This window comes from Streptomyces sp. NPDC042002 (genome assembly GCF_055588305.1).
Genome location: NZ_JBVJCT010000010.1, coordinates 189887 through 246773 on the forward strand (window position 1 = coordinate 189887; position 56887 = coordinate 246773).

Genomic DNA, 56887 nt, shown 5'->3' on the forward strand with positions numbered 1-56887 from the left:
ATATCTCTCCCTCCCCTCCCTCCCCCCACCCCCCCCCCCCCCCCCCCCCCCCCCCCCCCCCCCCCCCCCCCCCCCCCCCCCCCCCCCCCCCCCCCCGCGCCGCGTCCGCGGACTCTCCGCGGCCGCCGTCGTCGCCGGCCTGAGCCTGGCCGCGGCCGGCGCCACCGCGCTGGTCACCGACCACACCCGCACCCCGGCCCACGTAGACATAGGGGCTCTGCCGCCCCTGCCCGAAGCTCCCGGCACCCGGCACACCGCCGGCGCGGCCGCGCCGGCCGCCCGACCCGTGCGGATACGCATACCCGGCATCAGCGTGGACCGCCCCCTGATCGACCTGCGGGTCCAGTCGGACGGCCACCTCGCCGCCCCGCAAGACCCCGGCCAGGTCGGGTGGTGGAGCGACGGTCCACGCCCCGGTGATCCGGGCGCCGCGATCGTGGTCGGCCACGTCGACTCCCTGACCGGTCCGGCCGCCTTCTACGGCATATCCGCACTGCGCCCAGGCGACTCCATATCCATCGACCGGGCCGACCACACCCACGCCGACTTCACCGTCCGAGCGCTGCGGCAGTACGCGAAGGACGACTTCCCCGACAACGAGGTCTACGCGACCACCGGTCCCCCCGAACTGCGGTTGATCACCTGCGGCGGCACCTACGACCCGGCAGCGGGCGGCTACCTCGACAACGTGGTCGCCTACGCCACACTCGCCCACCCCAGCCCACCACACCCGTCCGCATCGCCCCCACGCACCCCACCCCGGAGCGGGAATTGACCATGGCCTTCCGCCGACGCCCACCGCGCCGACGTATTCTGCTGTCCGCCACCGTCGCCGGTGTCCTCGGCGTGGGGCTGTTCCTCGCCGGAGGGCTGGGCCTGGCCCCCTGGCCCGCGGCGCCCACCGGCACCACCCCGCCCGTCAAAGCGGGCAGCCCGCCGGCCGGAGCCGACCCGCTCGCCGCGGACATCACCCGGCTCCAGGCCAAGCTCAAGGAGACGCCACGGGACGAGGTCGCACTGGCCACCCTCGGACTCGACTACGTCCAGCAGGCCAAGAGCACCGCCGACCCGGCGTACTACCCCAAGGCCGAAGCGGTCCTCAAACGCTCGCTGGCCCTTCACACCAGCGACAACTTCACCGCGATGGGCGGCATGGCCGCCCTGGAAGCCGGCCGCCACCAGTTCACCGAGGCGCTGGACTGGGCCCGCAAGGCCGTCGCCGTCAACCCGTACAACTCCTCCCTGTACGGAACCCTTGCCGACGCCTGCACCCAGCTCGGCCGCTACTCCGAGGCAGCCGACGCCGTCCAGCGGATGGTCGACCTCCGCCCCGGAGCGCCGTCCCTGTCCCGGGCCTCCTACGTCGCGGAACTCAGCGGCGACATCACCACCGCACGCACCGACATGCGCCGAGCCCTCAACGACGCCGCCGGCCCCGCCGACGCCGCCTTCGCCCACTACTACCTCGGCGAACTCGCCTTCAACAACGGCGACCCGGCCACCGAACTCACCGAGGCCGAAGCGGGCCTGACCACCGCCCCCGGCTACACCCCCCTGCTCCAGGCCAAGGCGCGGGCCGAAGCCGCCCTCGGACACACCGACGCGGCACTCGCCGACCTCACCCGGGCCGTGCAACGGGTTCCCCAGCCCGAATACGTCCTCCAACTCGGCGAGCTCTACCAGTCCCTCGGCCGCAACCAGGAAGCCGCCCAGCAGTACCAGGTCTTCCGCGCCGAACAGAAGCTCTTCACCGGCAACGGAGTCGCCCTCGACTCCGACGCGGCCCTGTTCGAAGCCGATCACGGTGACCCCGGACGGGCCCTGGCCATCGCCCGGCAGGGCCTGAAGACCCGGCCGTTCATGGACACCCACGACGCCCTGGCCTGGGCCCTTCACGCCAACGGCCAGGACCGCGAGGCCCTCACCGAATCCGACCAAGCCCTCGCCCAGGGCACCCGCAACGCCCTCTTCCACTACCACCGGGCCGTCATCGAACAAGCCCTCGGCGACCAGAACGCCGCACACAGCGACCTCACCGAAGCCCTTGCCATCAACCGACACTTCAGCCCCCTGCTCGCCCCCAAGGCCCGCACGGCTCTGACCGCCCTGAACGGGTCCGCATAAGCCGAACGGGCGGAACCGTTGAGCCAGTCCGCTATGCCGACGCCAGCGCCACCCGCCGCAGCCGAACCCTGCCCACAGCCACCCAGAACAAGGGCCTTCCGTAAGCGGCGTTGGACCTGGCCCGGCACGGACTCCCGGTCTCCGAGGGCAGCAGCCGGGATGGCGAGAATCTCTGGAACCCGACGTCGCTCGGGCTGGAGGCCGCCGCAGAAGTGCTGGGCAGGAGGGTGGGGGAGACGGGCGGGACCGCCCAGGGGTGGTGGCCCCGAACTACGCGTCCCTGACAGCACTCGTTTCGACCATCTTCGAGCCCCTGAACCGCCCGTCCGTGCGCCGGCATGGTCGCCGAACGCATAGCCAACCATCGAACTATGTTGCCCCACCACATGTGCGCCTGACGTGCGTCTTCCTACCGTGTGCCGACACGTACCCGTCCCCACCGCACATGAGGAAGTGGCGCACATGACCTCCGGAACCACCGCTCCCCCACCCCCCGCCAGCCTCAAGCGCATCGTCGCCGCCAGTCTCATCGGCACCACCATCGAGTGGTACGACTTCTTCCTCTACGGCTCGGCCGCCGCCCTGGTCTTCAACAAGCTGTTCTTTCCCGGCTCCGACCCGCTCGTCGGCACGCTGCTGTCCTTCCTGACGTACGCCGTCGGATTCGCGGCCCGGCCGCTGGGCGCGCTCGTCTTCGGGCACTACGGCGACCGGCTCGGCCGCAAGAAGCTGCTGGTGCTGAGCCTGCTGCTGATGGGCGGGGCGACCTTCGCGATCGGTCTGCTGCCCACGCACGCGACCGTCGGCGCTGCGGCCCCCGTGCTGCTGACCGGGCTGCGCCTGGTGCAGGGTTTCGCGTTGGGCGGCGAATGGGGCGGTGCCGTCCTGCTGGTGTCCGAGCACGGCGACGCGAAGCGGCGAGGATTCTGGGCATCTTGGCCGCAGACCGGAGCACCCGCGGGCCAGCTCCTGGCGACCGGTGTCCTCTCGTTGCTCACCGCCACCCAGTCCGACGCCGCCTTCGTCTCCTGGGGCTGGCGCATCCCCTTCCTGATCTCCGGCGTACTGGTCGCCGTCGGTTTGTGGATACGTCTGTCTGTCGATGAATCACCTGTGTTCAAGCAGGCGTTGGCGCGCGCCGAGGCCCGCCGTACGGCCGGGACCGACGAGCCGGAGAAGCTTCCGCTGGTCTCCGTCCTGCGCCACCACTGGCGTGACGTGCTCGTCGCGATGGGCGCCCGCATGGCCGAGAACATCAGCTACTACGTGATCACCGCCTTCATCCTCGTGTACGCCACCACCTCCGCCGGCGTCTCCCGGCAGACCGCGCTCAACGCTGTCCTCATCGCCTCGGCCGTGCACTTCGCCGTCATCCCGGCCTGGGGCGCGCTCTCCGACCGCATCGGCCGCCGCCCCGTCTATCTGCTCGGTGCCGCGGGCGTCGGCCTCTGGATGTTCCCGTTCTTCTCCCTGATCGACACCGGCGGCTTCGCGAACCTGGTCCTCGCCGTCACCGTCGGCCTGGTCCTGCACGGCGCCATGTACGCACCCCAAGCCGCCTTCTTCTCCGAGATGTTCGCGACCCGGATGCGCTACTCGGGTGCCTCCATCGGTGCCCAGTTCGCCTCCGTCGCGGCGGGCGCGCCCGCGCCGCTCATCGCGACGGCACTGCTCTCCTCGTACGACAGCTCAACTCCCGTCTCTCTCTATGTGATCGGGGCGGTCGTCCTGACCCTGATCGCCGTGGGCTTCGCGAAGGAGACCCGCGACCGCGACCTGTCCGACGTCGAGGCCGCGGCCGACGAGCGGCCCGCCCCCACCGCACCGGCGGACGCCCGTACCGTCTGACCGCAGGTCCGCACTTCCCGATCCCCGTACGTGGTGATGCCGCGTGCGGGGATCAGTGCGGCCCGTCCGACGACAACCGGTGCAGTCTCAGCGCGAGTTGGATCTCCAGGGTGCGGGCCGGGCTCTGCCAGTCGTCGCCGAGCAGACGCCCCACCCGCTCCAACCGCTGCGCCACGGTGTTCACATGCACGTGCAGGGCGTCCTTCGTGCGCGCCGGACTCATACCGCTCGCGAAGTACGCGTCGAGGGTGCGAAGGAGGTCTGTGCCGCGCCGTTCGTCGTAGGCGACGACTCCGCCGATCGTGCGGCCCACGAACCCGGAGATGTCCCGGTCCCCGGCGAGCAGCAGCCCGAGGAACCCGAAGTCCTCGGCGGCCGCTCCGTCGCCTGCCCGGCCGAGCAGGCGCAGCGCCTCCAGGCAACGCTGCCCCTCCATGTATGCCGAGGCCACCGCTTCAGGGCGCGCCGCGAGCCGGTCGACCGGCGCGGAGGCGCCGACGGTGACCGCCTCGTGAACCGCGGTGCCCAGCTCCTTGGCCGTGCGGCGGGCCAGTGTCGTCGCTGTGTCGCCGGGCCCGAGCGGGAGCAGCAGGACGGTTCCACCGTCGCGGGCGGCCGCCAGTCCATGGCGGGTGGTGGCGAGATGGGACGCCGCCGACCACAGCCGTCTGCGCGCGCCCGCCTCCTGGTCGGCGTCGGCGGCGATGAGGTCGAGTCGGGCCGCCAGCACCACATGCGTGCCGTCGAGATCGGCGTGCAGCCTCGCGGCCCGCTCCCGCAGCAGTCTCGGATCACGGTCGCGGGCGTCCAGCAGGTCGTCCAACAGCTCGCCGCGTACCCGTTGTTCGGCCTCGGAGGCCGAACGTCTGGCGAGCAGGAGCAGCGAAGTGACCATCGCGGCGCGCTCCAGGGTGCGTTGGTCGACGGGGTCGAGGCCCGGATGCCCGCGCAGCACCAGCGCGCCCAGCAGTTCGCCGCCCGCCGCCACCGCGGCGACCCAGTCGTCCCCGTGCCGTACGGCGTGCCCGTCGGCTCGGGCCGCCTCCACGGCCATCGCCGGTGTGCCGCCCGGCTCCGCGAACTCGACCGTGCCGTCCAGGACTTCCGACACCGCGGCGGCCACGTCGTGGACTCCCCCGCCGCGCAGCACGAGTTCGGCCAGCCGGTCGTGGACGTCCGAGGCACGCTCGATCACTCCGCTGCGGTCCCGGATGATCTCGTTGGCCCGGCCCAGGCGGTCGAGGGCGGAGCGGGTCTCCGCCAGCGAGTTCGCCGTGTCGATGGCGGCCGCGGCCAGGGCCGCGAAGGAGCCGAGCAGCGCGATCTGTTCCCGCTCGAAGACCCGCGCTCTGCGGTCCGCGGCGAACAGCACGCCGATGACCTGGGGCCCGATCATCAACGGCACGCCGAGAATCGCGACGAGCCCCTCGTCCCGTACACCCGCGTCGATGGTCCGGGTGTGCTGGAAGCGTTCGTCCTTGAAGTAGTCGTCGGTGACGTACGGGCGGGCGGTCTGGGCGACGAGTCCGCCCAGGCCCTCCCCCATGCCGAGCCGCAACTGCTGGAAGCGCGCGGCGACCGAGCCCTCGGTGACACGCATATAGGTGTCACCCTCGGCCGCGTCGTTCAGGCTGAGATACGCGATGTCCGTGCCCAGCAGCGACCGGGCCCGCTGCACGATCGCCTGGAGTACGGCGTCGAGGTCGCGCAGGCCCGCGAGGTCGTGCGCGGTCTCGAAGAGCGCTGAGAGTTCGGCCTCGCGGCGGCGTCGTCCCTCTATCTCCGTGCGCACGCGCAGGGCGAGCAGCTTGGCCTGTTCGAGCGCGGCGACGCGTTCGGCGGGCAGGCCCTCGGCGCGGGCGAGCAGTACCGGCTGCTCGTAGGCGTCGGCGGTCGCTCCTCTGGCCAGGAGTTCCAGGAACGGCGCTTCCGCGCTGTCGGCGGAGCGCTCGGCTGATGGCAGGTGATCGCGGGACATGGCAACAGGATCGCGCATCCGCTGGCCGGCGCCCCGGCCCTGTGGATAACTCACGACCGACTCCGGTACGACTCGGGGTGGGGCCGGGTCCGGGACCGCTCGGGGTCGGGTCCGGTCGGGTCCGGTACGGCTCGGGCAGGGGCTGGGGCGACTCATGACGGGGGCCGGCTGCCGACCCGGATCGGGGCAAACACCGGTTCCGTTGTAGCTCGTGACGGGGGCCGACTCCGGCAAAGGCTCGGGGCGAGGACCGGCTCCGATGAGGCGCGGGCCGAGGCGAGTGGGGCGACCCGGCTCAGTGCGCGGTCCAGCCCCCGTCCAGCGCCAGCGATGTTCCGGTCATGAAGGCCGCCTGCGGGCCGCATAGGTAGGCCACCGCCTCGGCGACCTCCTCCGGCTCGATCAGCCGCTTGACCGCGCTGTCCCGCAGCAGGACCTCGGTCAGAACGCGCTCTCGCGGAATCCCGTGCGTCTGCGCCTGATCGGCCAGTTGTTTCTCGACCAGTGCGGTGCGCACATAGGCGGGGTTCACACAGTTCGAGGTGACTCCGTGGGGCGCGCCTTCGAGGGCCGCGGTCTTCGAGAGGCCCTCAAGGCCGTGTTTCGCGGCGACGTACGCCGACTTGAACGCCGAGGCTCGCAGCCCGTGTACCGAGGAGACATTGACGATGCGGCCCCAGCCCTGCCCGTACATGTGCGGCAGAGCGCCGCGGATGAGCCGGAACGGGGCCTCGAGCATCACGGTCAGCAGCGTGTGGAACGCCTCGGGCGGGAATTCCTCGATGGGGCGGACCATCTGCAGCCCGGCGTTGTTCACGAGGACATCGGTGCCGGCCGCCGCCTGTTCCGCCGCGTCGAGGTCGGTGAGGTCGAGGACGTGCGGCTCGATGGTCCCGGCCAGACCGTGTATCTCCTCGGCCAAGGTCTCCAGGCCCGCCGCATCCCGGTCGACCGCTCTCACCTTGGCTCCGGCGGCGGCGAGCCGCAGCGCGCAGGCGCGGCCGATGCCGCTCGCGGCGCCCGTGACGAGGGCGGTGCGGCCGCCGAGGTCGAGTGCGGAGACGTGGGGGCCCGGGAGGGCGCTGGGCGCGGTCATGCCTCGACCCTAGGCAGCACTCACGCCTCAACCGATGTGGTCAGCACACACACTTCGCACTCAGGTCATAGGCTCGAACCATGTGGGTTCGTCAACCAGCGCCTGCTTGATCCGGACGAGGGCGTACTCGTTCAGCGTCGGCAGGGAGTCCACGGCGAACCAGCCGACCTGGAGCGATTCGTCGTCATTGACGCGGGCCTCACCGCCGACGGCACGGCACTGGAGCGTGGTGTCCATGAACTGGCAGACGTCACCGTTGTCGAAGGTCACCCGCCCCCCGGCCCGGACCATGACGACGCGTTCGACCTCGACGTGCACGGCCGTCTCCTCGTACACCTCGCGCACCGCGCAGGCCGCGGGCTGCTCGCCCGGCTCCGGAATGCCGGAGATGAGAGCCCACTCGTGGTTGTCCGAACGCTGCCCGAGCAGAACCCTGCCCTCGTCGTCGAAGACCACGGCGCTCACCCCGGGAAGCCAGAGGAGCTGGTGGCCCGCGGAGGCCCGGATCGCGCGGATGAAGTCGGGAATAGCCATGACGCCGACCCTATCGGCGCGACTCCGTCACCCCGCGCGGACCCGGGAACCCCGTCCTAGGCGCCGGTGATCCGCCGCGAGCGGACCACCGTCGCCACCGCCCAGCCGAGACCACCCGCCGCGACCAGCACCAGGATCATCTCCGGGATGATGCCGAGCTTCGTGGCCGGCGTCTCGGAGGAGCGCAGCGGCACCTTCTGGACCAGCGAGTCGGCGACGAACATCCCGGTCTTCTGGGTGATCTTCCCGTCCGGCATGATCACGGCGCTGACACCGCTCGTCACGGGCACCGTGACGGTGCGGCTGTGCTCGACGGCGCGGATGCGGGACATGGCGAGCTGCTGGTAGGTCATCTCGCTGCGGTCGAAGGTCGCGTTGTTGCTGGGCACCGAGATGATCTGCGCGCCATCGGTGACGGTGCTGCGCACGGCCCAGTCGAACGCCGCCTCGTAGCAGGTGACGAGGCCGACCCCGGTGCCGTTCATCTTGAACACGCCAGGCTCGGTGCCGCGGCTGAAGTCCTGGCGCACCATGCTCGTCCAGTTCTTGTTGATCGCCCCGAGCAGCGGGCGCAGCGGCAGGTACTCGCCGAACGGCTGGACCTGGCGCTTGTCGTACGTGTCCACCGGGCCCTTGACCGGGTCCCACAGGATCTGCTCGTTGTAGAGCTTGCCGTGCCGCTCGACGACCGCGCCGACGGAGACGGGGGCACCGATCGCCTTGGCGGCCTCGTCGATCACGAAGCGCGCGTCGGCGTTGGTGAACGGGTCGATGTCGGAGGAGTCCTCAGGCCACAGCACCAGGTCGGGCTTGGCCGCCTTGCCCGCCTTGACCTCGGCGGCCAGTCGCTCGGTCTCCCGCACATGGTGGTCGAGGACGGCGCGCCGCTGGGAGTTGAAGTCGAGCCCCGCGCGCGGGACGTTGCCCTGGATGAGCGCGACGGTCGCCGTGCCGTCCTCGGCCTTGTCGCTGACCAGCATCCGCGCGGCGAGCGCTCCGACGACGGGGACGGCGACGCTGAGCAGCGCCACCACGGCCGCGCCGCGGCGCAGGACGCCGGTGCCGCGCCGCTCGACGGCCAGGCGGACGATCTCGTACAGCCCGAAGCCGCACAGCACGACCGCGAAGCCGAGCACCGGAGTACCGCCGACCGCGGCGAGCGGGAGGAAGACGCCGTCGGCCTGTCCGAACGCGATCTTCCCCCAGGGAAAGCCGCCGAAGGGCGCACGCGCGCGTGCCGCCTCTCCGGCGATCCAGAGAGCCGCCGCCCACAGCGGCCACCCGGGCAGCCGGGAGACGAACGTGATCCCCGCGCCCACAAGCGCTACGTAGATCGCCTCCACCGCGACGAGCGCGAGCCAGGGACCGGAGCCGACCTCGACACCGGTCCACACCAGCAGCGGCAGCAGGAATCCGAGGCCGAACAGATAGCCGAGGCCGAGACCGGCCTTCCAGGAGCGACCGCGCAGAGTCCAGCCGAAGACCGCGAAGGCGGGCAGGGCGAGCCACCACAGGGTCCGTGGCGGGAAACTGACGTACAGCAGCACTCCGGAGAGCGCCGCGGCGGCGGCCGGAACGAGGCGACGCGCCAGGGCGGCCCCGCGCGGGGCGGGCACGGCCTGGGGTTCGAGCTGTTCCGGCTCGTCTACGGTGGTTGCGGTGACGGTCACTTGGGGAGTGTACGGCGCTTGACCTGGGCGCCGACAGCTCGGTCCCGATGGGCGGAACACCGCTCGGTCGACCCCTTCGCACCGATCTGCCGCAACGTTCCTGCACAACAGGTCCCCAAACCGACGCACCACCCGTTACGGTGTGCCCGAGCCTCTGACGTGCGGCCTGATGCGGTGACGGCGCCCGGGGTCCGGCAGCGTCGGGGGGCGACGAGGGTGGGTTCCACGGGGATGACGTCCACGGCTGATGCGGCGGCCACGGGCGAGAGACGCAGCGCCTCCGATGTCGCCGGCATGGTCGTGCTCGCGGCCTGTGCCTCCTGGTCGCTGATCACGGCGGCCGCGCACGACGGCCGGCCCGAGGGCATGCTGCTGGCGGTGCTCGCCGTCGCGGCGGGCTACGCCTCGGGACGGATCCTCGGAGCGCTCCTGCCGGTGGCCGCCGCTGGTGCCGGAGCGCTGGCGGGACTCGGCCTCGCCATCGCCACGCCGGGCCCGCAGATCAGCCTGCAACTCGGCCACACCGGTGCCACGGCCGCCCTGCTGACCCTTTCCTGCGGTGCCGCGTGCTGCGCGGCCTGGGCCGCGCGCCCGCCCGCCCTGCGGCTCGCGCTGCGGCTGCTCGCCGCCGGCACCGCGGTGACGGCGGCACTCCTCGGGTCCACCACCGGATTCGTCACCTGCGCCGGGGTCCTGCTGTGCTCGCTCGCCGCCGCCCGTGTGCGGCGCCGCGCCCTCGGCCTGACGGGGCTCGCGGCCGCCGCGGCGCTGGCGGCCGGGGCGACCTGGGCGATCGGCGAGGACGCGCTGCCGGGCGGACTGACCGAGTCCCTGAAGGGCCAGCTCACCGAGCACCGCATCCTGCTCTGGCACGACGCCCTGCGCATGGCCCGCGCGAATCCCGAGCTGGGGATCGGGCCCGGACGTTACGGAGAGCTCAGCCCGACGGTCGCCCAGTCGCTGCTGCCCGACGGCAAACCCCACTCCGCACCGCTTCAGCAGGCAGCCGAACAGGGTCTGACCGGCGTGGTCCTGCTCGCCGCGGCGTTCTGCTGGGTCCTGTACGCGCTGTTGCGCTCGCCGCGCACCACGCCGATCGCGCTGACGACGGGCGCGGCCCTGACGGCTGTGGCCGCCATCGCGTCGATCGGCAACGCACTGAGCTTCATGACGGTGACCGCGGGCGCGGGACTGCTCGCCGGACTCGCGACCGCACGACCGCTCATCACGGGGGAGCCGGACGACGTCCTGGCGCCGACCCGGCGGTCCGACGGTCACCTGGGGTCGGGTCGTGACCGACGCCTGCGTCGGCCGTCAGCGCACGACGCCGGTCGCGTCCGGGGGCAGATGGCCGCGGATGGTCCGTACCGCCGCCTCGGCGTTGTCCACGGTGATCGTGAACGTGTGGCCGTCACCCAGGCGTAGCACCACGCCCTCGCCCCGCCGGACGATGACGGCGGTTCCCTGCTCGGGCCGCCAGCGATATCCCCAGCCGCCCCACTGACGCGGGGTGACCTGAGGCGCGAAGTCGGCACCGACGACCGTGGAGAGGGGAATGCGGCGGCGCGGCAGCCCTATGTGGCCACAGCGCACCTCCAGGCAGTCCTCGTCCACCCTCACGGCGACATGCACGAACGCCAGGGTGCCGAAGAGGATGAGCAGTCCGGCCGCGATGCATCCGACGACGGACATGACCAGCGGCGCCGTTCCCGACGTCCAGCCGGAACTGACGGCCAGCTCGATCCCGAGAGCCAGACAGGCCAGGCCGCCTATGGCGGGCAGCCACTGAACACGATTCCTCGCGCGTCCGGTCCAGATCTCCGGGTGCGGGGAGGTTTCGCCGTGGGGGTGGTCCCTCATGCTTTTGAGACTACTCAGGTTCCGCTGCGCGGGCACCGGGTCGCGGAGCGTCACTCCGCCGGGTGGACGAGCGCCCCCACCGAGGGCGTCCGGTCGGTGACCGAACGTGCCCGCGGAGCGGCGGGTGTCCGCGTGTTCGCCACCGGTGTTCTTGTGCCTGAGGCCTTCGGCAGCAGGCACGGCGTTACGACGTGCGGGCTCGCCCAGCTCAGCGCGCGGGGCTGACCGCCGAGAGGATGCGGCCTTCCTCATAGGCGAGCGCGGTCGCGGGCAGCGCGCCCTGTCGTCCGCTCAGCAGCACCGTGACCGTGGAATCGGCGGGGGCCCCGGGGTCCGGGAGCTCGCCGATCCGGCGCAGCGCCTGGGCGGCGACCGCCCCGGCGGAACCGTGCAGGACGAGCGGCGGACGGCCGGGGCGCTGCACGGCCGCGCGGATGCGCTCGGCGACGAGCTCGTAATGGGTGCAGCCCAGGACGACGACCCTTACATCCTCGGGGGTGCGGGCGGCGGCCACCGCGATCGCGGCGTCGATGGCCGCCTGGTCCGCGTACTCCACGGCGTCCGCGAGTCCGGGGCAGGCCACCTCGGTGACCTCCACTCCGCCGGCGAACTCCTCGATCAGTCCCCGCTGGTACGGACTGCCGGTGGTGGCGGGCGTGGCCCAGATCGCCACGGGTCCGCCGCCCGCGGCGGCCGGCTTGATCGCCGGGACGGTGCCGATGACGGGCACCTCCGGCTCCAGGCGGGCGCGCAGGGCGGGCAGGGCGCGTACGGAGGCGGTGTTGCAGGCGACGATCAGGGCGTCGGGCCGGTGCAGAGCGGCGGCCTCGGCGACGGCCAGGGCACGCGCGGTGACGTCTTCCGGTGTACGGGGTCCCCAGGGCATGCTGCCGGGGTCGGAGGAGAGGACGAGATCGGCGTCGGGCCGCAGTCGACGTACCGCGGCGGCAGCAGCGAGCAGTCCGATTCCGGAGTCCATCAGCGCGATCTTCACCCGGTCACCATAGACGATCCGTCTTTACGGGCGACTGTGGTGGGGCAGACTGCGGCAGGTGAGCGCCCTCGTGTGGATCGCTGTCGGATCACTGGCCGCGTGGCTGTGGCTGCTGCTCGGCCAGGGCTTCTTCTGGCGTACGGACGTACGGTTGCCCGCCCTCCGCGAACCGTCGGACTGGCCCTCTGTGTGCGTCGTGGTGCCGGCCCGGGACGAGGCCGCCGTCCTGCCCGAGAGCCTGCCCTCGCTCCTCGCCCAGGACTATCCGGGGCGGGCCGAGATCTTCCTCGTCGACGACGGCAGCTCGGACGGCACCGGAGAGCTGGCCCGCGAGCTGGCGCGCCGGCACGGCGGACTGCCGCTCACCGTCGGCTCACCGGGGGAACCGCCCGCGGGCTGGACGGGCAAGCTGTGGGCCGTACACCACGGCATCGGCCTCGCCCGCGCGCGGGAACCCGAATATCTGCTGCTGACCGACGCGGACATCGCGCACGCGCCGGACAGTCTGCGCCTGCTGGTGGCGGCGGCGCGCACGGGCGGTTTCGACCTTGTCTCGCTGATGGCGCGACTGCGGGTGGTGAGCCTGTGGGAGCGGCTCGTCGTGCCTGCGTTCGTCTACTTCTTCGCGCAGCTCTACCCCTTCCGCCGGATCGCCGTGAAGGGCTCGCGGACGGCGGCCGCGGCGGGGGGATGCGTCCTGCTGCGCGCGGACACCGCCGAGCGGGCGCGCATCCCTGACGCGATCCGGCATGCCGTCATCGACGACGTGGCGCTCGCCCGTGCCGTCAAGCGCGGCGGCGGCCACATCTGGCTGGGCCTGGCCGAGCGGGTCGACAGCGTGCGTCCGTACCCGCGGCTGCACGATCTGTGGCGCATGGTCTCGCGCAGCGCCTACGCCCAGCTGCGGCACAGCCCGCCGTTGCTCGCCGGAACGGTCGCCGGGCTCGCCCTCGTGTACCTGGTGCCGCCGGTCGCCCTTCTGGCGGGCCTCGCCGCGGGGAACGCCTGGGCGGCGGCGGCCGGCGGGCTCGCCTGGCTGGTGATGACGGCGACGTACATGCCGATGCTCCGTTACTACCGGCAGCCCCTGTCGCTCGCTCCCCTGCTGCCGGTCACCGCGTTCCTCTATCTCCTCATGACGGTCGACTCCGCGGTGCAGCACTACAGGGGGCGCGGCGCGGCCTGGAAGGGCCGCACCTACGCGCGCCCCGACACCGCCCTCGACGAGAACTGAGGGGCGGCTCGGACGGTCATTTCCTGCCGGGCGTCCAGTTCATGCCCCAGCCGTAGGCGTGGTCGACGGTGCGCTGCGGGCTCACCCCGCGCGCGGGGATCAGGTACCGGGCCTCGCGCTGGACGACCAGGTCGGCGCCGTTGCCGGTGATGAGGGCGAGCGCGCAGACCGTGGAGGGCACCGTGCACTCGTCGAGCGAGAAGTCGATCGGCGCGCCGTTCAGCGGCTGGAGGGTGACCGTGGCGTGCAGGTCGGCGAAGGAACGCGCTCCTTCGTAGATGGTCACGAAGATGAGGATGCGCCGGAAGCTCTGTTTGTGGTCGAGGTTGATGGAGAGGTTCTCGCCCCCGGCCACGGCCCCGGTGCGGTCGTCGCCGTCGAGATGTATGTACGGCGGCTGGTGCAGGGCCCCGAAGGCGTTGCCGAGTGCCTGCACGACTCCCTTGCGGCCGTCGGACAGCTCGTACAGCGCGCACAGGTCGAGGTCGAGGTCGGCGTGCGTGGCGACGGCCCGGCCGCGTTTGCTGCCCCACCCCGAGAACTGCTTGCGCACCTCCCAGTTGAGGTTCACGCGCATGGCACCGGTCGTGCCGCCCTGTTTGCTGAGCGAGACGGAGGGGGCCTCCTTGGTGAGGGTCACCTTGGACAGGCGGACCGGCGCCGGAGGGGCCGCGGGCGGCCTCGGAGTCGGAGTCACGGGCGGGGGCATGGTCATGTGCGGGGCGACCGGCGGCGGCATGGTGACCGGCGGAGCGGCGTGGGGTGGCGGCCCCTGCACGAGGGTGGCGGGCGGCGGGGGCGCGGGGGTCACCGGGGGTGCGGCGCGCTGCGGCTCGTCCACGGTGATCCCGTAGTCGGTGGCCAGCCCTTCGAGACCGCTTCCGTAACCCTGTCCGACGGCGCGGAACTTCCAGGCTCCCTGGCGTCGGTAGAACTCGCCCAGCACGAAGGCGGTCTCCACGGTCGCGTCGGTGCTGTCGAAGCGGGCGATCTCCGTGCCGTGCTGTGCGTCGAGCACCCGGATGTACAGGCCGGGAACGCGCCCGAAGGAGCCGCCGTCGGCGGAGGCGGCCAGGACCACCGTCTCGACGACGGGTTCCGCGCGCGTGAGATCGACGAGCAGCGCGTCGGTCACCTGGCCGCCGTCGTTCCGCTTCCCTTCGTGGCGCACGGCGCCCGAGGAGTGCGCCGGCTGGTTGTAGAAGACGAAGTCGCCGTCCGAACGAACCTTTCCGGCCACCAGCAGAAGGGCGGAGCCGTCTACGTCGGGCACTCCCGGTCCTGAACGCCACCCCAATTCCACCCGGAGTGCGGTCGTCGGGACAGGAACATTCGATCCCTTAGGCATTGACATGTACGCCCCCATCGCGTGTCTCCGCGCCGGTGCGAGTCCCGAACGGACCGCCGGCTCCGCTCTCGCCAAACCTAATCCCCAGGTCCGGCGACTCCCATGACTCGGACAGAAGATCCTGGTCAACCGCCGGTAACCCGTCCGAAGCTCGGCCTTTACACGATCTCAACCATCTTTGACGTCCTTTTTTGCCGAGTTCGCTCGCATTGGGGATCCCGCGTCACCGCCGACACGGAAAACAACCCTCTTATCGGTCTCCCCAACCAGCACATCGTGGGCTTAACTTATGTGCCATGACCTCCCCCCGCTCCACCTATGGCGGCGGTTACTACTCCGCCTTCCAGGACACCCCGATCTACGACTCCCTCGTCGCCGAGCGGGGTACCCCTCAGATCGCCCCGATCCGGGTCCCTTCCGCCTACGACTCGGGCAGCAACAACCTTCCGGCACTGCCGTCCGCGCTCCCCGCGCTGCCGGCCGGCCCCTCCTCGTACGGCTACCAGCAGGCCCAGCAGCCCTCGCCGCTGCAGCAGGCCCCCGCGCCGTACATCCCGCAGCAGGCGGGCGCGCCCCGGGGCTATCCCAGCCCGCAGCCGCAGCAGCCGCGCCCGATGTCGGGCAACACGGGCTACGAGGCGATGCGCCCCGCGGCCCCCCGCCCCGCCCCGGCTCCCTACCAGGACCCGTACAACAATCAGCAGTACCGCGGGTACTGAGACCTCCGAACCTGATTGTCGGTGCTTCCTGGCACCATGGCGGTCATGGGGAACGCGGTACTGCACTCGATTCACGTCCATCCGGTCAAGGCGTTCCGGGGCCAGTCACTCCGGGAGGCCGAGGTGGAGCCCTGGGGGCTGACCGGAGACCGACGCTGGGTCCTGATCGACGACGGGGGAAAGGTCGTCACGCAACGCGAGCAGCCGCGTCTGGCCCTGGCCGCCGCCGAGACACTCTCCGACGGCGGCCTCCGGCTGTCCGCCGAGAACCGCGAGCCGGTGAGCGTTCCCGTGCCCGAGCCCATCGGTACGACGACGGTGGAGATCTTCGGCGACAAGGTGGAAGCGGTCCTCGCCGACCCGGCCGCACACGACTGGTGCAGCGGGTACCTGGGCACTGACGTGCGCCTCGCCCACATGGACGATCCGGCCGTCCGCCGGCCCGTCGACCCGGACTTCGCGCTGCCGGGCGAGACCGTCAGCTTCGCCGACGGCTATCCCCTGCTCGTCACCACACTCGGATCGCTGGACGCTCTCAACTCCTTGATCGCGCGGGGCGACCACGCCGAGGAGGGCCCCTTGCCGATGAACCGCTTCCGGCCGAACGTCGTCGTCTCCGGAACCGACGCCTGGGCCGAGGACGACTGGTCGCGGATCGCCATCGGCGAGGTCACCTTCCGGGTCACCAGGATGTGCGGCCGCTGCGTCGTCACCACGACCGACCAGGACAGCGCCCGACGCGGCAAGGAGCCCCTGCGCACGCTCGCCCGGCACCGCCGCTTCGCCGGGAAGCTGATCTTCGGGCAGAACCTGGTGCCCGAGTCCCGCGGCTCGCTGCGGGTCGGCGACCCGGTCACCGTCCTCGCGTAGCCCGTGCGAGCACATTCCGCCAGAGGCCGGTCGACGGGAACCCCGGCGCCGGGCGGGATCGTTGAGTCGGTGCGAGATGTTCATGAAGGGCCCTGGGGGAGGGTGACGTCGCTCTCTCTTCCCCGGCCTCACGCGTGAACGGCTCCGCTGCGGGTTATCACGGACGCGGAAGGGGGTGCGGGACGGTGGGCGCGATCATCGGTCTCTGGCGCTGGCGGCACAATCCGCTGCGCCGTACGACAGATCTCGTGGAGGCCTGGCTGGCCCTGGCCGCCCTCCTGCTCGTCCTCGTCGCGGCCCCCCTCGTCGGTGCGGCCGTGGGGGCCTCGGTCCAGGGCACGCTGCAAAGAGCGGTGCGGGACCAGCGCAAGGACCGTCACCAAGTGGCGGCCGTCGTCGTCAGGAAGCTGCCCCCGGGCCCGCTGGCGCCCGACCCGGAGACGCCGTCGGGACGGGACGCGCACAGCCGCGTCCTGGCCGAGTGGACGGCGCCGGACGGCACCCCGCAGCGCGGCACGGTGGTCGCCGCCCTCAAGTCCCCACGCCCAGGGGACCATTTCTCGATCTGGACCGACCGGCACGGCCGAATAATGGGCCGCCCGCTGGACAGTGCCACCGCGACCACGCACGCCGTTCTGGCCGGTTTCGGCGCGGCCGTGCTCTCGGCGGGGCTCCTCGAGGGCGGCAGGCGGTCGATCCTGTGGCACATGATCCGCCGGCGTCACGCCCGATGGGACCGGGCATGGGACAAGGCGGGTCCCGACTGGGGCAAGGCAGACACCGGCAGCTGACGGCCTTCCCGCTCCGGTCAACCGGGCGTCCCCGCGCACGCTACGGTGGACCGGCCGAACTGTTCGGCACCGTCGTGAGAGGCTGTCCGGCAGGGGCCATCCCGGCCGACGGGGCATCAGTACGACCTCGCAGGACCCGCGTACGACGAGGTGGGGGCACAACAGCGCCATGGCACAGGGCACGGTCCAGGTGACGCACACCGGAACCTCGCGGTGGCGGCGCCGCACGGGTGAGTACGCATCGCTGGCCGCCGCCCTGGAGGCCGCGGCCGACGGCGACGTGCTGACCGTCGCTCCCGGCACCTACCGGGAGAACCTGGTGGTGGACCGCGCGGTGACACTGCGCGGTCCCGAGGGTTCCCCCGGCTCCGTGCGCATCGCGCCGATCGACGGCGTGGCGTTGACGGTGCGCGCCTCCGCCGTGGTCCAGGACCTGCATGTGGAGGGCCAGGACTCGGCCTCGCCCGCGCTGCTCGTCGAAGAGGGCACGCCGGAACTGCTGGACATACGGATCGTCACGCGCTCCGCCGCCGGGATCGAGGTGCGCGGCGGCGCCCGCCCGACCGTACGCCGTTGCACGGTCGACAACCCCGCGGGCGTCGGCATCGCCGTACTGGACGGCGGCGGTGGGGTGTTCGAGGAGTGCGAGGTCGTCGCGGCCGGTCAGTCGGGAGTCGCGGTCCGCGGGGGCGCGCATCCGCGCCTCGAGCGCTGTCGGGTGCACCACACTTCCGGTGCGGGCCTGTCGGCGACCGGCGAGAACTCGTCGCTGGAAGCGGTGGGTTGCGAGGTGTACGAGGTCAAGGGTTCCGGGGTGCAGATCACCGGCCGGGCCACCGCGCATCTCACCGACTGCGACGTGCACCGGACGACCGCGGACGGCGTCACCCTCGACACGGACGCGGTGCTCACGCTCGCCGACTGCCGCATCCACGACATCCCGGAGAACGCGGTCGATCTGCGCTCGCGCTCGGTGCTCACCCTGACCCGTACGACGGTGCGGCAGTTCGGGCGCAACGGCCTCTCGGTCTGGGACCCGGGCACCCGCGTGGACGCCAACCAGTGCGAGATCTTCGACAGTACGGGCGACTACCCCGCGGTGTGGGTGAGCGACGGCGCGACCGCCGTACTGGACTCGTGCCGGGTGCACGACGTGCCGGACGCGCTGTTCGTCCTCGACCGGGGTTCGCGGGCGGATGTCGTCGACTGCGACATCTCGCAGGTGCGCAACACCGCGGTGTCGGTGAGCGACGGTGCCACCGCGCAGCTCGACGACTGCCGCATCCGCGACGCCGCGACGGGTGCCTGGTTCCGTGACCACGGCAGCGGCGGCAACCTGTCCGGCTGCATCGTGGACGGCACACAGACCGGCGTGATCGTCACCAAGGGCGCCGATCCGACCATCGAGCGCTGCACGGTCACCTCGCCCGCCGAGGCGGGCTTCTATGTGTCGGCGGACGGCCGGGGCAGCTTCCTGAGCTGCCGCGTGGTGGACAGCGAGGGCTACGGCTTCCATGTGATCGACGGCTGCCGCGCGACCCTGCGCAAGTGCCGTACGGAGCGGTGCGCGCGCGGAGGCTACGAGTTCGCCGACGGGGGCTCGGCGCCCGGCGGAGGTCCCGTCGTCGAGGACTGCGCGAGCGACGAGAGCACCGCGCTACGCGCTCCGACGCACGAGACGGCGGTCGAGACGGCGGCTTCGACCACGAGTCTGCTGGGGGCGATCCCCGGCCAGCGCAGCACCGAGCGGGAGCCGCTCGCCGCCGGGACGGAGCCCGCGCAGCCGGCCCGGGGATCGAGGGTGGTCCTCGGTGAACTCGACCTGCTGGTCGGCCTGGAGAACGTCAAGCGCGAGGTGCGTGCCCTCACCGACATGATCGAGGTGGGCCGCCGCCGGCAGCAGGCCGGTCTGAAGGCGGCGTCCGCCCGGCGCCATCTGGTCTTCACCGGCTCCCCCGGCACCGGCAAGACGACCGTCGCCCGGCTGTACGGCGAGATCCTGGCCTCACTGGGTGTACTGGAGAAGGGGCATCTGGTCGAGGTGTCCCGGGTGGACCTGGTCGGTGAGCACATCGGATCGACCGCGATCCGCACCCAGGAGGCGTTCGACCGGGCGCGCGGCGGCGTGCTGTTCATCGACGAGGCGTACGCGCTGTCGCCGGAGGACTCGGGCCGCGACTTCGGTCGCGAGGCCATCGACACCCTGGTGAAGCTGATGGAGGACCACCGCGAGGCGGTGGTGGTGATCGTCGCGGGGTACACCGCCGAGATGGAGCGGTTCCTGTCGGTCAACCCCGGTGTGGCGTCCCGCTTCTCACGGACCATCACCTTCAACGACTACCTCCCCAACGAACTGCTGCGAATCGTGGGACAGCAGGCCGAGGAGCACGAGTACCGGCTGGGTCCGGGCGCGGCCGAGGCGCTGCTGAAGTACTTCACGGCGATTCCGAAGGGACCCGCGTTCGGCAACGGACGCACGGCGCGCCAGACGTTCGAGGCAATGGTGGAGCGGCACGCGGGCCGGGTCGCCCAGCTCGACGAGCCGAACACGGACGATCTGACCCTGCTCTACTCGGAGGACCTGCCGGAGCTGCCCTGAGCGTCCTCGCCGCCCTGACCTCCTCAGCCGCCCTGACCTCCTCAGCCGCCCTGAGCCTCCTCGCGGGGACGCGGGCCCGGCACCTCGGGCAGCAGCCTGGCCAGCAGCAGTTCCCGCTCCTCGGCGAAGGCGGGGTCCGCCTGGTAGTCGGAGTGGCCGAGAACCGGCGCGGGCAACGGCTGCCGCTCGGTGCGGCCGTAGGCGAGCGGGTCCTTCAAGGGCTCGTGGTCGACCTCGGGACCGCAGTCGCCCGGCAGCCGGACGGGTCCGCCGATCGGATCGGTGCGACGGTACAGATTGCGCCAGCAGGCGACCTCGCGGTGCAGCGAGGCCAGGGCGGCAGGTCCGAAGTGGGCCGGGAACCAGCGTCCGTACAGGCGCTCCAGCGGTGAGCCGTAGGTGAGCAGCGCGACCCTCTTGCGTACCGAGGGCTTGAGCTGCCAGGCCGCGGCAGCCGCCAGCACACTGCCCTGGGAGTGTCCGGAGAGCACGAGCCGTCCGCCGGTCGCGCGGGTCCAGGCGGCCATCCGCCAGGTGAGGTCGGGCACGGCGCGCTCGGCGTAGCAGGGCGGCGCGAAGGGGTGGGCCGCGCGCGGCCAGAAGGTGCCGACGTCCCAGAGGATGCCGATGGTGCGGCGGGCGGCGGGGTCCTTGTAGGCGCGGCGGCCCCAGGTGACGAACAGGATGAAGCCGAGGCCGATCAGCCAGGAGCCGAGCGCCTGCGCGGTCTCGGCCGCGCCGTGGACGAAGCCGTTCGCCCCGCGCGCGGCCTCGCTCGGAGCGTCCCCGGTGGCGAACGCCCCGGCCAGGGCACAGGCCCCGAGCAGCAGTGTCACGGACGAGAGGACACCGACCATGAGCGGCGCCCGGTCGGTGAGAGCGGCCATCGCGCGGGTGCTCGCGATGCGGCGGGTGCGGGCGGAGTCCTTTGCCTCGCCCGGGTACTCGCGTTCGACGGCGAGCGTCTCGCGGCGGCGCAGCTTCCAGGTGCGCCGGGCGAGCCAGCCGGTGAGGGCCAGCAGGACGACGAGCAGCGGCGGGATCGCGGAGGCCTGCCAGGTCAGCAGGACGGGCGGGCCGGGGATCGAGTGGCGGGTGCCGTCGAGCCAGTCGGCGACCCGCTGGGACACTCCTCCGGACATCACACCGCCGAGTGCGCAGGCGAGCATGGCGACGGCGGGCCCCGCGAAACCGCGCATCGCGGTGCGGGTGTCGAGGATGCCGGCCGCTGTTCCGCGCGAGGCCACGGCCTGAGGAGTCGTGCGGTACAGGGCGCGGGCGACCACGCCGAGCGCGATCACCAGCAGGCCCTGTACGAGGGTGAGGCCGCCGAACGTGGCGTCGCCGGGAAGGCGGCCCGTCGAGTGCCAGTGCGGCCGTGACCAGCCGGCGTACACCAGGGTGAGGGCGAGCAGGGCGAGCGAGCCCAGCGGCAGCCGGCGCACGAGCATCCGGTCGCGTCCGTGGTCGATCCGGTTCTCGCTGCGGCCACGACGGCAGACCACCCACAGCACAACGGCCCCGCCCACCACGAGTGTTGCGTTCAGGAGCCCGCCCAGCGCCTCCAGTACGGCGGGGCCGCCCCGCGCACGGTCGTAGCGGGCGGCCGAGGAGCCCACGGCCGCGGCGACGGTCAGGAACCCCGCGGCGGTGTGCGCGGCGCGCAGCCGGGCCACCAGGCGGCGCCCGTACCAGAAGCCGGGGCGGCCGAGTCCGGTGCCGTCGGTCTCGTCGTCGTGCTCGGCCGCGCGGGCCATCGGCTGCTGCGACTCGTACGCGCTCCAGGTGCGGTGCGACAGGTACCACAGGAGGGTGGTGAGCGCCGCGGGCACCAGGCAGGCCAGGGCGAGGCGGCGGCCCGGCTGACTCCACCAGCCGGCGCCGGGCCGGTCCGGGGAGAGGAATCCGAGCCAGGAGTGGTTGCGCACGCACGCACGGGTGCCCGCGCACTGCCAGGCGGCCAGGTCGAGGGCGACCTCGCAGGCGGCGGCGACCAGCAGCACCGTGAGGGTGAGTCCGGCGAGGCGGACGAGCAGCCCGTACAGGCGTACCGCCCGTCCGCGGCCGTGCGCGGCGGGGCGCATCCAGTGCGCGAGGTTGACCACCATGAAGGGCAGTAACAGGAGCCACAGGGCGCGGGCGCCGTTGCCGGAGGTGAGGTTGCACCATACGTACGCCTCGCGCACCGGCTCGCCGCGGTGGGCGCCGGGGCGCTCCTCGGCGTCGGTGTCGTCGGCGCGCCGGAAGACGGCCGCCGTCGCGTCGCCGGTGATCCGGACCGTCCGGGGATCGTTCAGCATTTCCTCCGGCGTGGTGCCGCCGACCCCGTGGACCAGGAGTTCCAGGGCGATACCGGCCGCTTCGGGCCGCTGTGCGGAGCCGCCGGGCTCCCCGTCGATGACATGTTCCCGTGCACGTTCCACTGTTCCGCACTTCCCCCGTGCCCCGCGTGTCTCATGTGTCATGTGCAGGCACAAGGGTCTCGCGCTCCGGGGTGCGAGCACACCCGAACTCACGAAATCTCCCCGAAACGTGTGAACGTGGCCGCACGGGAGGGGCACGGCGGGCGTGCGGGCAGTGGCGCGACTGGCGGTGTCCCGTGCGAGGATGGGTCGTCCTCCAGACCTCGGGCAAGGAGAATGTCCACGTGGGAGTGGGTTCGGACGGAGTGTCGGGCAGGCAGCGACGAAAGGACCGAAGCGGTCGTGAGTGAGAATCAGAACCTCCTCGCGGAGCAGCGTCGCGCCCTGATCCTCGACGAGGTGCGCCGCCGCGGCGGTGTCCGCGTCAACGAGTTGACGCGAAGACTCGGCGTCTCCGACATGACGGTCCGCCGCGACCTCGACGCGCTGGCCCGTCAGGGTGTCGTCGAGAAGGTGCACGGCGGCGCGGTACCGGTGGTCGAGGCGAGCACGCACGAACCGGGTTTCGAGGCCAAGTCGGGTCTGGAGCTGACCGCCAAGGAGGACATCGCGCGGACGGCCGCCGAGTTGGTCGCGCCGGGCTCGGCGATCGCCCTCTCCGGCGGTACGACGACGTACGCGCTGGCCCATCACCTCGTGGACGTCCCGGACCTGACCGTGGTCACCAACTCGGTACGTGTGGCTGACGTGTTCCACTCGGCGCAGCGCACCTCCGGTCAGCGTCAGGGGGCCTCGACCGTCGTCCTCACCGGCGGGGTACGCACACCGTCCGACTCGCTCGTCGGGCCGGTGGCCGACCAGGCCATCGCGGCACTGCACTTCGACGTCCTCTTCCTCGGTGTGCACGGCATATCGGCCGAGGCCGGACTGTCGACGCCGAACCTCGCGGAGGCGGAGACCAACCGGCGGCTCGTGCAGTCCGCGCGACGCGTCATCGTGGTCGCGGACCACACCAAGTGGGGCACGGTGGGCCTCAGTTCGTTCGCCGCGCTGGACCAGGTCGACACGCTGGTGACCGACGGCGGGATGCCCGCGGAGGCTCGCGCGGAGATCGCGGAGCACCTTCGGCGCCTGGTCGTGGCCGGTGAACCCGAGGACGATACAGACATCTGACGGTCCGCCAGCTAGGGTGACGCTGCCCGCGCCGCCGGTCAGGCCGTCGGCGCCGTCCGTGGCGCGGGTGCGCCCAGGCCATCGCTCGCACCGAGGGGGCCGGTTCCGATGCACGGCCGAGCGGGCGGCGACTCCGAGAGACTGTCGGGCGAGTTCGGTTCGTGAGACGGTCCAGTGGGCCGTCACGGGCGTTCCGCACACACGGAGACCGGAACCCGGTTCCGGCGAGGGGGTTCACTCATGGCACGTCAACTGCGTCCGGTGGGACCTGACTTCGTCGAAACCGCCCCGCTGCGGCTGGTGTTCGCGCGGGAGGTCGCCGCCTCTCCCGAGGCGGTCTTCTCAGCGCTCGCCGAGGACGTGTCCGGCTGGAGCGAGTGGTTCTCGGCGGTGACGCTCGCCCGGCCCACCGCGGACGGCACGGGGCGCGAGGTGCGGCTCCGCGGCGGAACACGCTTCGAGGAGACCGTCCTCGTCTCGGAGGCTCCCGAGGTGTACGCGTACCGGGTGGATGCCACGAACGCGCCGGGGCTCCGCGCCCTGGTCGAGGAGTGGCGGCTCACGCCCGCGGGCACGGGGACGCGCGTGCGGTGGACCTTCGCCGCCGACGGAACGGCCTTGTTCCGGGCGGCACTTACCGTGGGGCGGGGCGGTCTGGGCCGCGCCTTCCGCGGCGCGGTGACGACCCTGGACCGGCGCCTGGCGTCGGCGCCCGCCTGAAACCCGCCTGAACCCACGGGCGCACAGGGCCGGCGCCGGACGTCAGAAGCCGGACCTCAGGCGTCAGCCCTCCGGCGAGGGGCGTCAGGCGCCGGGCGCCCAGCGCCAACAACAACCAGGTTCCCCCGGACCGGGGTTGGAGGGCCGGACCCGAGGGCGCGCCCTGCCGCCAGGTCGGTCCGTCCTGGGGCAGGCCGTCCTGGGGCCTGGCTGGCCCGGGGGCAGGCCTGCCAGGGGTCAAGCCAGTCAGCCGGTCAGGTCGGCCAGACGCCCGTCTCCAGCAGGGAGTTGATCGCCGTCGTGTACGGCGCGATGTCCAGGCCCTGTTCGGCCAGCCACGCGTCCGAGTAGTACTTGTCCAGATAGCGGTCCCCGGGGTCGCACAGCAGTGTCACCACGCTTCCCCTGCGCCCCTCGGCCACCATCTCGGCGACGATCTTCAGGGCGCTCCACAGGCCGGTACCGGTCGAGCCGCCCGCCTTGCGGCCGATGGCCTGTTCCAGGGCGCGTACGGCGGCGACACTGGCAGCGTCCGGCACCTTCATCATGCGGTCGATGGCCCCGGGCACGAAGCTCGGTTCCATGCGGGGTCTGCCGATGCCCTCGATGCGTGAGCCGCGGTCGCAGATGACGTCGGGATCGCCGGTGGTCCAGCCCTCGAAGAAACAGGAGTTCTCCGGGTCGGCGACACAGATCCGGGTGTCCGCCTGCATGTAGTGGACGTAGCGCGCGAGGGTCGCCGAGGTACCGCCGGTTCCTGCCGTCGTGACGATCCACGCGGGCTCCGGGAATCGCTCCAACGCCAGTTGGCGGAAAATGGATTCGGCGATGTTGTTGTTACCGCGCCAGTCCGTCGCCCTTTCCGCATAGGTGAATTGGTCCATGTAGTGTCCGCCGGTCTCGACCGCGAGAGCGGCGGACTCCGCATAGATCTTGCGAGCGTCGTCCACGAAGTGGCACTGTCCGCCGTGGAATTCGATCAGGCGGCATTTCTCGGCGCTCGTGGTGCGGGGCATGACCGCGATGAAAGGAACACCGATGAGCCCCGCGAAATAGGCCTCGGACACGGCCGTCGAACCACTGGACGCCTCGATCACCGGGCGGCCCGGCCGGATCCAGCCGTTGCACAGGCCGTACAGGAAGAGGGAGCGGGCGAGGCGGTGCTTGAGGCTGCCGGTGGGGTGGGTCGACTCGTCCTTCAGGTACAGGTCGATGCCCCACTCCTCGGGCAGCGGGAAGCGGAGGAGATGGGTGTCGGCCGAGCGGTTCGCGTCGGCCTGGACCTTGCGGACGGCTTCTTTGAGCCAGCTCCGGTACTCCGCGTCACTGCGGTCGACATCGAGGGTCTCACCGGTCCGGATCTGCTGGGGAGTGCTCACGGGAAGGCTCCTAACGCATGGCGCCGACACCGCTTCAGCCGGTCGGACACCTCGATCATAAACACCTTCCACACGCTTCTCACCTGCATAAACACACCTTTGGGCGACTCAAAGGCACCCCTGGGGGGACGGCGGGAATCCGAACTCGGGGGGCGCATCCCGGCCTTTGCTCCCGTCACCGCCACCACCTCGCCATACGCACTGGTGCTCGACGCCGCCTGCGGGCAGACTGCACCGAACGGGGCGATCGCCCCCGACGTGGATGCACACTGGGTCACGACAGGACACAGCCGGAGCGCACAAGGGGGCGGGGCATCATGGCGGAGCCGGAGTTCACGGCCACGGGCGTGCGGATCGGGAAGAGGCTGCGTTCGCTCACCCGGGCCGGACAGGTCCGGATCAGCGACGGCAGGCTGGAACTGCTCACCAGCTACGGCAGCGAGATCGACAGCGCGCCGGTGCAGGCGGTGCGGGCCTCGAAACCCTGGTTCGCGCACGAGGACCGGGCGTTGGCCGACGTCAACGGCACGCGTTACTCGCTCACTCTGGGCGAGCATGATCCGGCACCCGGCAGGCCGGGGCCGCCTTCGGCGCGCCGCTTCATCGAGGCGGTCCGCAGGGCGGCGGGACGCAGCGGCTGAGCCGCGCCCACGCGCTCGCTACGCGTCCTGAGTCACCGCGAGTTGCGGGACCGTGCCCCCTGAGTCACTCTGATGTCACATCACTACTCTGGGTTTACCGGCGATAACGCTACGAACCAGCCCGCCGGCCACCACAGCAGGCGGCCGTTCCACTCAGCCGCCTCTGCTGGATCCGATCTCCGTCTTCTTCCGGACCTCAATTCGGGGAGTCGCAGCCGTGATCAGCCAGCCAAGCAGGCATTGCACGGTGGAGCTCCAAGCCCTGCCGTCGCGGATCGGCCAGGTCCGCAGAATCGTCTCTGCGCAGTTGCGCTACTGGCATCTGGACCCCTTGATAGACCGGGCCGCACTCGGAGTGACCGAGTTGCTGTCCAACGTTCACCGGCACGCCCAGCCGGACAAGATCTGCACCGTGGAGATCGAGCTACGACTCGACCGGCTCACGGTGTCGGTGCACGACCACGACCCCCGGCTTCCCGTGGTGCGGGAAGCCGGCCCCGGCTCCACCTGCGGACGCGGCCTCGCCATGGTCGCGGCGGTGAGCGAGAGCTGGGGTGTGCGGCCCGACGGCGAGTCGGGCAAGGTCGTGTGGTTCACGCTTCCGGCGTCGACACCCGTGGTGGCGGCTTCCCTTCGTTCGCCGTACGAGACCGCGAGCGAGGCCACTCTGAGGCACACCGTCGACGTACTCAGGCCAGAACATGCTCCCGCCCGGTCCGCCGTTGTCGGCTGACCGGGCGGTGACATCCCTCTCGTACGCCGCTCGTCCGCGGGCGCCGTACGGCACCGGGTGGCTCACTCCGTGGCGATGGCCCGCAGCACGTCCAGGCGTGCCGCCCGCCGTGCCGGACGCAGTCCCGCGAGGGCCCCGGCAGCGAGACCCACCAGTGCCACCACCACGAGCCGCAGCGGCGGGATCGCGAAGGCGAAGGCGCTGTCCGACGCTCCGTCGGAGGCCTCGACGAGCACCCAGCCGAGGAAGGCACCGAGGGCGAGTCCGCCCGCCGTGCCGAAGGCGGCGACGAGGACCGACTCCCAGCGGACCATGGCGCGCAACTGCGCCCGGGTCTGTCCGACGGCCCGCAGCAGACCGAGTTCCCGCGTGCGCTCGTGGATCGCGAGCGTGAGGGTGTTGGCGATACCCAGCAGCGCGATGAGCACGGCGAGGGCGAGCAGGGCGTAGACCAGGGTCAGCATCATGTCGATGCCCCCCGCCGAGGACCGCGCGTACTCGTCCCGGGTCTGTACCTCGGGACTGCCGTACCGCTCGGCGACCCTCTTCACCGCGGCTTTGCCCTCCGCCGTGCTCACTCCGTCCTTGAAGGAGACGGCGACGAGCGTGTCGGCGTCCTGGGTGCGGTGCGGGGCCCAGGCTGCGCGGGTGATGACGTAGTCGCCCGCGAGTTCCGACCGGCCGTAGACGGCACGGACGGTGAAGTTCGCCTTCTGTCCGTCGGTGAAGGCGAGCCGGGCCGTGTCACCGGTCGCCAGGTGCTGCTTGTCGGCCTCCTTGCGGGTGATGGCGATGCCGTCGGCGCCGAGGCCGCTCAGCGAGCCCTGTACGGCACCGAGGTCGAGGACCTTGCCGAGCGTGACCGGGTCGGTGACCGTCAACGCGCGCCCCTGGCCGTTGACTTCGGCGACGCCCTTGCCCAGCCCGACGGCGTACCGGACCGTCGGCTGACGTGCGACGGCGGGGGCCAGTTTCGGGCTGAGTCCGCTGCCGCCCGCGCCGAACGACGGTGTGCTGACGGCGACATCACCCGCAAAGGAGCGGGAGACCGTCTGGTCCATGGTGGCCTTGAGCGAGGCGCCGAAGACGGTGAACAGCGACACGACGGCGACGCCGATCATGAGGGCGCCCGCGGTGGCGGCGGTCCGCCTGGGGCTGCGCAGCGCGTTGCGCCGGGCGAGTCCGCCGGTGACGCCGCGCAGCCTGCCGAGCGGCGCGCCGAGGATCCGTACGGCGGTCGTGGACGCGACCGGACCGAGGACCACGAGGGCGGCGAGGGCCAGCACGGCGCCGAGTCCGGCGAGCCACAGCGACGGAGTCAGCAGGACACCGGTCAGGGTGACGGCCACCGCCAGAGCGGCCAGTCCCCCGCCGACGGCCGCGCGTCCGCGCGAGGCACCGGACTCGTCGACCGCCGTCTCCCGCAGCGCGGCGAGCGGCGCGGTGCGTCCCGCCCGTACGGCGGGCAGCAGGGCGGAGCCGAGACAGACCACGACGCCGACGCCGAGCGGCAGCAGCATGGACAGCGCGCTGATCACCAAGTCGCCCTCGGGGAACGGGAATCCGATGGCCGGGAACAGCGCCTGGAGTCCGGCCGCGATCCCGATGCCGCCGGCGATCCCCACGGCCGAGGCGGTCACGGCGACGACGCTCGCCTCGGCCAGGGTCGACACGGTGACCTGCCGGCGCGAGGCGCCCAGGGCACGCAACAGCGCGTTCTCGCGGGTGCGTTGGGCGACGACGATCGCGAAGGTGTTGTGGATGGAGAAGGTCGCCACGAGGAGCGCGATGCCGGAGAAGACGAGCAGGAGCATGGTGAAAATGGTGAGGAACCGGCTGGAGACCATGTCGGTGTTCTCCTGCGCGGAGTCCTGTCCGGTGATGGCCTCGACTCCCTTGGGGAGTACGGGAGTCAGTGCGGAGACGAGCTTGTCCTGACCGACTCCCGGGCCCGCGCGCACGCGGATGCTCGCGGCCTCGCCGGGCTTGGCGGTCAGGTACTTCTCCGCGTCGGCCCGCGTCATGCCGGTGAACGTCACCTGGGCCATGCCGTCCTCGCCGCCGAAGGTCGCGAGGCCCACGATCGTCACCCGGACGGGGTCGGGCGTGCGCAGGACCGTCGTGTCGCCGATCCTCAGGTGGCCCTTCTTGGCAGTGCCCCTGTTGACGACGACCTCGCCGGACTTCGACGGGGCGCGGCCTTCGGCGAGTCGGTACGCGTTGAGCTTCGGGTCGTCGATCCAGTTGCCCGCGAGGGTGGGCGGGCCCTGGCCTCCGATGGGCTTCCCGTCGGAGCCGATGAGCTGGCCGGCGCCCTGGATGTCGGGCGCCGCGGCCGCGACACCGGGGGTCCGCTCGATCGTCGTCACCAGATCGGTGCCGACGGGGCGGCGTACGCCCTGGCTCTCCCCCGGTGCGGTGATGGTGTCGGTGCTGCGGACGACGGCGTCGGTGCCCCTGGTCGCGTTGCCGAACATCGTGTCGAACCCGGCGCGCAGGGTGTCGCCCATGACGAGGGTGCCGGCCAGGAACGCGACGCCGAGGAGCACGGCGAAGAACGTCCCCGCGAAGCGGCGTTTGTGGGAGCGCAGCGACGAGGCGCTGAGCCGCAGTGCCGCGTTCATACCGGTGCGCCCTTGCTGTCGAAGGCCTTCATGCGGTCGAGGACCTTGTCGGCCGTGGGGTTCTCCATACGGTCCACGAGACGTCCGTCGGCGAGGAAGACCACCTCGTCGGCGTGCGCGGCGGCGACCGGGTCGTGGGTGACCATGACGACCGTACGGTCCATCTGGCGCACGGCCCGGCCGAGGAGGTTCAGGACCTCCTCGCCGGAGCGGGAGTCGAGGTTGCCGGTGGGTTCGTCGGCGAAGACGACGTCGGGCTGTCCGGCGAACGCCCTTGCCACGGCTACGCGTTGCTGCTGTCCGCCCGAGAGCTCGCTGGGCCGGTGGTGGAGCCGGTCGCGCAGACCGACGACGTCGACGAGGACATCGGTCCATTCGCGGGAGCCCTTGGTTCCGGCGAGGTCCATGGGCAGCGCGATGTTCTCGGCGACGGTGAGCGTCGGGATCAGGTTGAACGCCTGGAACACGAAACCGATCCGGTCGCGGCGCATCAGGGTCAGGCGGCGGTCGTCGAGGGTGCCGAGCTCGGTGCCGCCGATGTACGCGGCTCCCGAGGTGAGGGTGTCCAGGCCGGCCGCGCAGTGCATGAGCGTGGACTTGCCGGAGCCCGAGGGGCCCATGATCGCGGTGAAGCGGCCGGCCGGGAAGCCGACGCTCACCCCGTCCAGGGCCCGCACGGCGGTGTCGCCGCCGCCGTACACCTTCACGGCCCCGGTGACGCGGGCCGCGTCCGGGCGGGCGGTCGGGTTCGTCGTCGTGGGCGTCATGCCGCACCGCCCTTGCCCGTACGCCCGAACTGCTCGTCGAGGACGGACAGGCGGCGCCAGTACTCGTCCTCGTCGATCTCTCCGGAGGCGAAGCGGCGGCCGAGCACGGCGATCGGCGAGTCGCCGGCCGGCAGGGAACCGCCGGGTCCGAAGCCGCCCGTCGCACGCCACGGGCCACGGCGTCCGCGCCAGGCGGTGCGGCGCAGCACGGTCACGACGCCGATCACGACGGCCGCCCAGATCAGCGGAAAGAACAGGATCCACGGGCCGGGGCCGCCGTCCCAGTTCGCCAGGGTCTGCATCTCGAGTCATCTCCTCGGTGGAGTCGCGCGTCTTCGCGGGATCTCTTGGTGATGCTTCGAGACTCGCCCTGGGAGGGGGTCCGAGTCGTCGTACGGCCAGCGGCTGTGCGCGTACCTCCCGGGGAGTACGCCGGGCGCCCCGGGCTGCTTCGCGCTGCGGCTCACCCTCAGCCACAGCCGTCTGCACTTCTGTACCTACTAGTATGTACAGTGGGTACATGAGCACTCCGGACCGACTGATCGAGTCCACGCGCGAGCTGCTGTGGGAGCGCGGCTATGTGGGCACCAGCCCCAAGGCGATCCTGGAGCACGCGGGCGCGGGGCAGGGCAGCATGTACCACCACTTCCGGGGCAAGCCCGGTCTGGCGCTCGCCGCGATCCGCCGTACCGCCGAGGAGATGCGGGCCACCGCCGAGGGCGTCCTCGGCTCGCCCGGATCGCCGTACGAGCGGATCGAGGCCTATCTGCGGCGCGAGCGCGACGTCCTGCGCGGCTGCCCGATCGGACGGCTCACGATGGACCCGGACGTGATCGCGAGCGACGAACTGCGCGCGCCGGTCGACGAGACGCTGGACTGGCTGCGCGGACGGCTGGCCGCCCTCGTCGAAGAGGGCAAGGAACAGGGCCAGTTCGCGCCCACGCTCGACGGCGAGGAGACCGCCGCGACGATCCTCGCGACCGTCCAGGGCGGCTACGTCCTGGCGCGCGCCTCCGGTTCACCCGCCGCGTTCGACACGGGAGTCCGGGGGCTGCTCGCCCTGCTGGCACCCGTCCGCTGACCCCCGCCGCGCCGAAGGCCACGGGCCGGCATCCGCCCTCCCCGCGAACCGCGGACTCCAGGAAGGACCTTCCCATGCACGCCATGCAGTACGAGCTCACGTTTCCCGCCGACTACGACATGACCGTCATCCGGGACCGGGTCGCCCGCGTCGGCCACCGGCTCGACGCGTGGGACGGCCTCGGGATCAAGGCGTATCTGATGCGCGAGCGCGGGGTGGACGGCTCCCCGGTGAACCAGTACGCGCCCTTCTACCTGTGGAACACGGCCGAGGGCATGAACTCCTTCCTCTGGGGCGGGGCGTTCCAGGGCCTGGTGAACGACTTCGGGCGACCCGTGGTGCAGCACTGGACGGGTCTCGCGTACGAGGAGGGCGGCGCCGCCGGATCGCCGGCCAGGGTCGCGGTCCGCAGGCGTCAGGCCGTCGCCGAGGGCGTGGAGCTGTCCGAGGCGATGGAGGAGGCGGTGCGCGAGGCCGGGCGGCTGGCCGCGCTGGACGGGGCGGTCGGCGTCGCTGCCGCCGTCGATCCGAGGCACTGGGAGGTCGTGCACTTCTCGCTCTGGGACCACGACTCCCCCAAGGCGCCGGGCGAGGTCTTCCAGGTACTGCACGTGTCCGCGCCCGAGCGTGACCGGCTGCCGCGGGGCCGGCAGTGGTGAGCCCGGTGGCCACGGTCCGTACGGTCCTGGGCGACGTGCTCCCCGAACACCTCGGGGTGTGCGACGCGCACGACCATCTGTTCTTCGGCAGCCCGCGGCTCCCGGGCCAGGAACTGTGCGACGCGTCCGCCGCGCGGGCCGAACTGGCCGCGTTCCGCGCGCAGGGCGGCGGCAGCGTGGTCCAGTGGACGCCGTACGGTCTGGGCAGGCGGGCCGCTGATCTGCCGTTGATCTCCCGCGACGCCGGGGTCCACGTCGTCGCGGCGACCGGACTGCACCAAGCGGCGCACTACACACCGGAGTTGCTGAGCGAGCTGCGCGCGACGCTGGCCGACGTCCTCGTCGCCGAGCTCACGACGGGCATCGGGACGACCGGGGTCCTGGCCGGTCTCATCAAGGTCGCGGGCGGCTTCCACGCCCTGGACGCGCACGCCCGCTGGACGATGACCGCCGCCGCCGAGGCGCACCACGCCACCGGAGCGCCGATCGCCGTGCACCTGGAACTGGGCACCGGAGCCCTCGACGTACTCGACCTGCTCTGCGGTGAGTTGGGCGTGCCGCCGCACCGGGTGATCCTGGGACACCTCAACCGTTCCCCGGACCTCGTGACGCAGCGCGAGGCCGCGGAGTCGGGCGCCTACCTCGCCTTCGACGGCCCCTCGCGTGCCAACCACGGCACGGACTGGCGCATGCCCGACGCCGTACGCGCCCTCGCCGACGCCGGTTTCGGCCACCGGCTGCTGCTCGGCGGCGACACGACGACCGCGGCGGCGCGCTCGGTCAACGGCGGCCCGGGGATGCCGTATCTGCTGCGCCGGATCCGCCCGAGGCTCGAACTCGCCCTGGGCAAGGACCTGGTGGACCGGATCCTCACCGAGAACGCCGGGCGTGCCTTCGCCGTCGCCTGGCGCCCATGAGCGTCAGACGGGCAGCGCCCTCAGCGGGTCGTCGAGCACCGGCTGCCACGCCAACTCGGCCGCCCCGACCAGGCTGTTGTGGTCCAGGGTGCAGGCGAGAATCGGCACCCCGCCGCTCTGTCCCCACAGGCTGCGGTCGGCGACGACGGCACGCAGCCGGTCCGGGTCGGCGTCCAGCAGGGCGCGGTGCAGTCCGCCGAGGATGATGCGGTCCGGATTGAGGATGTTGACGAGGCCCGCGAGACCGAGGCCGAGACGGTCGATCAGTGCCTCGATGGCCCTGCGGACGGACGGATCGGCGTACTCGTCGCGGATCAGCTCGTTGGACTGCTGGAGCAGCGACACCTCGGGGCCGGGGGCACGGCCGGCCGCGGTGAGGAAGGCCAGCGGGTCGGCCTCGACGTCGAGGCAGCCGCGGCTGCCGCAGTGGCAGGGGCGGCCCTCGGGATTGACGGTGAGGTGGCCGACTTCGAGGGCGAGCCCCGAACTGCCGGTGTGCAGGCGCCCGTCGAGCACCAGGGCGCCGCCGACACCACGGTGTCCGGTGGCCACGCAGAGCAGATCGCGGGCGCCGCGGCCCGCTCCGTGCCGGTGTTCGGCGAGGGCGGCGAGGTTGACGTCGTTGGCGGCGAACGCCGGACCCTCGATACCGGCCGCGCGCACCCGCTCGGCGAAGATCTGCCGGACCGGGGCGCCCGCGGGCCAGGCCAGGTGCAGTGGGTTGAGGGCGAGCCCCTCGGGTTCGGCGACGGCGGAGGGGACGGCGAGCCCGGCGCCCACACAGCGGCGCCCGGTCTCGCGGAGCAGTTCGGCGCCGGCGTCGACGACCGAGCCGAGCACCTTCGCCGGATCGGCGTCGACGGTCTCGCAGCCGGGCGCGGTCGCGACGATCCGGCCGCCGAGGCCGACCAGCGCGGCGCGGAACCCGTCGGCGTGCACCTGCGCGGCCAGCGCGACGGGCCCGTCCTCGGCGACCTCCAGCCGGTGCGAGGGCCGTCCCTGCGAACCGGCGGCGGCTCCGGGCCGCGCGTCGACGCGGATCAGCCCCAGCGCCTCCAGCTCCGCGGCCACCGCGCCCGCGGTCGCCCGGGTGACGCCCAGTTCGGCGGTGAGCACGGCACGCGTCGGCGCACGCCCGGTGTGCACGAGTTCCAGCGCCGGTCCGAGTGCCCCGCGCCCTCGGTCGAGCCGTGTCCGCGTGCTGCCATCCCCCGCCGTCCGGGGGCCCGCCTTGCCGTTCATGAAGGCGAGTCTCCCATGATCCGCTGCCACGGGGTCCGTCCGGTCGCGGCGGCCGCCGCGAGGAGACACCGTGGCGCGGGGCCGCCGTTCGGATCGCGCGTCGGGCCACGCGGTCCGACAGCACTCCGCATCGACAGCGACCGTTGGACCGTCCGCCGCTACCGCGCGGGCTCCGGCGGGAAGCCGCTGACCCGGAGCGTGAGGTTCAGCCGCCCGGTCAGTCCCAACTCGGGGGGCGCCGTGCCCGCGTACACCCTCGGTACTCCGTGATACGCGAGCCGTGACGCGCCGCCGAACACGAAGAGGTCTCCGCTGCGGAGCTCGACGTCGGTGTACGGCCGTGTCCGGGACTCCGTGTTGCCGAACCGGAAGACGCAGGTGTCGCCCAGGCTCAGCGACACGACCGGGGCGTCGGACGATTCGTCGGCGTCGCGGTGCATGCCCATCCGGGCTTCGGCGTCGTAGAAGTTGATCAGCGCGATGTCGTACGCGGCGGACGGATCCGTGCCGGGGGCGTCGGCGCCGAGGGTGTCCGTGACCGCCTCGCGGGCCAGGTCTCCGAGCCGGTCGGGGAAGGGCTTCACCGGCGAACCGTCACCGTCGACCACCGTCCGCGCATAGGCGTACGGGTACCAGTGCCAGCCCAGACAGACCTGCCGGGAGGTCATCGTGCCGCCGCCGGGGGTGCGGACCGTGCGCAGGCCCGCCGGCGGTCGTGCCCAGCCGCGGCAGGCATCGAGGAGCTGCCGCTGGTGTTCTGCGTCCAGCCAGTCCGGGAGGTGCACCGCGCCGGGCGCGATCTCGGTCCGGCCGCGCGGGAACAGCTCCGCGTCCATCGACATGCCCCCATCCTCGCGCACCTCAGGCGTCCCGGGTCGCTTAGCCTTGACCCACGATGAACGACCGGATGACGACACCCTGGGGCGATTACGAGCTCGCCCGCTTCCCCGAGGACCCTCGCGATCGACTGCGCGCCTGGGACGCCGCCGACACCTATCTGCTGGGGCACCTCGCGGAGAGCGGCACCCCGCTGACGGGTTCGGTCGTGATCGTCGGCGACCGGTGGGGGGCGCTCACGACGGCGCTGTCGGCACGGAGACCGACCCAGATCTCCGACTCCCTCCTGGCGCAGGAGGCGACCCGCGCGAACCTGGCGCGGGCCGGTGCCGAGGAGTCCGCGGTCCGGCTCCTCACGACCCAGGAGCCGCCCCCCGAGCGGATCGACGTGCTGCTCGTGCGGGTGCCGAAGAGCCTCGCCCTGCTGGAGGACCAGCTGCACCGGCTGGCGCCCGGCGTGCACGAGGGAACGGTCGTCATCGGCACCGGCATGGTCAAGGAGATCCACACCTCGACGCTGCACCTCTTCGAGCGGATCCTCGGTCCGACCCGCACCTCGCTGGCCGAGAAGAAGGCCCGGCTGGTCTTCTGCACCCCGCTCCAGGGGATCGCCCGGAAGGCCAACCCCTGGCCGTACAGCTACCAGCTTCCCGACGACGTCGGCACCGTCTCCGGCCGTACGGTCGTCAACCACGCGGGCGTCTTCTGCGCCGACCGTCTCGACGTCGGCACCCGCTTCTTCCTGGGGCATCTGCCGCGCAGCCGGGGCGTCGAGCGGGTCGTGGACCTGGGCTGCGGCAACGGTGTGGTCGGTACGGCGATGGCGCTGGCCAATCCCGACGCCGAGGTGCTGTTCGCCGACGAGTCGTACCAGGCGGTGGCCTCGGCGGAGGCGACCTACCGGGCGAACGCCGACGGGAGCGCCGGCGGGAGCGCCGAATTCCGTGTCGCCGACGGGCTGGAGGGCGTCCCTCCCGGGAGCGTCGACCTCGTCCTGAACAATCCCCCGTTCCACTCCCACCAGGCGATGACGGACACGACCGCCTGGCGGATGTTCTCCGACTCCCGGCGCGCGCTGCGGCCGGGCGGCGAGCTGTGGGTGATCGGCAATCGCCACCTCGGCTACCACCTGAAGCTGCGCCGGCTCTTCGGCAACAGTGAACTGGTGGCGGGCGACGCCAAGTTCGTGGTCCTGCGGGCCGTGAAGAAGGATGTCGGCCAGTAGCCTCCGCGGGCCCCGGGCGGCTGCGGGCGGGTGCGTCGGTGGACGCATCGGCCTAAGACCGGCTCACGTGGAGACCGGCGGTGAGGGGTACTGAACACGTCGCCAACAGACAGAATCCGCACACTTTTTGATCTCCCCTGTACACCTACGTGTCCGACCGTAGAGTGATGTCGCTCACCAATGACAACTGGGGGAAAAAATGTCGCGCCGTGCTGTCGTCATCGGTGGGAGCGTGGCCGGCATGCTCGCCGCCGCGGCCCTGTCCCGGTCCGTGGACGACGTGATCGTCCTGGAGCGCGACGAACTGCCCGACGGGCCGCACCCGCGCAAGAGAATCCCGCAGGCACGGCACGCCCACATCCTGCTGCCCAGCGGGCGCGACGCCATCGAGGAGCTGCTTCCCGACGCCGACGTGCGCCGGCGTCTGCTCGCGTCAGGGGCTCACGAGCAGTCCTTCACCGACATGCTGGGCTTCGGCGCGCAGGGCTGGTTCCGACGGTGGCCGACCGTGGCCGACGACCTGCTGCTGACCCTCTGCAGCCGCGACCTGCTCGATGCGGTCATCCGCGACGCCGTCCTCGGGACCACCCGGGTCACGGTCCGCCGCGCCGAGGCGCTGTCGCTGCTGGGAAGCGCCGAGCGCGTCACGGGTGTACGACTCCTCGCCGACGGCGCCGAGGAGGACCTGAGCGCCGACCTCGTCGTCGACGCGAGCGGACGGGGGTCGCGCGTCGAGCAGTGGCTCGAAAAGCTCGGCGTGACGGACATACCGACCGACGAGGTCGACTCGGGTCTCGTCTACGCCAGCCGGATCTTCCGCGTTCCGAAGGGCGCGGAGGACTTCCCGCTGACACAGGTCGAGGCGGACCCCGCCGCCGCGAGGCCGGGGCGTTCCGCGAACCTGGTGCCGATCGAGGACGGCCGCTGGCTGGTCAGCCTCGCGGGCACCCGCGGCGGCGAACCCACCGCCGACCCCGAGGAGTTCACCGACTTCGCCCTCGGCCTGCGCCATCCTCTGATCGGTCAGCTCATCTCCGGCGCCGAGCCGCTCAGCGAGGTGTTCCTCAGCCGCAGCACCCGCAACAGGCGCCGCGAGTTCGAGAGGGCCGCCATGCCCGAGGGCCTCGTGGTGCTCGGTGACGCCGTCGCCACCTACAACCCCGTCTACGGCCAGGGCATGTCCGTCGCGGCCCTCGGCGCCCTGGCACTGAGCCGGCGGTTGCGGCAGGCCGACGTCACCGCTCCGGGGTTCGCCCGCGGCGTCCAGCGTGCGGCCGCCAAATCCGTCGCGGCCGCGTACACGATGAGCACCTCCCAGGACCAGTGGTTCCCGGAGGTCGTCGGCAAGGCTCCGACGCTCGTGGACCGGCTCCTCAGCCGCTACATGGGCCGGATGGCACGCGTGGCCACCACCTCGTACGACGTGTCCGCGGCCATGTGCAGGGTCATCACGCTCCAAGCGGACGCGAGCCGTCTCGTGGACCCCAAGCTGCTGCTCGCCACCCTCAAGGGGTCCGTCATGGAGCCCCTGACCGGGCCGCCGCTGACCCCCGAGGAGAGCGCCTTCCTCGACTCCATGGGCCCCGTCGCCGTGTGACGGCGTCCGCCCGCGGTCCGGTCCCCGTCAGGACAGCTGTCGTACGGCGGTTCTCCGCGACTGGATCGCGGCGTCGACGATCGGCGTGCGCACGGCCTTGGACAGGCTCAGCAGGGACGGCTGGCCCGTGTCCAGCGACCGCGAATCGGCGGCCGGACGCCGCACGCGCGCGCTGACCGAGACCACCACATCGACGTCACCGACCGAGATGCCGATGGTGCCGGTCTCGGCGACGGGGGTCGGAGTCTCGGCGAGGGCGGCCACGGCGACCATCGCGGCCATCCCGATCACCTCGGCCTCCGCCGCGCAGGACCCGGCGGCCAGCGCGTCCCGGTAGGCGCGGCGCCGCACCTGGTCGTCGAGCTGTCCCGCGAGCCGCTTGAGACCGTCACGGATGGCCGTTTCCCGCGTGGTGAGCCGCAGTTCGACGTCGCCGATCGTCCGCCAGGACAGCGCCGCGACGCAGCGCCGACGGCTGGTCGGCCCCGACAGCAGACGGAACAGCGGACGCAGGCGCACGAACGTGATGGCGGAGTCGATGCGCGGACCGACGAGCGGAAGGATGTAGCCGGCCGAGACCAGGCAGGAGCCGACGGCCACCAGCGGTGCCACGCTGGTACTGAGACCGTCCCAGTGGTGCCCGAGCCAGTGCGCGGTCAGCGCGACGGACTTGACGACGCTGTAGGCGCTGGTGAACAGCCAGCCCAGCACGAGCAGGGCCAGCGAGCCGCGGGTCCAGCGCTTGACCTTCCGTGTCCAGCGCCAGCACAGCAGGGTCGTCGTCACCGCGGCCACCATGTGCGCCATCAGATACAGCACGATCATCTCTCGGATGAACGGCGTCGAGGCGTAGTAGGTGTCGAAGTCGGCCCGGCGCTCGACCGGCGCGTTGCCCAGCGAGAACAGGACGCCCTCGGCGGCGATCACTCCCAGATAGCTGAACAGCCAGGCCCGGGACGTGCGCCGCACCTGGACGGGGTCGCTGCCCCGCCAGTGCACGATCAGGATGAGGGAGGCCGCGCCGAAGGCCGTCACCGCGCCGTAGGTCAGCGGCGCCGCCACATTCGGTATGCCGGTGACCCTGTTGACCAGGGCGACCGTGGGCGGCGCGCCGAGCACGAAACAGAGTCCCGACAGCAGGATGACGGCGCAGAACGACCGCTTGAGCGGGTCTCTCCAGTGGCGGCGCAGGTCGGGCAGCTGGGCAGCCAGTCCCATCCAGAGGACGGCCGCGGCCAGGTAGTAGATCAGTCCGTTCACATCGGGCCCAAAGGCATGCGGAGGCGGACTTCCCGAAGCGCGCAGAGGCGCGGACCATCGGCGGACATCGCTTTGTTCACCGGGGCGCACGCATCCCCGTCGCGCGCCAACATGCGATAACCAGCCAGAAGTTGACCGCTCAAGGCCTTCTCCGTCCTGCGCCCGGTCCAGCGCCGGACCTCCCCCGAAAACACCGCAAACCCCTGCTCCCCGTGTTCATGGGGCATACGGACGCTTGCCCGAGTGGCGTCCGGGGCGATACGTCACCCGCGAGCCTGCCGTGCCCTTTCGGCCTTCTCATACTTGTTCACCCTAGCCACCTTGTCACCCACTCGAACCGCCGTCGGTGCAAAAGCACATGCGACAGGGGCGGCTTCGACCGGACCCGGCACCGGCGAAGCGGTCGCTTTGGGCCGCATATCAGGCTGTAGGGGCATCTGGACAGCGCTCACCCCCGCAGCACACCGATGAGCCCCGCCACCGTCCGCGCCATCGCCTCCCGCCCCACGGTGAGGTATTTCCGTGAGTCCACGGCGTCGGGGCTGGCGGCGAGGAACTCCCGTATGGCGCCCGTCATCGCGATGTTGAGCGCGGTACCGACGTTGACCTTGGCGATACCGCCTTCGACGGCCGCCCGGAGTTCTTCGTCGGGCACCCCTGAGGAGCCGTGCAGGACGAGGGGGACGGTGAGGGAGGCGGCCAGCCGCTTGAGGAGATCGTGGTCGAGGGCGGCGGTCCGGGTGGTCATCGCGTGCGAGCTGCCGATCGCCACGGCCAGCGCGTCCACGCCGGAGTCGGCCACGAAGACGCGGGCCTCCATGGGGCCGGTACGGGCGCCGGGCGCGTGCGCGTCCCGCGGCGGCTCACCGTTCTTGCCGCCGATCTCGCCCAACTCGGCCTCGATCCACAGACCTTGGGCGTGCGCCCAGTCGGCGGCGGCCCGGGTCGCCGAGAGGTTCTCCTCGTACGGCAGGCGCGACGCGTCGTACATGACGGAGCTGAACCCGGCACCGGGCGCCTGCCGCAACAGGTCGTCGCTCTGGACATGGTCGAGGTGCAACGCGACGGGCACCGAGGCCCGTTCGGCGGCGGCGGTCGCGGCACGGGACAGCGGGAGCAGCCGGCCGTAACGGAACTTGACGACGTTCTCGCTGACTTGGAGCACGACGGGCGCGCCGACGGACTCCGCGCCCGCGACGACGGCCTCGATGTGCTCCAGGGTGATGACGTTGAACGCGGCGACGGCGGTCCGCGTCTCGGCGGCCGTGGCGACCAGCTCACCGGTTGCTGCGAGGGGCACAACTCCTCCTTCTCCGTGGGTGGTAGAGCCGGCTCAGTGGCTGAGGATCACCGAGCGGGTGAGGTGGCGCGGCTGGTCGGGGTCCAGGCCGCGCGCCGCCGCGACGGCTACGGCGAGGCGCTGCGCGCGGACGAGTTCGGCGAGCGGGTCGAGGCCGCCCTCCACCCACAACCCGCCGGTCCCGCGGACCTGTTCGGCCAGCCCCTCGGGTGCCTCGCCGAGCATCCAGGTGGCGGTGCCGTGGGTGGTGACGCTGATCGGACCGTGCCGGTACTCCATCGCCGGGTAGGCCTCGGTCCAGGCGAGGGACGCCTCCCGCATCTTGAGGCCGGCCTCGTTGGCGAGGCCGACGGTCCACCCGCGACCGAGGAAGGTGAACTGCGAGCAGCCGACGAGCCCTTCGGGCAGCGGCGTGCCCAGCGCGGTGCGCGCGTCGGCGACGACGGCGTCGCTGTGCAGACCGAGGTGGGCCCGGAGCAGGGTGAGCGCGGTGGTCGCGAACCGGGTCTGCACGACGGACCGCTCGTCGGCGAAGTCGAGCACGACGACGTCGTCCGCGGACTCCATCACGGGTGTGCGCGGATCCGCGGTCACGGCGGTCGTACGGGTGTGCCCACGCAGTCGTACGAGAAGTTCGAGCACTTCGGTGGTCGTCCCCGAGCGCGTCAGGGCGATCACGCGATCGTACGAGCGGCCCGCGGGGAACTCCGAGGCGGCGAAGGCGTCCGTCTCACCCTGCCCGGACTGTTCGCGCAGGACGGCCGCGGCCTGCGCCATGAAGAACGAGGTGCCGCACCCCACGATCGCGACGCGTTCCCCCGCCGCCGGCAGCGCGGCTTCGTGCACGGCCGCCTGTTCGGCGGCGCGGATCCAGCACTCGGGCTGGCTGCTCAGCTCGTCCTCGACATGGGTCATGCCGTACCCCTCCCACAGATGCTTGTTCTTGCAAGATATAGCGAGGTTTCGAGCACAATCAAGCATTTGAGTGGAGGGGGGTTGCGTTAAGGTCGCGGAAGATCGAGGAACGGAGGGTGCGGATGTCGCGCGACGCCCGGTGGAAGGCACTGCTGGAACTGCTCGTGGAGCGGGGCCGCCTGGATGTCGAGGAGGCGGCGACGGAACTGGAGGTCTCGGCGGCGACGATCCGCCGCGACTTCGACCAGCTCGCCGAGCAGCAGATGCTCGTGCGCACCCGGGGCGGCGCGGTCGTGCACGGCGTCTCCTACGAACTGCCCCTGCGCTACAAGACCGCCCGCCACGCGTCCGAGAAGCAGCGCATCGCGAAGGCGGTGGCCCACCTGATCGCCCCCGGCGAGGCGGTGGGCCTGACGGGCGGCACCACGACGACCGAGGTGGCGCGCGCCCTGGCCGTACGCCCGGACCTGGCATCGGGCTCCCCCGCGCTGACCGTCGTCACGAACGCGCTGAACATCGCGAACGAGCTCGCCGTGCGCCCCCAGTTCAAGATCGTGGTGACCGGCGGGGTCGCCCGGCCGCAGTCCTACGAACTCATCGGACCGCTCGCGGACGGCGTCCTCGGGCAGATCACGCTGGATGTCGCGGTGCTCGGCGTGGTCGCCTTCGACGTCACGCACGGCGCCGCCGCCCACGACGAGGCGGAGGCCGCGATCAACCGCCTCCTGTGCGAGCGGGCCGAGCGCGTGATCGTCGCCGCCGACTCCAGCAAACTGGGGCAGCGCGCGTTCGCCCGTATCTGCGCGGCCGAGTCGGTGCGCACACTCGTGACGGACACGGCGGCGGGGCCTGAGACGATCGGCCGGTTCGAGGAGGCGGGGATCGAGGTCATGGCCGTATGACATCGACCCCGTGACGGGACGCCGATCCCGTGACGGGACATCGAGGTCATCACGTGACGTCGAGGTAATCGCGCCCCTTCGAGGTCATCGCCGTACGACGCTGACGCCCTGGGTGACGGACGCCTTTCCCGTGACTGCACCGGAGGCGGCCCGCGCCGCGTGCCGCGCGACCGCATGGGGCGCCGCGGGGTATGCCCGAGGGAGTCTCCTCGCCCGAACCGCTCGGCCCAGGAGACTCCCTCGGGTGGGGCCGGGCGACCCGGTCAGCCAGGGCGCGGTCCCGCTCCGCTGGATTCCGGTCGGCCCGAAGCGCGCAGCGTGCCCACGGTCTTGAGCAGCCGGTCGGCCGGATCGCGGAGCGTGGGATGGGCGAGGACGGTGTTCCGCAGACCGCGCACGGGCCTGCGCCACAGCCGGTGCGCCGCCGCCACCGGATGGGGGCGGGCCGCGAACCCCTCGGCCACCCGCAGCTCACGGGTCTTGAGCCAGTCCTTGTACTCCTTGTCGCCGCGCCCCAGATCCAGCACGCTCACGCCGTTCCGGCCGGCCGCCTCGGCGGTCCGCAGATGCATCATCAGACCGGGCGAGTACCGGTGGAACTCCGGGTCGTACGCGGTGAACCAGGCCGCGAGCACTGTGCGCGACCGAGGTCCGAAGTGGGCGGCGACCGGCCGGTCCCCGGCGTAGAGCACGGACAGCACGCCGGTGAAGTGCTCCTCGCGGACGCCGAACAGGTGGTCCACCAGACCCACGATCCAGGGCCGCGCGAACCGGTCCATGCGTCCCGTCCTGCGGTACTGGGCGGACTTCCACCGCATGAGCGTGCGCAGCATCCGGGGGTCGCGCTCGTCGAAGACGAACCGCACCTCGCCCACGTCCCGCCCGAGGCGCCGTTCCTTCTTCAGGGTCGTCTTCGCCTGGCCCGGATAGGCGCTGCGCAGCCACTCCGGGTAGCCGCTGTCCCCCGGTTTCAGGTCCACGACCGGGGAGGCGAAGGTCCCAGTAACGTATCTTCCGAACGGCTCCTGCTCCTCGACGAGATGATCGAACTCGAAGATGGACAGCCCGCAGGCGCGCAGCACCTCCTGTGCGTCCCAGGTGACCCCGGGTCTGTGTACGAGAGCCTGGCAGTCGGAGAGTCCGAGGCCGATGGCCCTGCCGACGCCGAGGACGTTGCGTTCGTACGGCAGGAAACCGACGGGCTCACCGTCCTCGCGCAGCACCGCGACCTGGGCACCGCCGCGAAACCTGGCCACCCCCGTCGCGAACTCCGGCGCCAGGAACGGATTGGCGTACTCGGGCGATGCGTCCATCGCCCCGTGCCAGGCCTCGCGCAGCGGGCCGCCGAGGCCGTCGAGTCTGTGGATCGTGATCTCCACCTCAGATCAACCGCCCTTCCGCAGGCGCTGCGAGGGATGTTCCGGTCACAGCACAGGCAAGTCGGGCGTGTGGATCTTTGTTGATGGATCGCATGGACGACAGCTCCCCCCATGACGCGCTGTCCGCGTCCTGCCACTTTTCTGATTTTTGCCGTTCCGCACCGCACAAGGACTCGTCTCCCGGTCGAGGACCGCGATCCGAGCCAAAGGGCAGGGGCTCAAACGTCGCGAAACAGTACGCACGCTGTCAAGGGTGCCTACAGCAACGAAAGAGTCCGGAACGGGAGACGGAGACTTTGCCGTACTGGTGGACGACATCTGTCAGCCATGTGGCGAGCCTCCGGAGGGCCGGACTCCGATGCCCGCGTCCGCCGCGGCGGACGCCGTCTTCCGTGCGAGTGGACACCGCGTGAACGATCAGAAAGTCGGTCCGGTTAGCATATGAGCGCCACCTAGCTCGAAAGATGATTCTGTGACTGTCAACGACGACGCGTTCACCAACTGGAAGACCCGCGAAGAGATCGCGGAGTCGATGATCCCGATCATCGGGAGGCTGCACCGGGAGCAGGACGTCACGATCCTCCTGCACAGCCGCTCCCTGGTGAACAAGTCGGTGGTGAGCATCCTCAAGACCCACCGCTTCGCCCGGCAGATCGCCGGTGAGGAGCTCTCGGTCACCGACACGCTGCCGTTCCTGCGGACGCTCACCACGCTCGATCTCGGCCCGTCCCAGATCGACATCGGCATGCTCGCCGCGACGTACCGGGCCGACGACCGCGGCCTGTCCGTCGAGGAGTTCACCGCCGAGGCGGTCGCCGGCGCCACCGGCGAGAACAAGATCGAGCGCCGCGAGGGGCGTGACGTCGTCCTCTACGGGTTCGGCCGCATCGGCCGCCTCCTCGCCCGCCTGCTCATCGAGAAGACCGGCTCCGGCAACGGTCTGCGGCTGCGCGCCATCGTCGTGCGCCAGGGCGGCGAGCAGGACATCGTCAAGCGCGCCTCGCTGCTGCGCCGCGACTCCATCCACGGCCAGTTCCAGGGCACGATCACGGTCGACGAGGCGAACAGCACGATCATCGCCAACGGCAACGAGATCAAGGTCATCTACGCCAACGACCCGTCCGAGGTCGACTACACGACGTACGGCATCAAGGACGCCATCCTCGTCGACAACACGGGCAAGTGGCGTGATCGCGAGGGTCTGTCGAACCACCTGCGCCCCGGCGTCGACAAGGTCGTCCTGACGGCGCCGGGCAAGGGCGACGTCCCCAACATCGTGCACGGCGTCAACCACGACATGATCAAGCCGGACGAGCGGATCCTGTCCTGCGCCTCCTGCACCACCAACGCGATCGTGCCGCCGCTCAAGGCGATGGCGGAGGAGTACGGCGTCCTGCGTGGCCACGTGGAGACCGTCCACTCGTTCACCAACGACCAGAACCTGCTGGACAATTACCACAGTTCCGACCGTCGGGGCCGCTCCGCGCCGCTGAACATGGTCATCACCGAGACGGGTGCCGCCTCCGCTGTCGCCAAGGCGCTGCCCGACCTCAAGGCGCCGATCACCGGCAGTTCGATCCGCGTCCCGGTGCCGGACGTGTCGATCGCGATCCTCAGCCTGCGCCTGGGCCGCGCGACCACCCGCGAGGAGGTCCTCGACTACCTCCGCAACGTCTCGCTGACCTCGCCCCTCAAGCGCCAGATCGACTTCATCAGCGCCCCCGACGCGGTGTCCAGCGACTTCATCGGCTCGCGCCACGCCTCGATCGTCGACGCCGGCGCCACCAAGGTCGAGGACGACAACGCGATCCTCTACCTCTGGTACGACAACGAGTTCGGCTACTCCTGCCAGGTCATCCGCGTCGTCCAGCACGTCTCCGGGGTGGAGTACCCGACGTTCCCGGCTCCGGCGGTCTGAGCGACGGACGACGCGCGGTTCGCCGTCCGAGCGCTCAGGACGGCGAACCGCCGAGTCGCGGGGGCGACAGCGAATCCCGTGTCATCGGGGCCCTGTTCGCCCCCTTCGTCCGCAGCGCCCGATCCCGGCGCGCCCGCCGGTTCGCGCGTGGGGCCTCATCCCGGCACACACCGGTTCGTCCGTGAAGCCTCGCCCCTCACACACCGGCCCACCGCCCCCTTGCTCCGAGCCTGGCAGCCGTCTACCTTGACTTTGTGCCGCTAATAAACAAAACCGTTCCGCACAGCGTTGTGCCGGATCGTTCCCTCACCCGACTCCGCATCACCCTCACCGCGTTCTTCGCCCTCGACGGCTTCGTGTTCGCCGGCTGGGTCGTGCGGATCCCCGCCATCAAGCACCAGACCGGCGCCTCCGCCGGCGCCCTCGGCCTCGCTCTCCTCGGCGTCTCCGCCGGTGCCGTGATCACCATGATGCTGACGGGACGGCTCTGCCGACGGTTCGGCAGCCATACGGTGACCGTGGCCTGCGGGGTGCTGCTGTCGCTGAGCATCGTCCTACCCCCGCTCGCCCACTCGGTGCCGGTACTGGGCCTCGTCCTGCTGGTCTTCGGCGCGGCCTACGGCGGGATCAACGTCTCCATGAACAGCGCGGCCGTCGATCTCGTGGCCGCTCTACGGCGCCCGGTGATGCCCAGTTTCCACGCGGCGTACAGCCTGGGCGGCATGCTCGGAGCGGGGCTCGGCGGGCTGGTCGCCGGGCAACTGACACCGACACGCCATCTGCTCGGGATCGCCGTCACCGGTCTGCTCGTGACCGGCGTCGCGGGACGCGCACTGCTCCGCCAAGACGTCCCGCCGTCGCCGGATCGCCCACAGGGTGACGAGCCCTCGGGGCAATCGCGTGTCGATGTCCGTACCCGCGGCCTGGTCGTCGTCTTCGGGCTGATCGCCCTGTGCACGGCGTACGGTGAGGGCGCACTCGCGGACTGGGGCGCGCTCCATCTTGAGCAGGACCTGGACGCGCACCCGGGAATCGCCGCCGCCGGCTACTCGTGCTTCGCGCTCGCCATGACGATCGGCCGGCTCAGCGGAACGGCGCTGCTCGAACGGCTGGGCCGGACCCGCACGTTGGTCGCGGGCGGCACGACGGCCGCGCTCGGCATGCTGCTCGGTTCACTCGCGCCCTCCGTGTGGGCGGCGCTGCTCGGATTCGCCGTCACCGGGCTCGGCCTCGCCAACATCTTCCCCGTCGCCGTCGAGCGGGCGGGCGCGCTCGCCGGAGCGAGCGGGGTCGCCGTCGCCTCCACCCTCGGGTACGGGGGCATGCTGCTCGGGCCGCCCGCGATCGGGTTCATGGCCGACTGGTACTCCTTGCCGACGGCACTCACGAGCGTGGCGGCACTGGCGGCCGTGGCCGCACTGGTCGGATTCGCGACGCGACGCGCCGCCGTGGGCTGAGGGGGGTGCGAACCACCCGCGCGAGCAACGCGGAGCACCCTGGGCGAGAAGCGCAGGGATCCCGGGCAGGGATCCCCGGGAGACCGGTCGAGAGCGCCGGCACCCCGAGCGAGCAGCGCGCGGACACCGGTCGAGGAGCGCGGGAATCCGGCAGGGGCGGGGGACGGGCGTGCGAGGACACCGGGAGCGGGCGAGCTCGCGTGTGGCGCACCCGGAGGCGCACAGGCGCCGGTCCGTGGCCATGCGCGCCCCCGAGTTCGCCGAAGTCGGCTCCCCTCCCGCGCACTTCCACCCCCGCACCGCCCGGTACCGCCCCGCATCGGGCACACTCTCGGCATGCAGATTCGGGAGTTCGTGGAAACCCTGGACAGGGAGGGCCGGTCGCTGGCCACGGCCGCCGAGGAGGCGGGCGTCGACGCCAAGGTCGCGACCTGCGCAGGCTGGCAGGTCAAGGATCTGGTGCGGCACACGGGCATGGTCCACCGCTGGGCCACCGCGTTCGTCGCCGAGGGACACACCTCGTACCACCCCGACGGCGGGCTGCCGGATCTGGACGACGACGAGCTGCTGACCTGGTTCCGTGAGGGACACCGGCTGCTCGTGGACACGCTGGCCGGCGCCTCGCCGGACCTACGGTGCTGGAGCTTCCTGCCGGCGCCCTCGCCGCTCGCCTTCTGGGCGCGCCGGCAGGCTCACGAGACCACCGTGCACCGGGTCGACGCCGAGTCGGCGCTCGGCGGGGAGCCGACGGCCGTCCCGCCGGACTTCGCGGTCGACGGGATCGACGAGTTGCTGCGCGGCTTCCACGCGCGCGAGAAGAGCAGGGTGCGCACCGAGGAACCCCGTGTGCTGCGCGTGCGCGCCACCGACCGCGCGGACGCCGTGTGGACCGTACGGCTGTCGTCCGAACCGCCGCTGAGCGAACGCGCGGGGCACGGGCACGCGGACACGCACGGGGGCGCGGAGGTGGACTGCGAGCTGGCGGGACCAGCCGCGCGGCTCTATCTGGCGCTGTGGAACCGCGGGCCGTTCCCGAGCGTGACGGGCGACGCCTCGCTCGCCACCCTGTGGCGGGAGAAGTCCGGCATCACCTGGAGCTGACGCGCGAATCCGGGGTCGGGTCAGCCCGGAGACGAGCGGCGGGCGTCCGTCACGCCCCGAGCCGACGGCCTCGGCCCAACGCAGGGGCGGAGCACGCGCTGAGCAGGATCAGAAGGAACAGCAAGGTCAACAGGGGGAACCGGACAGCCCGTTCAGCCGCCGGATGCCGACGGGCCGCCCGCCAGCATCCGGGTGAGAACCGCACGCTGCAACGGCAGTACCTCGCCGTGCAGTTCGCGCCCCTTCGGCGTGACACACACGCGCACGCCCCGCCTGTCCTCGGCACACATCCCGCGCGTCACGAGGCCGTCCTTCTCCAGGCGCCCGATCAGCCGGGACAAGGCGCTCTGACTCAGATGGACCCGCTCGGAGATCTCCTGGACACGGAAGGAGGGTCCGCCGTCCGCGGCGGTACCCACCGCCAGCAGGTCGAGCACCTCGAAGTCGCTGGCGCCCAGGCCGTGTCGATGCAGCTCGCGGTCGAGCTCACAGACGGTGCGGGCATGCACCGCCAGGATGTCGCGCCACTGGTCCACGAGCCCTTGCTCGGCATTCTCCGCCGCCATGCCCGCACCGTAGCAAAAAACCAACTTTGTTGCATCGGAATTAAATGCACTTGCATTGAATGCATGTGCATGTACTGTCGGTGTCATGACCTCTCCGCTCACCCACCCCGTGCCCCACGGACGCTGGACCCCCCGGCTGTGGGGCACCCTCCTGGTGCTCTGCGCCGCGATGTTCCTGGACGCGCTGGACGTGTCGATGGTCGGCGTCGCCCTGCCGTCCATCGGCTCCGAACTCGACCTCTCCACCTCGACGCTCCAGTGGATCGTCAGCGGCTACATCCTGGGATACGGCGGGCTGCTGCTCCTCGGCGGACGCGCCGCCGACCTGCTGGGCCGCCGCCAGGTCTTCCTGGTGGCCCTCGCGGTGTTCGCGCTCGCCTCGCTGCTCGGCGGACTCGTCGACTCAGGTCCCCTGCTGATCGCCAGCCGTTTCATCAAGGGTCTGAGCGCCGCGTTCACCGCGCCGGCGGGCCTGTCGATCATCACCACGACATTCGCCGAGGGCCCGCTGCGCAACCGCGCGCTCTCGATCTACACCACCTGCGCGGCCACCGGTTTCTCCATGGGCCTGGTCCTGTCCGGCCTGCTCACCGAGGCGAGCTGGCGGCTGACCATGCTGCTGCCCGCGCCCATCGCCGTCGTCGCGCTGCTCGTGGGCCTGAAGCTCATCCCGCGCAGCGAGCGAGAGAAGGACCACCGCGGTTACGACATCCCGGGCGCGATCATCGGCACCGCCTCCATGCTGCTGCTCGTCTTCACCGTCGTCCAGGCACCCGACGCCGGCTGGGGATCGGCCCGGACCCTGCTGTCCTTCCTCACCGTCGCCGTACTGCTCACCGTCTTCGTCGGCATCGAGCGGCGCAGCCCCAGCCCGCTGATCCGGCTCGGCGTCCTGCGTTCCGGCAGCCAGATCCGGGCCCAGCTCGGCGCGATGGCGTTCTTCGGTTCGTACGTCGGCTTCCAGTTCCTGGTGACGCTGTACATGCAGTCGCTGCTGGGCTGGTCGGCCCTGCACACCGCGCTCGCCTTCCTGCCGGCCGGCGCGCTGGTGGCCCTGTCCTCCACGAAGGTGGGGGCCGTCGTCGACCGGTTCGGCACGCCCCGGCTCATCGCGGCGGGCTTCGCCCTGATGGTCGTCGGGTACGCGCTCTTCCTGCGCGTCGACCTCGACCCGGTCTACGCGGCGGTCATCCTGCCGACCATGCTGCTGATCGGCGCCGCGTGCGCCCTGGTCTTCCCGTCCCTCAACATCCAGGCGACCAACGGCGTCGACGACCACGAGCAGGGCATGGTCTCGGGCCTGCTCAACACCTCCGTACAGGTCGGCGGTGCGATCTTCCTCGCGATCGTGACGGCCGTCGTCACAGCGAACTCCTCCGAGGGCTCCTCGCCCCAGGACGTACTCGACAGTTACCGCCCCGGCCTGATGGTGGTGACCGGCATCGCCCTCGCGGGTCTGCTGATCACGCTGCCCGGGCTGCGGACACGGCGTCCGAAGGAGTCCGTGGTGGTCACCCGGTCCGCCCACTCGGCCCAGTCCGGCCAGTCCGCTCAGAAGGGGGCGGAGTCGGGGTCGGAGCGGGTCTCCGTCCGCGATTAGCGATCAGCGGACACCTCCGACGCGCGCCCGGCGGGTCCTTGCCCCGCCGGGCGCGGGCCTGTTGACTCGGCGGATGAGCAACAACGGGGTGAACAGAGGCAGTTACCGCGACACCGCGGAATGGACACACGCGCGGCGGGCCCAGGCGCGGCGGGACGCGGTCACCGTCGAGATCGGATACGCCCTGGCCAGCGCGGCGTTCGTGGCGGCGGTCGCCTTCGGGGTCGTCACCGGGCCCGCCCTCTTCCTGGACCTGTCGTCCGGCGCGGTCCGGGCACTGGTCACCTCGGGCGGCACCCTGGCCGCCGCCCTCTTCGCGCTACGGGTGGCCACCGTGCTGTACCGCTTCCGCCAGGACGTTCCCGTGCCTCAGCCCAGCCAGCCCGGTCGCACCAGCCCCGACTCATAGGCGAGCACGACCAGTTGGGCCCGGTCGCGAGCCCCGAGTTTCACCATCGTCCGGCTGACATGGGTCTTGGCCGTGAGCGGGCTGACGACGAGACGGCGGGCGATCTCGTCGTTCGAGAGGCCGATGCCGACCAGCGCCATCACCTCCCTTTCCCGCTCGGTGAGTTCGGCGAGGGACGCGACGGACTCGGGCTCCTTGGAACGGGCCGCGAACTCGGAGATCAGCCGGCGCGTCACCCCGGGCGACAGCAGGGCGTCGCCCTCGACCACCGCCCGTACCGCACGCAGCAGTTCATCGGGCTCGGTGTCCTTGACCAGGAAGCCGGAAGCGCCGGAACGGATGGCCTCGAAGACGTACTCGTCGAGCTCGAAGGTGGTGAGCATGACCACCTTGACGCCCCCGAGGTCCGGATCGCCGGTGATGCGGCGCGTGGCGGCGAGACCGTCCAGCACGGGCATCCGGATGTCCATCAGGACGACGTCGGGGCGCAGTTCACGAACCACGCGCACCGCCTCCCCGCCGTCGGCGGCCTCTCCGGCCACCTCGATGTCCGGCTGCGCGTCGAGCAGCGCCTTGAAGCCTGCCCTGACCAGTGCCTGGTCATCGGCGAGCAGTACGCGGATCACCGGTCCTCCTTGACCTTCCACGGCAGTACGGCCAGCACCCGGAACCCTCCGTCGTCGCGCGGACCCGCCTCGATCGTGCCACCCAGGGCGGCCGCCCGCTCCCGCATGCCCGCGAGCCCGTTGCCGCTCCCGCCCGCGTCCGCAGCGGTGGCCGGCCCGTCGTCGTCGATCCGCAGGCGCAGCGCGCCCTCCGCGTGATCGAGTCGCACCCGCGCGCGACGCGACCCGGAATGCCGTACGACGTTGGTCAACGCCTCCTGGATGATGCGGAACGCGGCCAGATCGGTCCCCGGCGCGGGTGTCGGGACCTCACCCTCGATCTCGACCGTCAGACCGGCGCTCGCCGCCTGCTCGACCAGTTCGGGGAGCCGGTCGAGCCCGGGGGCGGGCGCGCGCGGTGCCTCGCCCGGCGCGCGCAGGGTGTCGAGCACTTGGCGGACCTCGCCGAGCGCCTCCTTGCTGGCCGCCTTGATGGTGGTGAGCGCCGTACGCGCCTGTTCCGGGTCGGAGTCCAGGAGCGCGAGGCCGACGCCCGCCTGGACGTTGATCACCGAGATGCTGTGCGCCAGTACGTCGTGCAGTTCGCGGGCGATCCGCAGCCGTTCCTCGTCCGCGCGTCGCCGGGCAGCCTGCGCGCGCTCGGCCCTGTCGCGGCCCCACTGCTCACGGCGCGCGCGCACCAGTTCCGACAGCGCCAGCACCGCCACCACCCAGGTGGCGATGCCGATCTCCTGCGTCCAGGAAGTCGGGCCGTCGCCCGTCGGCGGCAGCCGGTGGTACAGCCAGTGCGCGACCACGAGATGCCCCGCCCACAACAGGCCGACCGCCGTCCAGGCGGCCCTTCGACGCCCGGCGACCACGGCGCTGAAGCAGCCCACCGCGACCGGAAGGAAGACCGGCCCGTACGGGTATCCCGCGGCCACGTAGACCAGGGCGACCGCGGCCGTGCCGAACGCTACGAACACGGGGTAGCGCTGCCGCCAGAGCAGCAGGCCGGAACCCACGAGAAGGAGCGCCCGGGAGAAGAAGTCCAGCGCGAGCCGGTCACCGTGCTGCGCGTGGGCGGCGAAGTTGGAGCCCAGCAGCACGAAGGCGGTCAGCAGCAGCGTGGAACGCCACGGCCATCGCGCGCGGCGCTCCTCGTCGTGCCAGCGGTTCCACCCGGGCGGTCCGTGCCGCCACCACGGTGGACCGCCCCACGTCGGTGCCGTGGGCGTGTGCTGCTCTTCCATGCCCGTCACGCTAGACGGCCGACCACGGCGACGGCGTCCGCCGGGCGAGGTGATCACCCGTACTCCCCTCGGAGTACGGGTGCGGAGTACAGGTGCGGAGTACGGCGGACGCTACCGCTGGGCCGTACGGCGCCGTCGCGGCCGGGCCTACGCCGAAGACGGCCCACCGGCGGTCGCGCCCTGCTCGGGATAGACAAGCCCCACATCGTGCGCGAGCCGCCCCACCGCATGCCGGAAGAACGGCTCCCGGTCCTCCACGACCCGGTTGAACTGCCCGAACAGCTCGAACCCGATCAGCCCGTAGAGCTGCGCCCACGAGGCCACCAGCGTCACGATCACCTCGGGCGGCAGATCGGGCGCGAGATCCGCGGCCATCCGCTGCGCCTCGGTCTTCAGCTCGGCCGGCAACGGCGTGCGCGCCACGCCCTTGTCCCGATACGCGTCCCGGACGACCCCGATCAGGAGCACGCCGACCCGTGCGGCCGCCGGAACGGTCTCCTGCGGCGCGACATACCCGGGGACGGGTGTGCCGTAGATGAGCGCGTACTCGTGCGGATGCTCCAGCGCCCAGCGCCGCGCCGCCGTGCAGACGGTGATCCAGCGCTCCTGGGGGCCGGCGGCGGCGACCTCGGCGTGCGCGGACTCGGCCGCCTCGCCGAGGGAGTCGTAGGCGTCGATGATGAGCGCGGTCAACAGGTCGTCCCGGCTCGGGAAGTACCGGTAGAGCGCGGAGGAGACCATCCCCAGCTCACGGGCCACGGCCCGCAGCGAGAGCTTGGCGGCGCCCTCCGCGGCGAGCTGTCTGCGCGCCTCGTCCTTGATGGCCGCCGTGACCTCGATCCTGGCTCGGGCACGTGCCCCTCGCGCGGTATTCATACAGAGCAGTGTCCCACGTTCAGAGCAGTGCACACAAAGGAGAGCATCGATCCGAAAATAGATCAGCGCTCCACTACGTGATCACCGATCAGCAATTGGCGACCCGCGATCAGCGACCCGACCCAACGCGAACGAGAGCGGCGCACAAAAACGAGAGCGCTGCTCTTGCATTGGATCACCGATCCGATGCAGACTCTTCTCAAGCGAGAGCAGTGCTCACAAAAAAGAGCGGCGCTCTCACCACATGCCTCGAGAGGTCACCGTGTCCACACACGTCCAGAAGCCGGGCTGGTTCACCGTCAACGTCTTCAACCGCGCCGTGGCCTGGATCACCAGGCGCGGGTTCAGTGTCTGGGGCTCCCGGGTCCTGGCCGTCCGGGGCCGCAAGAGCGGTGAGTGGCGGACGACCCCGGTCAACCTGCTCACCGTGGACGGCGAGCAGTACCTCGTCGCCCCCCGCGGCCATGTCCAGTGGACGCACAACATGCGGGCGGCCGGCGGGGGCGAGCTGCGTCTCGGCAAGAAGGTCGACACCTTCACCGCCGTCGAGGTCGCCGACGACGACAAGGTCTCGCTGCTGCGCGCCTACCTCAAGCGCTGGAAGGCCGAGGTAGGCGTGTTCTTCGGCGGAGTGGGCCCCGACTCGTCCGACGAGGAGCTGCGGCGCATCGCTCCCGACCACCCGGTCTTCCGGATCACGGTCAAGGGCTGACGGCCGCCGCGGCCGCTCCTCCGCCGCCTCATGGCCGAATTCACTGCCGGCGATCGGATGCGGCCGACAGCGGCCCCGTCCGCTACAGCTCCCCCACCGCTCCCCCCTCGGTCGCCTCCGTCCCCTCCGGACGGCGATCGAGTGCGGTCAGGGCGCGTCCGACCATCGGGTGCGACCGGATGATCTCGCCGAGGGTGGTGGAGCCGCGGGTGATCCCGGCGAACGCCTTCCACACCGGGCGCACACCGGTGAGCCCCGCGTGGAACATGCCGGGGCGACGCTCGAAGGCCCCGAGCAGGCGCTTGCCGACGCTCATCTCGACGCCGAGCCCCGCCTTGATCGCGAAGGCGTAGTTCAGGGCCTGCCGCCGGGCGTCCACCGCGTCGTGCGCCTCGGCGATCCGTACCGCCCACTCGCCCGCCAGCCGACCGGAGCGGAGCGCGAACGAGATGCCCTCCCGGGTCCAGGGCTCGAGCAGTCCCGCCGCGTCGCCGCAGACGAGCACCCGGCCGCGCGAGAGCGGCGAGTCGTCGGCGCGGCAGCGCGTCAAGTGGCCCGAGGAGATGGCCGGTTCGAAGCCGGCGAGACCGAGCCGGGCGATGAAGTCCTCCAAGTACCGCTTGGTGGCGGCACCTTCGCCACGCGCGGAGATCACGCCGACGGTGAGCGTGTCCCCCTTCGGGAAGACCCACCCGTAACTGCCGGGCATGGGGCCCCAGTCGATCAGGACGCGCCCCCGCCAGTCCTCGGCGACCGTCTCCGGCACCGGGATCTCGGCCTCCAGACCGAGATCGACCTGGTCGAGCTTGACCCCGACGTGTGCTCCTATCCGGCTGGCGCTGCCGTCGGCGCCCACGACCGCCCGCGCCAGAACGGTCTCGCCGCCCTGCAGGACCACGGCGACGGTGCGACGGTCCGGCACCGCCGAGCCGTGCTGCTCGACGCGCGAGACCATGGCACCCGTACGCAGTTCGGCGCCCGCCTTCTGCGCGAACTCGACGAGCTGCTGGTCGAACTCCGGACGGTTGATCAGCCCGAACAGCATGTGCCGGGACCGCCGGGTGCGGGCGAATTTGCCGTCCATCGAGAAGGTGACCGCGTTCACCCGGTCTCTGAACGGCAGCTCGAAGCCGGGGGGCAGGGCATCGCGCGAGGGGCCGATGATGCCGCCGCCGCATGTTTTGTAGCGGGGCAGTTCGGCTTTCTCCAGCAGCAGGACACTGCGTCCCGCGACCGCTGCCGCATAAGCGGCCGAGGCCCCCGCCGGCCCTCCACCGACGACTACGACGTCCCATACCTGCTGCCCGTCGTCCGCCGTACGCCGCTCGTCGTCCGCCGAAGAGTTCTCGCTGCTCACGTTGGTCTACTGCTCCCAGTCCAGCCGTCTGCCGCACCTGTCCCCCGCATCCTACGGCGGGCATCGCCGCAGGTTGCTGTGGGAGGATCGACAACGGATGCGTCCTGTACACCAGTACGCATCACCCGATCATCTGTACACAGAAGTACAACGTCGCACCTACGAGGAGCGTGCCCATGTCGTCGAATCCGGTCGCCGAGACCGTCGCCTCGCTCATGCCCCGGGCGAAGGCGGAGCTCACCGAGCTGGTGGCCTTCAAGTCGGTGGCGGACTTCGACCAGTATCCGAGGAGCGAGAGCGAGGGCGCCGCGAACTGGATCGCCGACGCGCTGCGCTCCGAGGGCTTCCAGGACGTGGCGCTGCTCGACACCCCGGACGGCACCCAGTCGGTGTACGGCTTCCTGCCGGGACCCGAGGGCGCGAAGACGGTCCTGCTGTACGCGCACTACGACGTGCAGCCACCACTGGACGAAGCCGCCTGGACGACACCCCCGTTCGAGCTGGTGGAGCGCGACGGCCGCTGGTACGGGCGGGGCAGCGCCGACTGCAAGGGCGGCGTCGTCATGCACCTGCTGGCGCTGCGTGCCCTGAAGGCGAACGGCGGCATTCCGGTGCACGTCAAGGTCATCGTCGAGGGTTCGGAGGAGCAGGGTACCGGCGGTCTGGAGCGGTACGCCGAGCAGCACCCGGAGTTGCTGACCGCCGACACGATCGTCATCGGTGACGCCGGCAACTTCCGGGCGGGCCTGCCGACGGTCACCGCGACCCTGCGCGGCATGACCCTCGTACGGGTGCAGGTGGACACCCTCGAAGGGAACCTGCACTCGGGGCAGTTCGGCGGCGCGGCGCCCGACGCGCTGGCCGCGCTGATCCGCGTACTGGACTCGCTGCGGGCGAAGGACGGCTCGACGACCGTCGACGGCCTGGCGGGCGACTTGGCGTGGGACGGGCTGCAGTACGAGGACCAGGCGTTCCGTGAGGACGCCAAGGTGCTCGACGGGGTGGAGCTCATCGGCTCCGGCACGGTCGCCGACCGGGTCTGGGCGCGGCCGGCCGTCACGGTGCTCGGGATCGACTGCCCGCCGGTCGTCGGCGCGACGCCGTCGGTGCAGGCCGGTGCCCGTGCGCTGATCAGCCTGCGGGTGCCGCCGGGCGTCGACGCGGTCGAGGCGACCAAGCTGCTCCAGGCGCACATCGAGGCGCACACGCCGTGGGGCGCGCGGGTGAGCACCGAGCCGATCGGGCAGGGCCAGGCGTTCCGCGCCGACACGTCCAGCCCCGCGTACGCGTCGATGGCCGAGGCCATGGCGGTCGCCTACCCGGGCCAGGAGATGCAGTCGGCGGGCATGGGCGGCTCGATCCCGCTGTGCAACACACTGGCCTCGCTGTACCCGCGGACGGAGATCCTGCTCATCGGCCTGAGCGAGCCGGAGGCGCAGATCCACGCGGTGAACGAGAGCGTCTCGCCGGACGAGCTGGAGCGTCTGTCGGTCGCGGAGGCGCTGTTCCTGCGGAACTACGCGGCGAGCTGATCGTCCGCGGACACGGGTGGGGGGGGGAGGGGGGGGGGGGGGGGGGCGGGGCGTTTTTTTCCCTCCCGTTCGCAACCCCCACAGAAGAAGGGGCCTCCCAAAAAAAAAAAGGGCGGGGTGGG

Annotated in this window: 49 protein-coding genes; 26 read left to right on the forward strand and 23 right to left on the reverse strand. The window is 71.6% G+C overall.

Annotated features, from left to right (window positions below; genetic code table 11):
* The first annotated feature begins 226 nt into the window (after positions 1-226).
* From ACZ6KY_RS18000 to ACZ6KY_RS18010, 3 genes are all read left to right on the forward strand, one after another.
* Positions 227-775, forward strand: coding sequence for a class F sortase (locus tag ACZ6KY_RS18000; RefSeq protein WP_469311313.1), 549 nt, complete (start codon positions 227-229; stop codon positions 773-775).
* A gap of 2 nt (positions 776-777) precedes the next feature.
* Positions 778-2124: a tetratricopeptide repeat protein gene (locus tag ACZ6KY_RS18005; RefSeq protein WP_469311238.1), complete on the forward strand. Its 1347-nt coding sequence runs from the start codon at positions 778-780 to the stop codon at positions 2122-2124.
* 462 nt (positions 2125-2586) lie between these two features.
* The gene (locus tag ACZ6KY_RS18010) at positions 2587-3972 is read left to right on the forward strand and encodes an MFS transporter (protein ID WP_469311239.1); all 1386 of its coding nucleotides are present in this window, start codon (positions 2587-2589) and stop codon (positions 3970-3972) included.
* Between the two features lie 52 nt (positions 3973-4024).
* Here ACZ6KY_RS18010 and ACZ6KY_RS18015 read toward each other — a convergent pair whose 3' ends face one another.
* From ACZ6KY_RS18015 to lnt, 4 genes are all read right to left on the reverse strand, one after another.
* Positions 4025-5950 carry a helix-turn-helix domain-containing protein gene (locus ACZ6KY_RS18015; protein WP_469311240.1) on the reverse strand — a complete coding sequence of 642 codons (1926 nt, stop codon included), beginning with the start codon at positions 5948-5950 and terminating at the stop codon, positions 4025-4027.
* A gap of 295 nt (positions 5951-6245) precedes the next feature.
* Positions 6246-7046, reverse strand: coding sequence for a 3-hydroxybutyrate dehydrogenase (locus ACZ6KY_RS18020; RefSeq protein WP_469311241.1), 801 nt, complete (start codon positions 7044-7046; stop codon positions 6246-6248).
* A 60-nt stretch (positions 7047-7106) separates the two neighbouring features.
* A complete protein-coding gene (locus tag ACZ6KY_RS18025; protein WP_469311242.1) occupies positions 7107-7580 on the reverse strand; it encodes an NUDIX hydrolase in 474 nt (157 codons plus the stop codon).
* Positions 7581-7636: 56 nt separating this feature from the next.
* Positions 7637-9250, reverse strand: coding sequence for an apolipoprotein N-acyltransferase (gene lnt / locus ACZ6KY_RS18030; protein WP_469311243.1), 1614 nt, complete (start codon positions 9248-9250; stop codon positions 7637-7639).
* A gap of 231 nt (positions 9251-9481) precedes the next feature.
* Here lnt and ACZ6KY_RS18035 point away from each other — a divergent pair, with 231 nt between their 5' ends.
* Positions 9482-10675: an O-antigen ligase family protein gene (locus tag ACZ6KY_RS18035; RefSeq protein WP_469311244.1), complete on the forward strand. Its 1194-nt coding sequence runs from the start codon at positions 9482-9484 to the stop codon at positions 10673-10675.
* Here ACZ6KY_RS18035 and ACZ6KY_RS18040 read toward each other — a convergent pair.
* Positions 10565-11110 (reverse strand): hypothetical protein, encoded by a 546-nt coding sequence (locus ACZ6KY_RS18040; RefSeq protein WP_469311245.1) that lies wholly within the window; start codon positions 11108-11110, stop codon positions 10565-10567. The two genes, ACZ6KY_RS18035 and ACZ6KY_RS18040, sit on opposite strands and share 111 nt — an antisense overlap.
* A gap of 208 nt (positions 11111-11318) precedes the next feature.
* On the reverse strand, positions 11319-12104 hold the full coding sequence (locus ACZ6KY_RS18045; protein WP_469311246.1) for a glutamate racemase: 786 nt from the start codon (positions 12102-12104) through the stop codon (positions 11319-11321).
* 58 nt (positions 12105-12162) lie between these two features.
* Here ACZ6KY_RS18045 and ACZ6KY_RS18050 point away from each other — a divergent pair, with 58 nt between their 5' ends.
* Positions 12163-13338 carry a glycosyltransferase gene (locus ACZ6KY_RS18050; protein WP_469311247.1) on the forward strand — a complete coding sequence of 392 codons (1176 nt, stop codon included), beginning with the start codon at positions 12163-12165 and terminating at the stop codon, positions 13336-13338.
* Between the two features lie 16 nt (positions 13339-13354).
* On the opposite strand, the gene ACZ6KY_RS18055 is transcribed toward ACZ6KY_RS18050, so the two are convergent.
* Positions 13355-14686: a TerD family protein gene (locus tag ACZ6KY_RS18055; protein WP_469311248.1), complete on the reverse strand. Its 1332-nt coding sequence runs from the start codon at positions 14684-14686 to the stop codon at positions 13355-13357.
* Between the two features lie 296 nt (positions 14687-14982).
* Between ACZ6KY_RS18055 and ACZ6KY_RS18060 the strand changes: the two genes are divergently transcribed.
* From ACZ6KY_RS18060 to ACZ6KY_RS18075, 4 genes are all read left to right on the forward strand, one after another.
* A complete protein-coding gene (locus ACZ6KY_RS18060) occupies positions 14983-15405 on the forward strand; it encodes a DUF6643 family protein (protein WP_469311249.1) in 423 nt (140 codons plus the stop codon).
* A gap of 45 nt (positions 15406-15450) precedes the next feature.
* Positions 15451-16275, forward strand: coding sequence for an MOSC domain-containing protein (locus tag ACZ6KY_RS18065; RefSeq protein WP_469311250.1), 825 nt, complete (start codon positions 15451-15453; stop codon positions 16273-16275).
* A 185-nt stretch (positions 16276-16460) separates the two neighbouring features.
* The gene (locus tag ACZ6KY_RS18070) at positions 16461-17066 is read left to right on the forward strand and encodes an Rv1733c family protein (protein ID WP_469311251.1); all 606 of its coding nucleotides are present in this window, start codon (positions 16461-16463) and stop codon (positions 17064-17066) included.
* 169 nt (positions 17067-17235) lie between these two features.
* Complete coding sequence (locus ACZ6KY_RS18075; protein WP_469311252.1) at positions 17236-19665, forward strand: right-handed parallel beta-helix repeat-containing protein; 2430 nt, start codon at positions 17236-17238, stop codon at positions 19663-19665.
* Positions 19666-19706: 41 nt separating this feature from the next.
* Here ACZ6KY_RS18075 and ACZ6KY_RS18080 read toward each other — a convergent pair whose 3' ends face one another.
* The gene (locus tag ACZ6KY_RS18080; RefSeq protein WP_469311253.1) at positions 19707-22088 is read right to left on the reverse strand and encodes a hypothetical protein; all 2382 of its coding nucleotides are present in this window, start codon (positions 22086-22088) and stop codon (positions 19707-19709) included.
* Between the two features lie 282 nt (positions 22089-22370).
* On the opposite strand from ACZ6KY_RS18080, the gene ACZ6KY_RS18085 reads away from it, so the two are divergent.
* Positions 22371-23201, forward strand: a complete 831-nt coding sequence (locus ACZ6KY_RS18085; RefSeq protein ID WP_469311254.1) for a DeoR/GlpR family DNA-binding transcription regulator — start codon at positions 22371-22373, stop codon at positions 23199-23201.
* A 240-nt stretch (positions 23202-23441) separates the two neighbouring features.
* Positions 23442-23921: an SRPBCC family protein gene (locus tag ACZ6KY_RS18090; RefSeq protein WP_469311255.1), complete on the forward strand. Its 480-nt coding sequence runs from the start codon at positions 23442-23444 to the stop codon at positions 23919-23921.
* Between the two features lie 254 nt (positions 23922-24175).
* Here ACZ6KY_RS18090 and ACZ6KY_RS18095 read toward each other — a convergent pair whose 3' ends face one another.
* Positions 24176-25300, reverse strand: a complete 1125-nt coding sequence (locus ACZ6KY_RS18095; RefSeq protein WP_469311256.1) for a PLP-dependent cysteine synthase family protein — start codon at positions 25298-25300, stop codon at positions 24176-24178.
* Positions 25301-25617: 317 nt separating this feature from the next.
* Here ACZ6KY_RS18095 and ACZ6KY_RS18100 point away from each other — a divergent pair, with 317 nt between their 5' ends.
* Entirely contained in the window at positions 25618-25941 is a 324-nt protein-coding gene (locus tag ACZ6KY_RS18100) for a hypothetical protein (protein ID WP_261703200.1), read from the forward strand.
* 217 nt (positions 25942-26158) lie between these two features.
* Entirely contained in the window at positions 26159-26674 is a 516-nt protein-coding gene (locus ACZ6KY_RS18105) for an ATP-binding protein (protein WP_469311257.1), read from the forward strand.
* Between the two features lie 62 nt (positions 26675-26736).
* On the opposite strand, the gene ACZ6KY_RS18110 is transcribed toward ACZ6KY_RS18105, so the two are convergent.
* The 3 genes from ACZ6KY_RS18110 to ACZ6KY_RS18120 are packed head-to-tail and all read right to left on the reverse strand — an operon-like array spanning position 26737 to position 30367.
* On the reverse strand, positions 26737-29298 hold the full coding sequence (locus ACZ6KY_RS18110; protein ID WP_469311258.1) for an ABC transporter permease: 2562 nt from the start codon (positions 29296-29298) through the stop codon (positions 26737-26739).
* On the reverse strand, positions 29295-30065 hold the full coding sequence (locus ACZ6KY_RS18115; protein WP_469311259.1) for an ABC transporter ATP-binding protein: 771 nt from the start codon (positions 30063-30065) through the stop codon (positions 29295-29297). Before ACZ6KY_RS18115 ends, ACZ6KY_RS18110 begins: the two co-directional genes overlap by 4 nt.
* Positions 30062-30367: an SHOCT domain-containing protein gene (locus tag ACZ6KY_RS18120; protein ID WP_355987779.1), complete on the reverse strand. Its 306-nt coding sequence runs from the start codon at positions 30365-30367 to the stop codon at positions 30062-30064. The genes ACZ6KY_RS18115 and ACZ6KY_RS18120 overlap by 4 nt, the downstream gene beginning before the upstream one ends.
* Positions 30368-30585: 218 nt before the next feature.
* Between ACZ6KY_RS18120 and ACZ6KY_RS18125 the strand changes: the two genes are divergently transcribed.
* From ACZ6KY_RS18125 to ACZ6KY_RS18135, 3 genes are all read left to right on the forward strand, one after another.
* Entirely contained in the window at positions 30586-31146 is a 561-nt protein-coding gene (locus ACZ6KY_RS18125) for a TetR/AcrR family transcriptional regulator (protein WP_469311260.1), read from the forward strand.
* 74 nt (positions 31147-31220) lie between these two features.
* Complete coding sequence (locus ACZ6KY_RS18130) at positions 31221-31805, forward strand: DUF4865 family protein (protein WP_469311261.1); 585 nt, start codon at positions 31221-31223, stop codon at positions 31803-31805.
* 5 nt (positions 31806-31810) lie between these two features.
* Positions 31811-32722 carry a phosphotriesterase family protein gene (locus tag ACZ6KY_RS18135; RefSeq protein ID WP_469311262.1) on the forward strand — a complete coding sequence of 304 codons (912 nt, stop codon included), beginning with the start codon at positions 31811-31813 and terminating at the stop codon, positions 32720-32722.
* Between the two features lie 3 nt (positions 32723-32725).
* Here the strand turns inward: ACZ6KY_RS18135 and ACZ6KY_RS18140 are convergent, their stop codons facing one another.
* Positions 32726-33964 (reverse strand): ROK family protein, encoded by a 1239-nt coding sequence (locus tag ACZ6KY_RS18140; RefSeq protein WP_469311263.1) that lies wholly within the window; start codon positions 33962-33964, stop codon positions 32726-32728.
* Positions 33965-34122: 158 nt separating this feature from the next.
* Positions 34123-34800, reverse strand: a complete 678-nt coding sequence (locus ACZ6KY_RS18145) for an alpha-ketoglutarate-dependent dioxygenase AlkB family protein (RefSeq protein WP_469311314.1) — start codon at positions 34798-34800, stop codon at positions 34123-34125.
* A gap of 71 nt (positions 34801-34871) precedes the next feature.
* Here ACZ6KY_RS18145 and ACZ6KY_RS18150 point away from each other — a divergent pair, with 71 nt between their 5' ends.
* Entirely contained in the window at positions 34872-36026 is a 1155-nt protein-coding gene (locus tag ACZ6KY_RS18150) for a methyltransferase (RefSeq protein ID WP_469311264.1), read from the forward strand.
* 199 nt (positions 36027-36225) lie between these two features.
* Entirely contained in the window at positions 36226-37623 is a 1398-nt protein-coding gene (locus ACZ6KY_RS18155; RefSeq protein ID WP_469311265.1) for an FAD-dependent oxidoreductase, read from the forward strand.
* Between the two features lie 27 nt (positions 37624-37650).
* Here ACZ6KY_RS18155 and ACZ6KY_RS18160 read toward each other — a convergent pair whose 3' ends face one another.
* The 3 genes from ACZ6KY_RS18160 to ACZ6KY_RS18170 all read right to left on the reverse strand — a co-directional run bounded on the left by ACZ6KY_RS18160 (position 37651) and on the right by ACZ6KY_RS18170 (position 41098).
* Positions 37651-38883 (reverse strand): MAB_1171c family putative transporter, encoded by a 1233-nt coding sequence (locus tag ACZ6KY_RS18160; protein WP_469311266.1) that lies wholly within the window; start codon positions 38881-38883, stop codon positions 37651-37653.
* Positions 38884-39331: 448 nt separating this feature from the next.
* Positions 39332-40183, reverse strand: coding sequence for a class II fructose-bisphosphate aldolase (locus ACZ6KY_RS18165; protein ID WP_469311267.1), 852 nt, complete (start codon positions 40181-40183; stop codon positions 39332-39334).
* Between the two features lie 33 nt (positions 40184-40216).
* Positions 40217-41098 carry an SIS domain-containing protein gene (locus ACZ6KY_RS18170; protein WP_469311268.1) on the reverse strand — a complete coding sequence of 294 codons (882 nt, stop codon included), beginning with the start codon at positions 41096-41098 and terminating at the stop codon, positions 40217-40219.
* 122 nt (positions 41099-41220) lie between these two features.
* Between ACZ6KY_RS18170 and ACZ6KY_RS18175 the strand changes: the two genes are divergently transcribed.
* Entirely contained in the window at positions 41221-42000 is a 780-nt protein-coding gene (locus ACZ6KY_RS18175; RefSeq protein ID WP_469311269.1) for a DeoR/GlpR family DNA-binding transcription regulator, read from the forward strand.
* A gap of 263 nt (positions 42001-42263) precedes the next feature.
* Here ACZ6KY_RS18175 and ACZ6KY_RS18180 read toward each other — a convergent pair whose 3' ends face one another.
* Entirely contained in the window at positions 42264-43379 is a 1116-nt protein-coding gene (locus tag ACZ6KY_RS18180; protein ID WP_469311270.1) for a GNAT family N-acetyltransferase, read from the reverse strand.
* Between the two features lie 472 nt (positions 43380-43851).
* On the opposite strand from ACZ6KY_RS18180, the gene ACZ6KY_RS18185 reads away from it, so the two are divergent.
* The 3 genes from ACZ6KY_RS18185 (at position 43852) to ACZ6KY_RS18195 (ending at position 47855) form a co-directional block, all read left to right on the forward strand.
* Complete coding sequence (locus tag ACZ6KY_RS18185; protein WP_469311271.1) at positions 43852-45297, forward strand: glyceraldehyde-3-phosphate dehydrogenase; 1446 nt, start codon at positions 43852-43854, stop codon at positions 45295-45297.
* A 290-nt stretch (positions 45298-45587) separates the two neighbouring features.
* On the forward strand, positions 45588-46754 hold the full coding sequence (locus ACZ6KY_RS18190) for an MFS transporter (RefSeq protein WP_469311272.1): 1167 nt from the start codon (positions 45588-45590) through the stop codon (positions 46752-46754).
* 336 nt (positions 46755-47090) lie between these two features.
* A complete protein-coding gene (locus ACZ6KY_RS18195) occupies positions 47091-47855 on the forward strand; it encodes a maleylpyruvate isomerase family mycothiol-dependent enzyme (RefSeq protein WP_469311273.1) in 765 nt (254 codons plus the stop codon).
* A 152-nt stretch (positions 47856-48007) separates the two neighbouring features.
* On the opposite strand, the gene ACZ6KY_RS18200 is transcribed toward ACZ6KY_RS18195, so the two are convergent.
* On the reverse strand, positions 48008-48421 hold the full coding sequence (locus ACZ6KY_RS18200) for a MarR family winged helix-turn-helix transcriptional regulator (protein WP_469311274.1): 414 nt from the start codon (positions 48419-48421) through the stop codon (positions 48008-48010).
* A gap of 85 nt (positions 48422-48506) precedes the next feature.
* On the opposite strand from ACZ6KY_RS18200, the gene ACZ6KY_RS18205 reads away from it, so the two are divergent.
* Both ACZ6KY_RS18205 and ACZ6KY_RS18210 read left to right on the forward strand, forming a co-directional pair.
* Positions 48507-50021, forward strand: a complete 1515-nt coding sequence (locus ACZ6KY_RS18205; protein WP_469311275.1) for an MFS transporter — start codon at positions 48507-48509, stop codon at positions 50019-50021.
* A 73-nt stretch (positions 50022-50094) separates the two neighbouring features.
* Entirely contained in the window at positions 50095-50430 is a 336-nt protein-coding gene (locus ACZ6KY_RS18210) for a DUF6332 family protein (protein ID WP_469311276.1), read from the forward strand.
* On the opposite strand, the gene ACZ6KY_RS18215 is transcribed toward ACZ6KY_RS18210, so the two are convergent.
* The 3 genes from ACZ6KY_RS18215 to ACZ6KY_RS18225 all read right to left on the reverse strand — a co-directional run bounded on the left by ACZ6KY_RS18215 (position 50391) and on the right by ACZ6KY_RS18225 (position 53164).
* On the reverse strand, positions 50391-51056 hold the full coding sequence (locus ACZ6KY_RS18215; RefSeq protein ID WP_469311277.1) for a response regulator transcription factor: 666 nt from the start codon (positions 51054-51056) through the stop codon (positions 50391-50393). The two genes, ACZ6KY_RS18210 and ACZ6KY_RS18215, sit on opposite strands and share 40 nt — an antisense overlap.
* A complete protein-coding gene (locus ACZ6KY_RS18220) occupies positions 51053-52288 on the reverse strand; it encodes a sensor histidine kinase (RefSeq protein ID WP_469311278.1) in 1236 nt (411 codons plus the stop codon). Before ACZ6KY_RS18220 ends, ACZ6KY_RS18215 begins: the two co-directional genes overlap by 4 nt.
* Before the next feature lie 147 nt (positions 52289-52435).
* Positions 52436-53164, reverse strand: coding sequence for a TetR/AcrR family transcriptional regulator (locus ACZ6KY_RS18225; RefSeq protein WP_469311279.1), 729 nt, complete (start codon positions 53162-53164; stop codon positions 52436-52438).
* Positions 53165-53426: 262 nt separating this feature from the next.
* Here ACZ6KY_RS18225 and ACZ6KY_RS18230 point away from each other — a divergent pair, with 262 nt between their 5' ends.
* Positions 53427-53876, forward strand: coding sequence for a nitroreductase family deazaflavin-dependent oxidoreductase (locus tag ACZ6KY_RS18230; RefSeq protein WP_469311280.1), 450 nt, complete (start codon positions 53427-53429; stop codon positions 53874-53876).
* Positions 53877-53958: 82 nt separating this feature from the next.
* Here the strand turns inward: ACZ6KY_RS18230 and ACZ6KY_RS18235 are convergent, their stop codons facing one another.
* Positions 53959-55233 (reverse strand): geranylgeranyl reductase family protein, encoded by a 1275-nt coding sequence (locus ACZ6KY_RS18235; RefSeq protein WP_469311281.1) that lies wholly within the window; start codon positions 55231-55233, stop codon positions 53959-53961.
* A gap of 176 nt (positions 55234-55409) precedes the next feature.
* On the opposite strand from ACZ6KY_RS18235, the gene ACZ6KY_RS18240 reads away from it, so the two are divergent.
* Entirely contained in the window at positions 55410-56765 is a 1356-nt protein-coding gene (locus tag ACZ6KY_RS18240; protein ID WP_469311282.1) for a M20/M25/M40 family metallo-hydrolase, read from the forward strand.
* Positions 56766-56887 lie beyond the last annotated feature (122 nt).

Bases quoted from the DNA above. Each gene is read 5' to 3' on its own strand.
- ACZ6KY_RS18020 (WP_469311241.1), bottom strand. From the start codon at position 7,046: ATGACCGCGCCCAGCGCCCTCCCGGGCCCCCACGTCTCCGCACTCGAC.
- ACZ6KY_RS18120 (WP_355987779.1), bottom strand. From the start codon at position 30,367: ATGCAGACCCTGGCGAACTGGGACGGCGGCCCCGGCCCGTGGATCCTG.
- ACZ6KY_RS18210 (WP_469311276.1), top strand. From the start codon at position 50,095: ATGAGCAACAACGGGGTGAACAGAGGCAGTTACCGCGACACCGCGGAA.
- ACZ6KY_RS18005 (WP_469311238.1), top strand. From the start codon at position 778: ATGGCCTTCCGCCGACGCCCACCGCGCCGACGTATTCTGCTGTCCGCC.
- ACZ6KY_RS18065 (WP_469311250.1), top strand. From the start codon at position 15,451: ATGGGGAACGCGGTACTGCACTCGATTCACGTCCATCCGGTCAAGGCG.
- ACZ6KY_RS18195 (WP_469311273.1), top strand. From the start codon at position 47,091: ATGCAGATTCGGGAGTTCGTGGAAACCCTGGACAGGGAGGGCCGGTCG.
- ACZ6KY_RS18175 (WP_469311269.1), top strand. From the start codon at position 41,221: ATGTCGCGCGACGCCCGGTGGAAGGCACTGCTGGAACTGCTCGTGGAG.
- ACZ6KY_RS18025 (WP_469311242.1), bottom strand. From the start codon at position 7,580: ATGGCTATTCCCGACTTCATCCGCGCGATCCGGGCCTCCGCGGGCCAC.
- ACZ6KY_RS18205 (WP_469311275.1), top strand. From the start codon at position 48,507: ATGACCTCTCCGCTCACCCACCCCGTGCCCCACGGACGCTGGACCCCC.
- ACZ6KY_RS18035 (WP_469311244.1), top strand. From the start codon at position 9,482: ATGACGTCCACGGCTGATGCGGCGGCCACGGGCGAGAGACGCAGCGCC.
- ACZ6KY_RS18110 (WP_469311258.1), bottom strand. From the start codon at position 29,298: ATGAACGCGGCACTGCGGCTCAGCGCCTCGTCGCTGCGCTCCCACAAA.
- ACZ6KY_RS18145 (WP_469311314.1), bottom strand. From the start codon at position 34,800: ATGGACGCGGAGCTGTTCCCGCGCGGCCGGACCGAGATCGCGCCCGGC.
- ACZ6KY_RS18225 (WP_469311279.1), bottom strand. From the start codon at position 53,164: ATGAATACCGCGCGAGGGGCACGTGCCCGAGCCAGGATCGAGGTCACG.
- ACZ6KY_RS18075 (WP_469311252.1), top strand. From the start codon at position 17,236: ATGGCACAGGGCACGGTCCAGGTGACGCACACCGGAACCTCGCGGTGG.
- ACZ6KY_RS18200 (WP_469311274.1), bottom strand. From the start codon at position 48,421: ATGGCGGCGGAGAATGCCGAGCAAGGGCTCGTGGACCAGTGGCGCGAC.
- ACZ6KY_RS18040 (WP_469311245.1), bottom strand. From the start codon at position 11,110: ATGAGGGACCACCCCCACGGCGAAACCTCCCCGCACCCGGAGATCTGG.
- ACZ6KY_RS18115 (WP_469311259.1), bottom strand. From the start codon at position 30,065: ATGACGCCCACGACGACGAACCCGACCGCCCGCCCGGACGCGGCCCGC.
- ACZ6KY_RS18130 (WP_469311261.1), top strand. From the start codon at position 31,221: ATGCACGCCATGCAGTACGAGCTCACGTTTCCCGCCGACTACGACATG.
- ACZ6KY_RS18100 (WP_261703200.1), top strand. From the start codon at position 25,618: ATGGCGGAGCCGGAGTTCACGGCCACGGGCGTGCGGATCGGGAAGAGG.
- ACZ6KY_RS18220 (WP_469311278.1), bottom strand. From the start codon at position 52,288: ATGGAAGAGCAGCACACGCCCACGGCACCGACGTGGGGCGGTCCACCG.
- ACZ6KY_RS18060 (WP_469311249.1), top strand. From the start codon at position 14,983: ATGACCTCCCCCCGCTCCACCTATGGCGGCGGTTACTACTCCGCCTTC.
- ACZ6KY_RS18155 (WP_469311265.1), top strand. From the start codon at position 36,226: ATGTCGCGCCGTGCTGTCGTCATCGGTGGGAGCGTGGCCGGCATGCTC.
- ACZ6KY_RS18125 (WP_469311260.1), top strand. From the start codon at position 30,586: ATGAGCACTCCGGACCGACTGATCGAGTCCACGCGCGAGCTGCTGTGG.
- ACZ6KY_RS18010 (WP_469311239.1), top strand. From the start codon at position 2,587: ATGACCTCCGGAACCACCGCTCCCCCACCCCCCGCCAGCCTCAAGCGC.
- ACZ6KY_RS18015 (WP_469311240.1), bottom strand. From the start codon at position 5,950: ATGTCCCGCGATCACCTGCCATCAGCCGAGCGCTCCGCCGACAGCGCG.
- ACZ6KY_RS18055 (WP_469311248.1), bottom strand. From the start codon at position 14,686: ATGCCTAAGGGATCGAATGTTCCTGTCCCGACGACCGCACTCCGGGTG.
- ACZ6KY_RS18140 (WP_469311263.1), bottom strand. From the start codon at position 33,964: ATGAACGGCAAGGCGGGCCCCCGGACGGCGGGGGATGGCAGCACGCGG.
- ACZ6KY_RS18090 (WP_469311255.1), top strand. From the start codon at position 23,442: ATGGCACGTCAACTGCGTCCGGTGGGACCTGACTTCGTCGAAACCGCC.
- ACZ6KY_RS18150 (WP_469311264.1), top strand. From the start codon at position 34,872: ATGACGACACCCTGGGGCGATTACGAGCTCGCCCGCTTCCCCGAGGAC.
- ACZ6KY_RS18240 (WP_469311282.1), top strand. From the start codon at position 55,410: ATGTCGTCGAATCCGGTCGCCGAGACCGTCGCCTCGCTCATGCCCCGG.
- ACZ6KY_RS18170 (WP_469311268.1), bottom strand. From the start codon at position 41,098: ATGACCCATGTCGAGGACGAGCTGAGCAGCCAGCCCGAGTGCTGGATC.